The 55926-nt window shown below is 71.4% G+C and carries 55 protein-coding genes (2 of these 55 only partly in view); 14 read left to right on the forward strand and 41 right to left on the reverse strand.

Annotated elements, in window-relative coordinates; genetic code table 11:
- From ABD709_RS07690 to ABD709_RS07700, 3 genes are all read left to right on the forward strand, one after another.
- On the forward strand, positions 1-22 hold the 3' portion of the coding sequence (locus ABD709_RS07690; protein ID WP_344773983.1) for a GNAT family N-acetyltransferase. 881 nt of this gene lie to the left of the window's left edge; 22 of the gene's 903 nt are visible here — the last part of the coding sequence; its start codon lies off the left edge, out of view; its stop codon occupies positions 20-22.
- A 43-nt stretch (positions 23-65) separates the two neighbouring features.
- Positions 66-713, forward strand: coding sequence for a serine/threonine-protein kinase (locus tag ABD709_RS07695; RefSeq protein ID WP_344773985.1), 648 nt, complete (start codon positions 66-68; stop codon positions 711-713).
- 81 nt (positions 714-794) lie between these two features.
- Entirely contained in the window at positions 795-1034 is a 240-nt protein-coding gene (locus ABD709_RS07700; RefSeq protein WP_344773987.1) for a hypothetical protein, read from the forward strand.
- A gap of 8 nt (positions 1035-1042) precedes the next feature.
- Here ABD709_RS07700 and pdxH read toward each other — a convergent pair whose 3' ends face one another.
- Positions 1043-1693 carry a pyridoxamine 5'-phosphate oxidase gene (pdxH, locus tag ABD709_RS07705; protein WP_344773989.1) on the reverse strand — a complete coding sequence of 217 codons (651 nt, stop codon included), beginning with the start codon at positions 1691-1693 and terminating at the stop codon, positions 1043-1045.
- 79 nt (positions 1694-1772) lie between these two features.
- Here pdxH and ABD709_RS07710 point away from each other — a divergent pair, with 79 nt between their 5' ends.
- Positions 1773-2876 carry a citrate synthase 2 gene (locus ABD709_RS07710; protein ID WP_344773991.1) on the forward strand — a complete coding sequence of 368 codons (1104 nt, stop codon included), beginning with the start codon at positions 1773-1775 and terminating at the stop codon, positions 2874-2876.
- 28 nt (positions 2877-2904) lie between these two features.
- Here ABD709_RS07710 and ABD709_RS07715 read toward each other — a convergent pair whose 3' ends face one another.
- Together ABD709_RS07715 and ABD709_RS07720 are read right to left on the reverse strand one after the other, a co-directional pair.
- Positions 2905-3261 (reverse strand): hypothetical protein, encoded by a 357-nt coding sequence (locus tag ABD709_RS07715; protein WP_344773993.1) that lies wholly within the window; start codon positions 3259-3261, stop codon positions 2905-2907.
- An 83-nt stretch (positions 3262-3344) separates the two neighbouring features.
- Positions 3345-3836 (reverse strand): GNAT family N-acetyltransferase, encoded by a 492-nt coding sequence (locus ABD709_RS07720; protein WP_344773995.1) that lies wholly within the window; start codon positions 3834-3836, stop codon positions 3345-3347.
- Positions 3837-3948: 112 nt separating this feature from the next.
- On the opposite strand from ABD709_RS07720, the gene serC reads away from it, so the two are divergent.
- Positions 3949-5070, forward strand: a complete 1122-nt coding sequence (gene serC / locus ABD709_RS07725) for a phosphoserine transaminase (RefSeq protein ID WP_344773997.1) — start codon at positions 3949-3951, stop codon at positions 5068-5070.
- Between the two features lie 105 nt (positions 5071-5175).
- On the opposite strand, the gene ABD709_RS07730 is transcribed toward serC, so the two are convergent.
- The 4 genes from ABD709_RS07730 to ABD709_RS07745 are packed head-to-tail and all read right to left on the reverse strand — an operon-like array spanning position 5176 to position 8104.
- Positions 5176-5667 carry an O-acetyl-ADP-ribose deacetylase gene (locus tag ABD709_RS07730; protein ID WP_344773999.1) on the reverse strand — a complete coding sequence of 164 codons (492 nt, stop codon included), beginning with the start codon at positions 5665-5667 and terminating at the stop codon, positions 5176-5178.
- Between the two features lie 25 nt (positions 5668-5692).
- Complete coding sequence (locus ABD709_RS07735; RefSeq protein WP_344774001.1) at positions 5693-6475, reverse strand: SDR family oxidoreductase; 783 nt, start codon at positions 6473-6475, stop codon at positions 5693-5695.
- A complete protein-coding gene (locus ABD709_RS07740) occupies positions 6472-7050 on the reverse strand; it encodes a carboxymuconolactone decarboxylase family protein (protein ID WP_344774003.1) in 579 nt (192 codons plus the stop codon). The genes ABD709_RS07735 and ABD709_RS07740 overlap by 4 nt, the downstream gene beginning before the upstream one ends.
- 46 nt (positions 7051-7096) lie before the next feature.
- A complete protein-coding gene (locus ABD709_RS07745) occupies positions 7097-8104 on the reverse strand; it encodes a DNA topoisomerase IB (protein WP_344774005.1) in 1008 nt (335 codons plus the stop codon).
- Positions 8105-8173: 69 nt separating this feature from the next.
- On the opposite strand from ABD709_RS07745, the gene ABD709_RS07750 reads away from it, so the two are divergent.
- Positions 8174-9106, forward strand: a complete 933-nt coding sequence (locus ABD709_RS07750) for a DUF4349 domain-containing protein (protein ID WP_344774007.1) — start codon at positions 8174-8176, stop codon at positions 9104-9106.
- 132 nt (positions 9107-9238) lie between these two features.
- Here ABD709_RS07750 and ABD709_RS07755 read toward each other — a convergent pair whose 3' ends face one another.
- The 3 genes from ABD709_RS07755 to ABD709_RS07765 form a co-directional block, all read right to left on the reverse strand.
- Positions 9239-10207, reverse strand: coding sequence for a hypothetical protein (locus tag ABD709_RS07755; RefSeq protein WP_344774008.1), 969 nt, complete (start codon positions 10205-10207; stop codon positions 9239-9241).
- The gene (locus tag ABD709_RS07760; protein WP_344774010.1) at positions 10204-11445 is read right to left on the reverse strand and encodes a class I SAM-dependent methyltransferase; all 1242 of its coding nucleotides are present in this window, start codon (positions 11443-11445) and stop codon (positions 10204-10206) included. Before ABD709_RS07760 ends, ABD709_RS07755 begins: the two co-directional genes overlap by 4 nt.
- A gap of 82 nt (positions 11446-11527) precedes the next feature.
- Complete coding sequence (locus tag ABD709_RS07765; protein ID WP_425575064.1) at positions 11528-14278, reverse strand: FAD-binding and (Fe-S)-binding domain-containing protein; 2751 nt, start codon at positions 14276-14278, stop codon at positions 11528-11530.
- Between the two features lie 52 nt (positions 14279-14330).
- Between ABD709_RS07765 and ABD709_RS07770 the strand changes: the two genes are divergently transcribed.
- Positions 14331-14771, forward strand: a complete 441-nt coding sequence (locus ABD709_RS07770) for a hypothetical protein (RefSeq protein WP_344774013.1) — start codon at positions 14331-14333, stop codon at positions 14769-14771.
- A gap of 4 nt (positions 14772-14775) precedes the next feature.
- Here ABD709_RS07770 and ABD709_RS07775 read toward each other — a convergent pair whose 3' ends face one another.
- Together ABD709_RS07775 and ABD709_RS07780 are read right to left on the reverse strand one after the other, a co-directional pair.
- Positions 14776-15639 (reverse strand): hypothetical protein, encoded by an 864-nt coding sequence (locus ABD709_RS07775; protein WP_344774015.1) that lies wholly within the window; start codon positions 15637-15639, stop codon positions 14776-14778.
- Positions 15636-16175, reverse strand: coding sequence for a SigE family RNA polymerase sigma factor (locus ABD709_RS07780; RefSeq protein WP_344774017.1), 540 nt, complete (start codon positions 16173-16175; stop codon positions 15636-15638). The genes ABD709_RS07775 and ABD709_RS07780 overlap by 4 nt, the downstream gene beginning before the upstream one ends.
- A 96-nt stretch (positions 16176-16271) precedes the next feature.
- On the opposite strand from ABD709_RS07780, the gene ABD709_RS07785 reads away from it, so the two are divergent.
- Positions 16272-17132: an oxygenase MpaB family protein gene (locus ABD709_RS07785; protein WP_344774018.1), complete on the forward strand. Its 861-nt coding sequence runs from the start codon at positions 16272-16274 to the stop codon at positions 17130-17132.
- A 6-nt stretch (positions 17133-17138) separates the two neighbouring features.
- Here the strand turns inward: ABD709_RS07785 and ABD709_RS07790 are convergent, their stop codons facing one another.
- The 4 genes from ABD709_RS07790 to ABD709_RS07805 are packed head-to-tail and all read right to left on the reverse strand — an operon-like array spanning position 17139 to position 21283.
- Entirely contained in the window at positions 17139-17783 is a 645-nt protein-coding gene (locus ABD709_RS07790) for an alpha/beta hydrolase (protein ID WP_344774020.1), read from the reverse strand.
- A gap of 46 nt (positions 17784-17829) precedes the next feature.
- A complete protein-coding gene (locus tag ABD709_RS07795; protein WP_344774022.1) occupies positions 17830-19104 on the reverse strand; it encodes a hydroxyacid-oxoacid transhydrogenase in 1275 nt (424 codons plus the stop codon).
- On the reverse strand, positions 19104-19988 hold the full coding sequence (locus ABD709_RS07800; RefSeq protein ID WP_344774023.1) for an NUDIX domain-containing protein: 885 nt from the start codon (positions 19986-19988) through the stop codon (positions 19104-19106). Before ABD709_RS07800 ends, ABD709_RS07795 begins: the two co-directional genes overlap by 1 nt.
- A gap of 26 nt (positions 19989-20014) precedes the next feature.
- The gene (locus tag ABD709_RS07805) at positions 20015-21283 is read right to left on the reverse strand and encodes a geranylgeranyl reductase family protein (protein ID WP_344774025.1); all 1269 of its coding nucleotides are present in this window, start codon (positions 21281-21283) and stop codon (positions 20015-20017) included.
- A gap of 102 nt (positions 21284-21385) precedes the next feature.
- Between ABD709_RS07805 and ABD709_RS07810 the strand changes: the two genes are divergently transcribed.
- Genes ABD709_RS07810 through ABD709_RS07825 form a run of 4 tightly spaced genes read left to right on the forward strand, consistent with a single transcriptional unit; the run spans position 21386 to position 25459 of the window.
- Entirely contained in the window at positions 21386-23410 is a 2025-nt protein-coding gene (locus ABD709_RS07810; protein WP_344774027.1) for a sensor histidine kinase, read from the forward strand.
- Positions 23407-24069 carry a response regulator transcription factor gene (locus ABD709_RS07815; RefSeq protein WP_344774029.1) on the forward strand — a complete coding sequence of 221 codons (663 nt, stop codon included), beginning with the start codon at positions 23407-23409 and terminating at the stop codon, positions 24067-24069. Before ABD709_RS07810 ends, ABD709_RS07815 begins: the two co-directional genes overlap by 4 nt.
- A 33-nt stretch (positions 24070-24102) precedes the next feature.
- Positions 24103-24771 (forward strand): hypothetical protein, encoded by a 669-nt coding sequence (locus tag ABD709_RS07820; RefSeq protein ID WP_344774031.1) that lies wholly within the window; start codon positions 24103-24105, stop codon positions 24769-24771.
- Positions 24772-24817: 46 nt separating this feature from the next.
- The gene (locus ABD709_RS07825; RefSeq protein WP_344774033.1) at positions 24818-25459 is read left to right on the forward strand and encodes a DUF4232 domain-containing protein; all 642 of its coding nucleotides are present in this window, start codon (positions 24818-24820) and stop codon (positions 25457-25459) included.
- Between the two features lie 18 nt (positions 25460-25477).
- Here the strand turns inward: ABD709_RS07825 and ABD709_RS07830 are convergent, their stop codons facing one another.
- From ABD709_RS07830 to ABD709_RS07930, 21 genes are all read right to left on the reverse strand, one after another.
- Positions 25478-25759: a hypothetical protein gene (locus ABD709_RS07830; RefSeq protein WP_344774035.1), complete on the reverse strand. Its 282-nt coding sequence runs from the start codon at positions 25757-25759 to the stop codon at positions 25478-25480.
- Between the two features lie 92 nt (positions 25760-25851).
- Positions 25852-26652 (reverse strand): ABC transporter permease, encoded by an 801-nt coding sequence (locus tag ABD709_RS07835; protein ID WP_344774037.1) that lies wholly within the window; start codon positions 26650-26652, stop codon positions 25852-25854.
- Between the two features lie 10 nt (positions 26653-26662).
- Entirely contained in the window at positions 26663-27526 is an 864-nt protein-coding gene (locus ABD709_RS07840; protein WP_344774039.1) for an ABC transporter permease, read from the reverse strand.
- 7 nt (positions 27527-27533) lie between these two features.
- Complete coding sequence (locus tag ABD709_RS07845) at positions 27534-28502, reverse strand: ABC transporter ATP-binding protein (protein WP_344774041.1); 969 nt, start codon at positions 28500-28502, stop codon at positions 27534-27536.
- Positions 28503-28617: 115 nt separating this feature from the next.
- Positions 28618-32481 (reverse strand): DNA-directed RNA polymerase subunit beta', encoded by a 3864-nt coding sequence (locus ABD709_RS07850; protein ID WP_344774043.1) that lies wholly within the window; start codon positions 32479-32481, stop codon positions 28618-28620.
- 24 nt (positions 32482-32505) lie between these two features.
- Positions 32506-36015 carry a DNA-directed RNA polymerase subunit beta gene (rpoB, locus tag ABD709_RS07855; RefSeq protein WP_344774045.1) on the reverse strand — a complete coding sequence of 1170 codons (3510 nt, stop codon included), beginning with the start codon at positions 36013-36015 and terminating at the stop codon, positions 32506-32508.
- A gap of 215 nt (positions 36016-36230) precedes the next feature.
- A complete protein-coding gene (locus ABD709_RS07860) occupies positions 36231-37112 on the reverse strand; it encodes a J domain-containing protein (protein ID WP_344774047.1) in 882 nt (293 codons plus the stop codon).
- Positions 37109-37861, reverse strand: coding sequence for a hypothetical protein (locus tag ABD709_RS07865; protein WP_344774049.1), 753 nt, complete (start codon positions 37859-37861; stop codon positions 37109-37111). The genes ABD709_RS07860 and ABD709_RS07865 overlap by 4 nt, the downstream gene beginning before the upstream one ends.
- Positions 37858-39159 carry an MlaD family protein gene (locus ABD709_RS07870; protein WP_344774051.1) on the reverse strand — a complete coding sequence of 434 codons (1302 nt, stop codon included), beginning with the start codon at positions 39157-39159 and terminating at the stop codon, positions 37858-37860. The genes ABD709_RS07865 and ABD709_RS07870 overlap by 4 nt, the downstream gene beginning before the upstream one ends.
- A complete protein-coding gene (locus ABD709_RS07875; protein ID WP_344774053.1) occupies positions 39156-40589 on the reverse strand; it encodes an MCE family protein in 1434 nt (477 codons plus the stop codon). Before ABD709_RS07875 ends, ABD709_RS07870 begins: the two co-directional genes overlap by 4 nt.
- Positions 40586-41722 carry an MCE family protein gene (locus tag ABD709_RS07880; protein ID WP_344774055.1) on the reverse strand — a complete coding sequence of 379 codons (1137 nt, stop codon included), beginning with the start codon at positions 41720-41722 and terminating at the stop codon, positions 40586-40588. The genes ABD709_RS07875 and ABD709_RS07880 overlap by 4 nt, the downstream gene beginning before the upstream one ends.
- Positions 41719-42696 (reverse strand): MCE family protein, encoded by a 978-nt coding sequence (locus ABD709_RS07885; protein ID WP_344774057.1) that lies wholly within the window; start codon positions 42694-42696, stop codon positions 41719-41721. Before ABD709_RS07885 ends, ABD709_RS07880 begins: the two co-directional genes overlap by 4 nt.
- Entirely contained in the window at positions 42693-43739 is a 1047-nt protein-coding gene (locus tag ABD709_RS07890) for an MCE family protein (protein ID WP_344774059.1), read from the reverse strand. Before ABD709_RS07890 ends, ABD709_RS07885 begins: the two co-directional genes overlap by 4 nt.
- Entirely contained in the window at positions 43739-44998 is a 1260-nt protein-coding gene (locus ABD709_RS07895; RefSeq protein WP_344774061.1) for an MCE family protein, read from the reverse strand. Before ABD709_RS07895 ends, ABD709_RS07890 begins: the two co-directional genes overlap by 1 nt.
- A gap of 7 nt (positions 44999-45005) precedes the next feature.
- Positions 45006-45833 (reverse strand): MlaE family ABC transporter permease, encoded by an 828-nt coding sequence (locus ABD709_RS07900; protein ID WP_344774063.1) that lies wholly within the window; start codon positions 45831-45833, stop codon positions 45006-45008.
- Positions 45834-45838: 5 nt separating this feature from the next.
- Complete coding sequence (locus ABD709_RS07905; protein ID WP_344774065.1) at positions 45839-46624, reverse strand: MlaE family ABC transporter permease; 786 nt, start codon at positions 46622-46624, stop codon at positions 45839-45841.
- Positions 46625-46638: 14 nt separating this feature from the next.
- Positions 46639-47583 carry an ABC transporter ATP-binding protein gene (locus ABD709_RS07910; protein ID WP_344774067.1) on the reverse strand — a complete coding sequence of 315 codons (945 nt, stop codon included), beginning with the start codon at positions 47581-47583 and terminating at the stop codon, positions 46639-46641.
- A gap of 254 nt (positions 47584-47837) precedes the next feature.
- Positions 47838-48236, reverse strand: a complete 399-nt coding sequence (rplL, locus tag ABD709_RS07915; protein WP_344774069.1) for a 50S ribosomal protein L7/L12 — start codon at positions 48234-48236, stop codon at positions 47838-47840.
- Positions 48237-48308: 72 nt separating this feature from the next.
- Entirely contained in the window at positions 48309-48962 is a 654-nt protein-coding gene (gene rplJ / locus ABD709_RS07920) for a 50S ribosomal protein L10 (RefSeq protein WP_344774071.1), read from the reverse strand.
- Between the two features lie 229 nt (positions 48963-49191).
- A complete protein-coding gene (locus tag ABD709_RS07925) occupies positions 49192-49734 on the reverse strand; it encodes a DUF4334 domain-containing protein (protein ID WP_344774073.1) in 543 nt (180 codons plus the stop codon).
- Positions 49731-51437, reverse strand: a complete 1707-nt coding sequence (locus tag ABD709_RS07930; RefSeq protein ID WP_344774075.1) for a GMC family oxidoreductase — start codon at positions 51435-51437, stop codon at positions 49731-49733. The genes ABD709_RS07925 and ABD709_RS07930 overlap by 4 nt, the downstream gene beginning before the upstream one ends.
- Before the next feature lie 59 nt (positions 51438-51496).
- On the opposite strand from ABD709_RS07930, the gene ABD709_RS07935 reads away from it, so the two are divergent.
- Entirely contained in the window at positions 51497-52150 is a 654-nt protein-coding gene (locus tag ABD709_RS07935; protein WP_344774077.1) for a TetR/AcrR family transcriptional regulator, read from the forward strand.
- Positions 52147-53421 (forward strand): aspartate aminotransferase type Ic, encoded by a 1275-nt coding sequence (locus tag ABD709_RS07940; RefSeq protein WP_344774079.1) that lies wholly within the window; start codon positions 52147-52149, stop codon positions 53419-53421. Before ABD709_RS07935 ends, ABD709_RS07940 begins: the two co-directional genes overlap by 4 nt.
- Before the next feature lie 78 nt (positions 53422-53499).
- Here the strand turns inward: ABD709_RS07940 and rplA are convergent, their stop codons facing one another.
- The 4 genes from rplA to secE form a co-directional block, all read right to left on the reverse strand.
- Entirely contained in the window at positions 53500-54216 is a 717-nt protein-coding gene (gene rplA / locus ABD709_RS07945; protein WP_344774081.1) for a 50S ribosomal protein L1, read from the reverse strand.
- A gap of 1 nt (position 54217) precedes the next feature.
- Positions 54218-54652: a 50S ribosomal protein L11 gene (gene rplK, locus ABD709_RS07950; protein ID WP_344774083.1), complete on the reverse strand. Its 435-nt coding sequence runs from the start codon at positions 54650-54652 to the stop codon at positions 54218-54220.
- A gap of 255 nt (positions 54653-54907) precedes the next feature.
- Positions 54908-55786 carry a transcription termination/antitermination protein NusG gene (gene nusG, locus ABD709_RS07955; protein WP_344774085.1) on the reverse strand — a complete coding sequence of 293 codons (879 nt, stop codon included), beginning with the start codon at positions 55784-55786 and terminating at the stop codon, positions 54908-54910.
- 52 nt (positions 55787-55838) lie between these two features.
- Positions 55839-55926, reverse strand: the final stretch of a protein-coding gene (gene secE, locus ABD709_RS07960) for a preprotein translocase subunit SecE (protein WP_344774087.1). 158 nt of this gene lie beyond the right edge of the window; 88 of the gene's 246 nt are visible here — the last part of the coding sequence; its start codon lies off the right edge, out of view; its stop codon occupies positions 55839-55841.

The raw sequence follows: 55926 nt of genomic DNA on the forward strand, positions 1-55926 counted from the left end.
GATGCGGCGGGCCTTCCCATGACCCCGGGTTTCGCTCGGGACCGTCGACCCGGCAGTCTTTTCCCATGACGTGGGGCAAGGTGGCGCCGCCGGACGCACTGGTCGAGCTGAGCGAGATCGTGTCCGAGGCCGACGGACCGCTGCCGCCGGCGCGCGTGCTGCCGCTGCTGCGCCAGCTCGCCGACCAGATCGGCGAGGGTCCCGCCGACGCCTTCGGCTTCGCGACCGTCGCCTACCACGCGCTGACGGGGATCGACCCGTTCGCGGAGGGCCCCGACCGGGCGCGTCCGGTGACCGACGCGCTGCCGGGCTTCCCGGACGCCGCGGGGGACGCCCTCATGCTGGCGCTCTCGCCCGACCGGTCGGCGCGGCCGGCCCCGGGCGCGATGGTCGCGGCGCTCGACGCAGCCTGGCCGGCGTACGACGAGCCCGCGACCGAGGAGCCCGACCGAGCAGCCGACGACGCCGATGACGAGGAGCCCCACGTGGCCGAAGCGCCCCGCCCGCAGAGCCCGCAGGGTCCGCAGACCAAGGCCGAGTTCCAGCAGGCGATGCGCGACCTCGTCTCTCCCCCGCGCGCCGTCCCCGAGCTGGGCACCGTCGGCGAGGGCGAGGCCCTGCCGGAGGCGATCTTCGACCCCGAACGCCCCAACCGGGACCGGCGGCGCCGCCGGTCGGGCCGCCGGCGCCGCCGCCCGTCGTCCGGACGGTAAAGAACCCGGCGTTCCGCCGCGGACGACCGTGCGGCGGTCCTAGATTCCTCGCCAGGGAGGGAGCCCCGACGAGGTGCACCCATGGCGGACGACGACCACGAGCAGGCGGAGGACGCAGCAGCGGAACCGCCGAACGAGGAGGGAGCGGCTCCGGCGGCATCAGGGGAGCCGTTGGAGCCGAGCCTCCTCCTCGAGGATCCGCCGCCCGTCCCGGTCCGGCGGCCGCTCGCGCGCAGGCTCGGCCGGTACGTCGCCGCGGTCGGGCTGCTGCTCGTCCTGACCGGCGTGGTGGCCGGGGTGCAGATGCTCGGGCTGCTCTGACCCGTGTGTCAGGGCGCGAGCCGCTCGCGGACCCACTCCCCGCCCTCCCGGCGGTAGCGCAGCCGGTCGTGCAGCCGGCCCGGCCGGCCCTGCCAGAACTCGATCGCCGCCGGGCGCACGCGGTAGCCGCCCCACTCCGCGGGCACCGGCACGTCCTGCCCGTCGAAGGCCCGCTCGGCGTCGGCGTACGCCGCCTGGAGCTCCTCGCGGCCCGCGACCACCCGCGACTGGTGGGAGGCGTGCGCACCCAGCTGGCTCCCGCGCGGCCGGGAGGCGAAGTACGCCGCCACCTCGGCCTCGGGCAGCGGCACCGCGACGCCCTCGACGCGCACCTGCCGCTCCAGCGGGTGCCAGGGGAACAGCAGCGCGCACCTCGGCTCCGCGGCCAGGTCGTCACCCTTCCGCGACGCCGTGTTGGTGAAGAACGCGAAGCCGTCGTCGGTGACGCCCTTGAGCAGCACCATCCGCGCCGACGGCTGCCCGTCGGGTGAGACGGTCGCGACCACCATCGCGTTGGGCTCGTGCAGGGCCGCCGCGCCCGCGTCGGCGTACCACCGGCGCCAGAGCGCCATCGGGTCGGCCTCGGCGTCGGTCTCCGCCAATCCCGCGACGCCGTACTCCACCCGCAGCGCGGCCAGGTCCGAGGGGTCACCAGGCATGGGCGCAACGTACCTCGTGCGGCAGAATGCCCGGGGGCCCAAGAGAAGCCGGCGCCCACGAGACATGAAGGAGTCGCGGATGCCCGAGGTACACGAGGGACTGGAGGGCGTCATCGCCTTCGAGACGCAGATCGCCGAGCCCGACAAGGAGGGTTCAGCGCTGCGCTACCGCGGCGTCGACATCGAGGACCTGGTCGGCCGCGTCCCGTTCGAGAACGTGTGGGGCCTGCTCATCGACGGGTCCTACACGCCGGGGCTGCCGCCGGCCGAGGCGTTCAACCTCCCGTTCCACACCGGCGACGTCCGGGTGGACCTCCAGTCCGCGATCGCCGCGCTCGCGCCGGCGTTCGGCTTCAAGCAGACCTACGACAGCACGCCCGAGGAGGTGCGCGAGGACCTCGCCCGGGCCGCGGTGATGGTGCTCTCGTACGCCGGCCAGTCGGCCCGCGACATCCACCAGCCGATCGTCCCCCAGCGCGAGGTCGACAAGGGCGAGACCCTCGCCGAGAAGTTCCTGATCCGGTGGCGCGGCGAGGCCGACCCGGACCACGCGACCGCGATCGACGCCTACTGGTCCTCCGCCGCCGAGCACGGCATGAACGCCTCCACGTTCACGGCTCGGGTGATCACGTCCACCGGTGCCGACGTCGCGGCCGCGCTGTCCGGCGCGATCGGCGCGATGAGCGGCCCGCTGCACGGGGGCGCACCGTCCCGGGTGCTCGGCATGATCGAGGACGTCGAGAAGTCGGGCGACGCCCGCGCCTACGTCAAGAAGCTGCTCGACTCCGGCGAGCGGCTGATGGGCTTCGGCCACCGGGTCTACCGCGCCCAGGACCCGCGGGCCCGGGTCCTGCGGCGCACCGCCCGCGAGCTCGGCGCGGTGCGCTACGAGGTCGCCGAGGCGCTCGAGGAGGCCGCGCTCGCCGAGCTCCGCGAGCGCCGGCCGGACCGGGTGCTCGAGACCAACGTGGAGTTCTGGGCCGCGATCGTGCTCGACTTCGCCGAGATCCCGCCGCACATGTTCACCTCGATGTTCACGTGCGCCCGGACCGGCGGGTGGTCCGCGCACATCCTCGAGCAGGTGAAGACCGGCCGGCTGATCCGGCCGTCGGCGATCTACACCGGCCCCGCCAGCCGCCCGGCCGACTCGGTCGACGGCTGGAACCCGCGCTGGGCCGACTGAGCCCTGCCGGCCGCCGTGGCCGGCGCGGTCAGCCCTCGGTGGCGCTGTGCCTGCCCGGCGGCGCGGTGGCCTCCGGGTCCAGGCGGTCGGCTTCCCGGAGCTGGGCGTCGAGGGCGGTGCGGTCCTCCTGGACCTCCGCCCGGCGCTCCCCGGCGACCTGCTCGAGCCGGTCGGCCTCCGCGCGCATCCGCTCGGCCTCGGCCTCGGCACCCTTCGCCTCGGCCTCGCGCCGCCGCAGCTCCGGCGAGACCTGGGCAGCCTCGGCGCGGATCTCCGCCGCCCTCGCGCGGCCGACCTCGCGCTTGCGCTTCATTGCCAGCGCCACGAGCGCGACGAGCACCACCAGCACGACGACGGCGATGACGATCCAGATCCAGGTGTCCATGAGCCCTCCCTTGTCCTGGGAGCGCGGTAACCGTTCCGCGGGCCGGCAAACCTGCAGCGGCCGAAGCCGGCTGCAGCCCGGGCTCAGACCCGCTTGCCGAAGCTGCGGGACAGCTCGTTGCCGCAGTAGTGCCCGAAGCCCTCGATCGGGACGTAGCCGTGCCCGGTGTAGAGCCCGATCGCCTCAGGCTGCTTGAGCCCGGTCTCGAGGACGAGCACGTCGTGGCCGGCCGCGATCGCCGTACGCTCCAGCTCGGCGAGCACGACCTTGGAGAGGCCGCGGCCGCGGAGCTCGGGCACGACGTACATCCGTTTGATCTCGGCCGGCGAGGAGCCGCCGAGCGCCCGCACCGGAGAGCGGCGCCAGGCGCCGGTGGCGACGGGCACGCCGTCGAGGTAGCCGACCAGGAACAGGCCGGCAGGCGGGTCGAACGCCTCGGCCTCGACCGGTCCCTCGTCGGGCCCGCCGTAGCGGTCGACGTACTCCTGCTGGACGCGCGCGACCAGCGCCGTCGCGTCGGGGTGGGCGTACGCGACGGGGCGCAGGGTGAGCTCGGCGAGCGGGGTCGTGTCCATGGGTCCTGTCTCGGGGCGCAAGCCGATTGAACAGCGTCCGGAGCGGGCTGTCACACTGGTTTCCTGACAGCGCCGTCAGCTCCCTGAAGACTCGTGATGAGAAGGTTGCAGCATGACCGACGCGCTCCGGATCCCCGACGACCTCAAGCCTCTCGACGGCCGCTTCGGTGCCGGCCCGTCCAAGATCCAGACCGGCCACCTGGACGCGCTCGCGGCGACGGGCTCGGAGCTGATGGGCACCTCCCACCGGCAGGCGCCGGTCAAGAACACGGTCGGCCGGGTCCGCGAAGGCCTGGCGGCGCTGTTCGACCTGCCGGACGGCTACGAGGTCGTGCTCGGCAACGGCGGCGCCACCGCGTTCTGGGACATCGCGACCTTCGGCCTGATCGAGCAGAAGTCGCAGCACCTGTCCTTCGGTGAGTTCTCCTCGAAGTTCGCCAAGGCCGCCGAGCAGGCTCCGTGGCTGGACGCGCCCTCGGTGATCAAGAGCGAGCCGGGCTCGCGACCCGACCCGGTCGCCGAGGCCGGCGTCGACGTCTACGCCTGGGCGCACAACGAGACGTCGACCGCGGTGATGGCGCCGGTCGTGCGGCCCGAGGGCACCGACGCCGGGTCCCTGGTGCTCGTCGACGCGACGTCGGGCGCCGGCGGCCTGCCGGTCGACCTGACCCAGGTCGACACCTACTACTTCGCGCCCCAGAAGTGCTTCGCCTCCGACGGGGGCCTCTGGATCGCGCTGATGTCGCCGGCCGCGCTCGAGCGCGCCGCACGCATCGCCGCGTCGGACCGGCACATCCCGGCGTTCTTCGACCTGCCGACGGCGATCGACAACTCCGCGAAGAACCAGACCTACAACACCCCCTCGGTCGCGACGTTGTTCCTGATGGCCGAGCAGCTGGACTGGATGAACAGCGAGGGCGGCCTCAAGGGCATGGTCGAGCGCACCACCGAGTCCTCGGACGCGCTCTACGGCTGGGCCGAGCGGACGGCGTACACCACGCCGTACGTCGCCGATCCCGCTCACCGTTCGCTGGTGATCGGCACCATCGACTTCGACGAGGCGATCGACGCCGCCGCCATCGCCGCCACCCTGCGCGCCAACGGCATCGTCGACACCGAGCCCTACCGCAAGCTCGGCCGCAACCAGCTCCGGATCGCGATGTACCCCGCGATCGACCCCGCCGACGTCGAGGCGCTCACCCGCTGCATCGACTTCGTGGTCGAGAACAGCTGACGCCGCGCAGGTTTCCCAAGGGATGCAGGAAAGCCTGCGCTCCCCACGCCGTACAACCCGTGGGAACCGCGGGTTTCGGTACATCCCTTGGGGAACCTGCAGCGCTCACAGCCTCGAGCGGACCAGCTCGTACGCCGGCCGGCCGAACGCGACGATCCTGGCCAGCTCGACGTCGGTGGTCGAGGTTCGGAGCGTCTCGAGAGCCGCGTCGACGGCGTCCTCCTTGGGCCAGCCGTAGATGCCGGCGCTGATCAGCGGGAAGGCGACCGTGCGCGCGCCGAGCTGGTCGGCGACCTCGAGGGCGCGGCGGTAGCAGGAGGTCAGCAGCGACCGGTCGCGCTCGCCGGCGTTGTAGTTGGGGCCGACGACGTGGATCACCCACCGCGCGGGCAGGTCCCCGGCGGTCGTCCAGCCGGCATCCCCGGTCGCCAGCCCGTCGGGGAAGCGGCGGACGCAGTCCTCCAGGACGGCCGGCCCACCGGCGGCGTGGATCGCGCCGTCCACCCCGCCGCCGCCACGCATGCCGCGGTTGGCGGCGTTGACGACCGCGTCGACCTGCTGCCGGGTGATGTCACCCTCGACGACCTCGATCTCCATGGCCCGAGCCTGCCACGCAGGCGGGTCAGGCCCGGCCGGCTCCCCGGCTGCCGCCGTCGACCACGATCGTGGCGCCGGTGGTGAACCCGCCGGCACGGGACGCGAGCCAGACGGCCGTGCCGCCGATCTCCTCCGGCCGCCCGATCCGCCCGACCGGGATGGTGCTCATCGCCAGGTCGCTGAGCTCGGACGAGCCGGTGATGAACGCGGTCATCTTGCTGGGGAACAGGCCCGGCGCGATGGCGTTGACCAGGATGCCCTCCGGCGCGAGGCGCCTGGCGTGGTGCCGGGTGAGCTGGTCGACCGCCGCCTTGCTCGCGGAGTAGGCGTAGTTGTCCATCATCGGGGCCATCAGCCCGTCGATCGACGCGATGTTGATGACCCGCGCGGTGTCGTCCCCGGTGGCGGCGCTGCGCAGGAGCGGCAGCAGACCCGCGGTGAGGTAGTGCAGCGACTTCACGTTGAGCGTCATCACCTTGTCCCACCCGTCCTCGGGGAAGTCCTCGATCGGCGCGCCCCAGGTGGTCCCGGCGTTGTTGACGAGCACGTGCAGGGCGTCGGTGCGCTCGGACACCGCGGCGACGAGAGCCTCGACGCCGGCGAGGGAGGAGAGGTCGGCGACGATCGTCTCCACGTCACCGAGCCCCGCGAGCTCCTCCGCCGCCGCGGTGAGCTCGTCCTCGCGCCGCGCGCAGATGATGACGCGTGCGCCGGCCCGCAGGAATTCGGTCGCGATCGCGAGGCCGATCCCCCGCGAGCCACCGGTCACGAGCGCGGTCCTCCCCGTCAGCGAGAACAGGTCGCTCATCGGTCTCCTCCTCGCGGCCACGGCCGCATCCAGTCCTCCACGGGCAGCGCCAGCCCGTTGCAGAGCGTGCAGATCATCCGGTACCACCCGCAGACCACGATCATCTCCATCCGCTGCTCGTCGTCGAGGAAGCCCACCCCGGCCCACGCGTCCTCGGACAGCGAGCCCGTCGCCTCGAGCTCGTCGACGGCGGCGATCAGCGCCTGCTCGTCGGGGGACCACCGCTCGTCGTCGGCGCCGCCGATCACGAGCGCGTCGCAGTCGGCCTCGCGTACGCCGGTCAGCGGCCCCCAGAACGCCGCCTGGCCGCCCCACTCGTAGGCGCACCCGACGCGGGCACAGGTGCGCAGGATGGCGATCGTGCGCTGCCGCGCCGGCAACCGGCCGTGGACGTAGAGGCTCTCCCCCAGCGCCCGGGTCCGGTCGGCGAGCCGCGGGACCCGCTGCAGGCACCGGGTCAGCAGCAGCGCGTCGTACGTCGCCTCGGGGTGGCCCCAGCGGCCGATGGCGGCCGCGTCCTCGTCGCTCCACGGCTCGGGGAGCGGCGCGACCCGGCCGATGGCTGGTGCGGTCATGCGGCGACGCTAGTTATCGGCACTAGTGCACGCAAGTGTCGGTCCGTCAGGCGGCGCGGATCAGCCGCAGGGTCGCCCGCTCGAGCACCAGCTGCTTCTCCTCCGGGGCGCCCGTGGCGCGGCGCAGCGCCGGTGCGATCGTCTTCCCCTCCTCGAATGCGTCGATCACGCGCGGGTCGACGTACGCCGACCGCGCGAGCGCGGGCGTGTTGCCGAGGAAGTCGGAGACCTCGCGCATCGCCGCCGCGACCGCACGCTTGCGCGCGGTCTTGGTGGTGGCCTTGTCGACCGCGGCACCGAGCGCGGCGGCGGCGAGCACGGTGCCGTGCCAGGTGCGGAAGTCCTTGGCCGTGGCGTCCATGCCGCTGACCTCCCGCACGTAGCCGTTGACGTCCTGAGGGGTGAGCGAGCGCCAGCCGCGGCCGTTGCGGAAGACCAGCAGGGCCGGATCCTGGGAGCTCCGGCGGCGGCGCATCCGCTCGAGCGCCTCGACGACCGTCGGGTCCGCGATCTCGACATGGTGCTCGATCCCGGACTTCCCGGTGAACTCGAAGACCATCACGTCGCCCTCGCGCCGCACGTGGCGGCGCTCCAGGGTGGTCAGCCCGAACGAGCCGTACTCCTCGGCGTACACGTCGTTCCCGATCCGGAAGCAGCCCAGGTCGAGCATCTTCACCGCGACCGCGCACGCCTGGGCCTGCGAGAGCTCGTCGGTGCCGAGGTCCTCGCGCAGCCGCTCGCGCACCTTGGGCAGCCGCTGGCCGAACTTCAGCACGCGGTCGTGCTTCAGTGCGTTGCGCTGCTCGACCCAGAACGGGTGGTAGAGGTACTGCCGCCTGCCGGCGTCGTCGGTGCCGACCGCCTGCAGGTGCCCGTTGGGGTACGGCGAGACCCACACGTCGCGCCAGGCCGGCGGGATCACCAGGTCCTTCACGCGCTGCGCGTCCTCGGGCGACAGCCGGTCGCCGTGCTCGTCGAGGTAGACGAATCCGCGTCCGGCGGCCCGGCGGGTCCAGCCCGGCTGGTCGGGTGAGGTACGGCGCAACCGGGGCACGCCACCCCGGTACCCACGACGAACCGGACCAAGCGGGAACCGGACGCGTGTGCCGGCCGTCCCAAGCGCATGACCTCCCGCGTCCGCGTCACCGTCGCCGCCACCGCCCTCCTCGGCATCGCCGGCCTCACCGGCCTCACCGGCCTCACCGGCTGCTCGTCAGGCAGCGGCGGGAACGACTCGGGCGGCTCCTCAGGCGGCTCCGTGGCCGACGAGGGGTCCGCCGCGGACAGCAACGCCGTGCGCGCCGACGCGCCCGCCGACAGCGTCAAGGCGGCGTACCACGCCGAGGACACCGCCGCCGAGCCCGCGCTCATCAAGCGCGGCACCATCGGCCTGAGGTCCGACGACGTCGCGAAGGCGCGCCTCGACGCGCGGCACCTGGTCGACATCGTGGGCGGGACGGTCGACGACGAGGAGACCACCGCCGACGACGCCGGGGAGGTGAGCTCGGTGCGGATGGTGCTGCGGGTCCCGGCCGCGAAGTACGACGAGGTGACCGAGCAGCTCAAGGGGATCGCGACGCTGACCGACGCCACGAGCAGCTCCACCGACGTCCGCGACCGGATCATCCGCACCCACGTGCAGATCGGCGTCCAGCACGACGCCATCGCCCGGATCAGGCAGCTGCTGGCCCGCGCCACGAACATCGGTGACATCATCCGGATCGAGAGCGAGCTCACCGACCGGATCGCCAGCCTCGACACCCTGCGCCGTACCGCCGCCTACCTCGCCGACCAGACGTCGATGTCGACGATCAACCTCTACATCGAGAAGTCCCCGGACCACGCCGCCCCCGCGCCCGAGAAGCGGCGCACCGGCTTCATCGGCGGCCTCGACCGAGGCTGGGACGCCTTCACCGCCACCGTGGGCTGGCTCGCCGGCGCCGTCGGCACCGTCCTGCCCTTCGCCGTCGCGCTCACCGTCGTCGGCATCCCGCTCGGCTGGCTGCTGCGCCGCCGGTTCCGCTCCGGACGGACGGCCAAGCCGGTCGCGGGCTGACCGCGCCCCGCTCGGGGGCGCGCCGGCGACGAATCATCACGGTATGCAGGCGAATCGACGCATCCCGGGTGGGATTCCGCACGGGATGCGACCACTCGGCTGCATACCGTGATGATTCGTCCGCCGCCGACCTCAGCGCGGTCGCAGCGCCCGCAGCAGCACCAGGACGATGGCGACCAGGGCGCCGCCGCCGATCGCCCACGGCCACGGCGACCGGTCGTCGTCGTGCGACGTGGTGGCCGGTACGTCGTCGGCGGGCCGCGGCCCGGCCGAGGGGTGGTGCGGGTCGCCGTCGAGCACCGAGCGGATCCGATCCGGGATGGCGACCTCCAGCACCGGGCTCTCGACGCCCTCGGAGCAGACGTAGACCTTGCCGTCGGGGGCGACCGCGATGCCCTCACCCTGCTGCTGGGCGGGGAGCGTCATCTCGCCGACCTCCTCCAGGCCGGGATAGGTGTAGAAGGTCGCCGAGTCGTAGTCGCGGATCACCAGGTGCTTGCCGTCCGGGAAGAACGCCCCGTCCGTGGCGATCCCGGGCGCCTCGCCGACCTTCTTCAGCTCGTTGGTGCCGGAGGTCAGCTGCTCGGGAGCGGCGTAGATGCTGCCCATGAAGCCCTTGCTCGCGATCAGCACCTGCCCGCTCACCGGGTCGACCATCAGCGTCTCCGCGTCGTGGGCGCCGTCGGGGTACTCCAGCCGGTACGACGCCACGGCGCCGCTCAGCTCACCGCGCCCGGTCGGGACCCGGGTGATCGTGATCGAGTCGCGGTCGGCCAGGTTGTCGCCGATGTCGCCGACCCACACGTCGGTGGAGTGGGCGGCCGGCGCCAGCGCCTCGTCGTCGATCGGGTCGGCGTCCCAGCTGGTGCGGCCGACCGTCTCCCCCGTCGCCGGGTCGACCACGAACACCCGGGCGGTGTCGCCGGAGTCGTTGACGGTCACGAACAGCCCGTCCCGGACGACCAGGCCGCTGGACTCGTCGATCTCGGGATCCTGGAACGCGAAGACCGGGTGCGCCGGCCGGTCCGCGGGCGCGGCGAGCACCCCGGCCACGAACGGAGTCGCGACGAGCGCCGCCAGCAGTCCGTGCACCGGCCTCACGCCTCGGTCTTCTGGTCGCGGGGCGGGGCGGGGACCTGGTCCATGAGCTCGCCGAGCCGCGGGCTGACGTGCCACGCCGCTACCAGCTCGTCGTACTCCCGCGCCGCGTCGGCGCCCGTCCGGCCGGTCCGCACCGCGCGCAGCAGCGTGTTGCGCGGCGTGTGCTGGGAGGCGACGAACTCGACGACCTCGACCCGGTAGCCGCGCTGCCGCAGCAGCAGCGCGCGCAGCGCGTCGGTGAGGGTGTCGGCGAACCGCTCGCGCAGGATGCCGTCCCGGACGAGCGAGGAGTACGGCGCCGGCGCCTCCGTCCTCCGCAGCTGGGCGGCGACGTCGTGGTGGCAGCAGGGCGCCGCGAGCACCAGCGGTGCGTCCCAGCCGACCGCGCGGGCCAGCGCCTCGTCGGTCGCGGTGTCGCAGGCGTGCAGCGCGAGGACGACGTCCGGACGCTGAGCCAGCTCGGCGCCCTCGATGGTCCCCACGACGAACTCCGCGTCCAGCCCGAGCTCCTCGGCGACCCGGCTGTTGTGCTCGCGCGACTGCTCCTTGACGTCGACGCCGGTGACCCGGACCGGCAGCCCGCGCCGGGTGAGGTAGCGCGCCGCCGAGAACGTCAGGTAGCCGTTGCCGCAGCCCAGGTCGACCACCCGCAGCGGGTCCTCGGCCGTCGGCCGGCGGAGCCGCCCGGACTCGAGCGCGTCGGTGATGGCAGCGTCGAGGATCCGGAGGAACTCCTCGACCTGGCGGTACTTCGCCTGCCGGCTCGGCTTGACGCGCCCCTCGGCGTCCGCGAGCCCCAGCACCCGCAGCACGGGGTCGTCGCCGGGCAGCAGCCGGTCCTTCTCGCGGTCGTGGGACCGCTCGGGCGCGATCTCCGCGGCGCGGCGCTTGGTGTTGGTCACCGCGTCCAGCTTCTTCGTCACCCGCAGCTGCACGACGTCGGTGGTCGTCTCGACGTGCCAGTTGCCGTAGGGCTCGGCGAGCAGCCCGTCGACCGCCGCGGCCGCGGCGTCCCCGGCCGCGTGGTTGGACGTGTGCGCCTGAGTGGCGTCGTAGCAGGTGGCCTGCAGGTGCGGCCCCGCCTTCAGGTCGACCCAGCGCAGCTCGACCCGTCGCCACCGTGGCTGCTGCCCCTTCTGCCGCCCGCCGGCCACGGCGCGCACCAGGCTCGCGGGGTCGAGCAGCAGGCCGCGCACGCGCGCCAGCCCGTCCGCCAGCGGTTCGGTGACGCTGGCCATCAGTTGAGCAGGGCCGCGACGACCACGATCACGAGGAGTGCCACCAGCGCAGCCGGGATGATCAGACGGCGGTGGCGCGGATTCACCCCGACAATCTACCGGCGAGCAGTTCAGCCAGGTGGAGGGACCGTACGCCGGCCAGGTCGTCGAGCTGCAGCGCGCACGACATCCCGTCCGCGAGCACCACCGTGTCGGGGTCCGCAGCCAGCGCCGTGCGGACGGCGGGGAGCAGGTGCGTCTCGGCCACCGCGACCGACGTCTCGTAGTGACCCTTCTCGACACCCCAGTTGCCCGCGAGCCCGCAGCAGCCGTTCACCACGCTCACGGTGGCCCCGGCCCGCTCGAGCAGGCGCCGGTCGGCGGCCCAGCCGAGCACCGCGTGGTGGTGGCAGTGCGGCTGCGCGACGACGGAGACGCCGGCGAGGTCCGGGAGCGGGAGGTCGAGCCGCTCGACCAGCTCTGCGAGCGTGACCGTCCCCGCTGCCACCCGCGCCGCGCGCGGGTCGTCGACCAGCTCGGTCGCGTCGGAGCGGAGCGACGCCAGGCAGGACGGCTCCAGCCCGAGGACCGGCACGCCGCTGTCGACGTACGGTGCGAGGGTGGCGACCGTCTGCGCGACGATCCTGCGGGCCGCGCCCAGCTGCCCGGTGGTGATCCAGGTCAGCGCGCAGCAGGCGTCCTCCTCGATCACCCGGACCCGCAGCCCGGCGTTCTCCAGGTACTCGATCGCCGCCTGTCCCTGGCCCGCCCGGAAGTGGTCGGTGAACGTGTCCGCCCAGACCCACACGTCGGCGACGCCGGCGCCGAGCCTCGATACCTCCGACGACTTCCGCAGGGTGGGGCTGGACAGCTGCGGCAGCGACCGCCGCGGGTCGACGCCGGCGGCGGCCTTGGCGGCCGCGGCGACCGGGCCGCGCTTCATCAGCTGGTTGCCGACCTTGGCGAACGGGCCGCCGTAGCGCACCCAGCGCGGCAGCTGCCCGAGCGCGTAGTGCGAGCGCGGCCGCTTCTTGCCGGCGTAGGCCTGGTGCAGCGCCTCGGACTTGTACGACGCCATGTCGACGCCGGTCGGGCAGTCCGACGCGCAGCCCTTGCAGGACAGGCACAGGTCGAGCGCCTCGTGCACCGCCGGGTCGTCGAGCCCGCCCTCGAGGCCGCCGGTGAGCGCCTCCTGCAGCACCCGCGAGCGACCGCGGGTCGAGTCCTTCTCCTCCCGGGTCGCCAGGTAGGACGGGCACATCACGCCCGCCGTGGCCGGGGCGACGCACTTCCCCACCCCGGTGCACCGGTGCACCGCCGCGCCGAGCGAGCCGTCGTCGTGGGCGAGCCGCAGGCCGGCGCGCACCGACGTCACCGGGCGCTCTGGTCGCAGGTCCGCGTCGAGCGGCGCGGGGTCGACCAGGACACCCGGGTTGAGCAGGCCGTCAGGGTCGCAGGCGTGCTTGACCGCACGGAACAGCGCGAGCGAGCGCTCGTCGTACATCGTCGGGAGCAGCTCGGACCGCGCGCGGCCGTCGCCGTGCTCGCCGGAGAGCGAGCCGCCGTGCTCGCGCAGCGTGGCCGCGCAGGCCTCGAGGAACCCCCGGAACTGTCCCCGCTTGCCGAAGTCGAAGTCGATCCGCACGTGCACGCAGCCGTCCCCGAAGTGCCCGTAGGGCACCCCGTCCAACCCGTGCTCACGCAGCAGCGCGTCGAAGTCCCGCAGCCAGGCGCCGAGCCGCTCGGGCGGGACGGCGGCGTCCTCCCAGCCGGAGTACGCCGGGCTCGCCAGGCTGCGCGCCGCGAGGCCGGCGCCGTCCTCCCGGATCCGCCAGATCGCGGCGGCCTCCGCGGCGGTCGGGACGACCCGCGACTCGAGCGCACCCGAGGCCTCGACCAGGCCGGGCAGCAGCGCCTCCCGGCCGGGGCCGGCGACCTCGACGAACAGCCAGCCCTCCCCGCGGGGCAGGTCGGGCACGGCTCCGCCGCGCGCCCTCACCAGGTCGACGATCCGCCGGCCGAGCCCCTCGCAGGCGACGAGCCGACCGACGGCCAGCAGCGCCGGTACGGCGTCCGCGGCCTCGGCCATCGACGGGTAGCCGAGCACGAGCAGGGTCCGCTCCTCCTCGGCCACCAGCTGCACGGTGACCTCGCGGAGCAGCCCGAGGGTTCCCTCGGAGCCCGCGAAGAACTGCGGCACCGACAGCCGCTCGGGCAGCAGGTGCTCCAGCGAGTAGCCGCTGACCTGGCGCGAGAACCGCCCGAACGAGGTGCGCACGTGGCCGAGGTCGGCGGCGACGACGTCGGCGAGCCGCTGCTCGACCTCGGCGGTGGTGGCGCTCCGGTCCCCCCACAGCACGTCCGCGGCCACCACCGTGTCGGCGGTTCGGCCGTAGCCGAGCGCCCGCGACCCGCAGGCGTTGTTGCCGACCATGCCGCCGATCGTGCAGCGCGTGTGGGTCGACGGGTCCGGCCCGTAGCGGAGGCCGTGCGGCGCCGCCGCGCGCTGCAGCGAGGCGTGCACGATCCCCGGCTCGACGCGCGCCGTCCGGGCGTCGGCGTCGATCTCCAGCACCCGGTCCAGCGCCCGGAGGTCCACGACGATGCCCGGTCCGACGGCGTTGCCGGCGATCGACGTACCGGCCCCGCGCGCGGTGACGGTCGTGCCCGCCTCCGCCGCCACGGCGAGCACCGCCTCGAGGTCGTCGCGGTGCCGCGGCCGGGCGACCACGTCCGGCCGGACGCGGTAGAGCGAGGCGTCGGAGGAGTAGAGCGCCCGATCGAGGTCCGAGGCCGACGCCGCGATGCCGTGCCGCTCGAGGGCGGCGACGAGGTCCTGGGCGCTCACGGCCACAACCTAGCGGCGGTCCCGGAGCCGGGCTGGGGTGCCCTGTCAGCATGTGGGCATGGCGAGCGACAACACCAAGGACGAGGAGCACACCCGGCCCGACGGCGTCGACGACCTCACCGTCGAGGCCCTCGGCAACATCTCCGAGGCGCTCGAGGCGATCGAGATCGCCCGCGGCCACCTCTACACGTTCCACCGGCTGAGCGGGACGGCCGACTTCACCCTCGGCAAGGGGGTCGAGCAGCTGCGCGAGGCGGGCCACACCGAGCTCGCCGAGCGGTTCGAGAAGGAGCTGGTCGGGCGCAACGTCCTCTACGGCCGGTGGACCTTCCAGATCGTCGAGGAGTACGACGACGGCTACTACGGCACGTTCAAGGAGCTCGAGCGGCAGGCCCGCGACGAGCTGGTCGCGGGCCGCCGCCACCTCCACGAGTCCGAGCTCAAGGAGGACCGCCGCACCCACGGACGCAGCGGCCACGAGCACCGACCCGAGGACTGAGCCGTCAGGGGCAGTCGAAGACCGCCCGCGACGGCGGGACGACGCACGCGACGCCGAGCGGCTCGGCCCGGACCGACGCGCCGTGGAGCACCCAGTGGTAGAAGCGCGCGTGGAAGAGGCGGGTCCCGTCCCCCGGGTAGGTCCCACGCTCGACCCGGCTGCCCGCGTCGACGTACTCCAGCGTGTAGATCTCGTCGCCGGCGCCGCTGCCCGTGGTCGTCCAGGTCTGCAGGGGGTTCGTTCCTCCCGGGACGTCGCTCTCGCGGTTGCCGAGGTGCGGAGGGCCCGGGGCCTGCAGCTCGACCAGCTTGCCGTCGCGCACCCCGTAGAGGTGCCAATCGGTGTAGACGGTGCCCGCCGCTCCCTGCGACGCCTGGACGGCGATCACGGCCCTGGCCGCGCCGACGAGCCTGAGGAGACCTCCGACGGTCACCTCCCCGCCGTCGACCGGCTCGGTGAGCGTGCCGTTCGCCGTCGTCACCTCGAGCGTCGTGCCGTCGGTCAACGAGACCCGGTCGGGCCGGCCGTCCCCGTCCACGTCGCCCGTCCACTGCTTGTCCGGCTGCGGGTCGGGAGCGGTTCCCCACGTGTCGGGGATCGTCACGGGGGCGGTCGCCGTCGGGGAGGGACTGTCGGAGTCGGTGAAGCCCGGCTTTCGGTCGGCCTGGTCGGACGACCCCACGACCAGGGCGACGGCGGACACCGTCGCGACGGCGACGCAGGCGGCGGCGACCAGGTAGGTGCCGGGGTGCCGCCACCACGGCAGCCGGGGCTCGGGCTCGGGGACGCCGCGGGTCAGGTCCTCGGGCCGCACGAGCTCCGCCCGCGCCGTCAGCGCCTCCCGCAGCCGGGTCTCGATGTCGCTCATCGTCCCTCCTCCCTCGTCCGGTCGGCGTCCAACGTCTTCTCCAGCGCGGCGAGCGCGCGGCTCGCCGTCGACTTGACCGTGCCCCGCGAGATGCCGAGCGCGGTGGCGATCTCGGCCTCGGACAGGTCGCTCCAGTAGCGCAGCACGAGCACCTCCCGCTGCCGGGCCGGCAGCCCGTCCAGCGCGGCGAGCACCTGCCGGTGCTCCTCGCCGAGCACGACCCGCTCGTCCGGGCCGTCCGGCGACACCTCCTCGGGCGGGGTGTAGGCGCGGGCCGTCCGGCGGCGGCGCAGCGCCGACCGCGCCCGGTTGACCACGCCCACCCGCAGGTAGCCGAGCGCGGCCTCCGGGTCGCGCAGCCGCTTGCCGTTGAGCAGACCGGCGAACACGTCCTGCACGACGTCCTCGGCCGCCCCGAGGTCGTCGACGAGCAGCACCGCGAGCCGCACCAGGCTCAGCCGGTGGGCGGCGTACAGCTCCGCCACCAGCTGCTCGTGGTCGGTCCCCGGCTCGGGGACCAGCGCCAGTCTCGGCATGCGCCACCTCGGTTGCTCTCCCGGACCAGTGTCCGCTCTCAACCGTTCAGACGCGGGAGACGCGGCCAGGTTGCCTCGGGGACGCAGAATGTGGGGGTGACGGTGTTGTCGGCGAATCCGATCCGCGAGCGGCTGGGCGAGGCGTTGTTCCTCCGCGTCGCCGGCCCGGACGGGGCGCGCCACCGGGACCGCATCCACGGCCGTCCCGGACCGCGCTGGTTCGAGCCGGACAGTCCGATCGCGCGGGTGCACGCGGACTCGTCGATGTTCGTCGGTGGGATGCGGGCCCTGCTGCTGCAGACCCTGCACCCGGCCGCCATGCGCGCGGTGTCGGAGCACTCGGGCTTCCGGGGCGACATGTGGGGACGTCTCGCACGGACCAGCCGGTTCCTCGCCGTGACGACGTTCGGCACCGCCGAGGACGCACAGCAGGCCGTGGACGTCGTGCGCCGGATCCACGACGGGGTCACCGGCACCATGCCGGACGGGACGCCGTACGCCGCGAGCGACCCGCACCTGCTGCTGTGGGTCCACGTCGCGGAGGTGGACAGCTTCCTGCTGGCGCACCGGACCTACGGCCGGGAGCAGCTGGACGAGGCGGAGCGCGACACCTACGTCGCGCAGGCCGCCGAGGTCGCCGTGCGGCTCGGTGTGGTCGACCCGCCGACGACGTACGCCGAGCTGCGCGAGGTCCTCGCGGGTTTCCGGCCCGAGCTCCGCGGCACTCCGGAGGCCAGGGAGGCCGTGCGCTACGTGCTGCTCAAGCCGCCGCTGCCGATCGCCGCGCGGCCGCCGTACGCCGTCCTGAGCGCCGCGGCGGTCGGCCTGCTCCCGTGGTGGAGCCGTCGGCACCTGCGGCTGCCGTTGCTGCCGATCACCGAGCGCACCGTGGTGCGGGCGATGGGCTCCGCTGCGGTCGGCACGATCCGGTGGGCGATGACCCCGCCCGCGGCCTGACCCGGCCTAGAGCCCGAGGACCTCGCGGGCCCCGTCGACGGTGAAGCGGTTCCAGGCGCGGACGCTCTTCATCAGGTAGTGGCCGACCGGTCCCATGTCGGTGAAGGAGGCGTCGGCCCTCCTCGAGGCGCGCTCGACGAAGCGCCGGGTCGCCCGCGCGGAGGTGATCGGGTCGAGGGTGCCGTGCGCCGCGCGCAGCACCTTGCCGCGCAGCGGGTCCACGCTGTCGTCGTCGGACAGCCACGGGGCGAGCGCGACCACGCCGCGGACCGAGTCGTGGTCGGCGACGGCGACCCCGGTCCGGCCGCCCATCGAGTGCCCGACGACGGCGACGGGCAGGGCGTGCTTCCGGGCCAGCTCGTCGAGCGCCCAGCGGGCGTCGGCGACAGGCGCCGGCGTCGAGCCGGCGCGCGCGTTCCAGCCGCGCACGCGATAGCGCAGCAGCACCACGCCGATGCCGTCGCGGCCCAGCCGGGGAGCGATGTCCCGCAGCAGCTTGCGGCCGCGCCACCAGGAGAGGCTGCTGCGGTCCACGGGCTGCGAGCTGCGGTCGGTCCCGCCGTGCAGGACCAGCACCAGCCCGCGCGGGGTGCGCGGCACCCGCACGTCGGTGAAGGCGGGTGTCGGATCCGCCTGTCGCTCGTCAGTCATCGTCCTCGGTTCGGAGCCAGGACACCTTCCGGATGGGACCGGACCGTCACCAGTGCTCCATCGACCCGCGGACCACGCGGGCGAGGTCGTCGGCGGTCACGTCCTTGGGGGCCGTCGCGAGCAGCCGCTGCTGCTTGAGGGAGCCCTCGACGAGCGCGTCGACGTCGGCCTCGCCGTACCCGACCTCGGCGAGGCCGTTGGGCAGCCCGAGGTCCTGCATCAGCGTGGCCAGCACGCCCGGCAGCAGGTCCGGCCCGCCGCCCTCCGCCGCGGGGTCGAGCAGCCGGGCGGCGCGCAGGTGGCGGTCCGGTGCCGCGTCGAAGGTGAACCGGAACGCCTCGGGCGCCGTGAGCGAGACCGCCATCCCGTGCGGGACCATCGGCTCGTCCTCCGGGTAGTCGGCGGGCCGGAAGTCACGGACCTGCCCCGCGATCGGATAGGCGTTCGCGTGCGGGATGTGGACGCCGGCGTTGCCGAAGCCGAGCCCGGCGAAGGTCGCGGCCATCGCCATCTCCTCGCGCGCGAGCGCGACGTCCGCCTCGTCCGGGCCGCCGTGCACCGCGCGCCGGAACGCGCCGGCGAGCAGCCCCATCGCCCGCTCGGACCACATGTCGGCGATCGGGTTCGACCCGCAGTAGGGCACCCGCTGCTCGGGTCGCTTGGCGTCGAAGTCGGCGTACCAGCGGGCGGTGTAGCTCTCCAGCGCGTGGCACAGGATGTCCATCCCGGCCGCGGCGGTCACCCCGGCGGGCTGGGAGGCCGAGAGCTCGGGGTCGACGACCGCGAGCCGCGGCCGCAGGGCCGGGTGGCTGATGCCGGTCTTCACCTTCAGCGACAGGACGTCGAGCACGCAGATCGTGGTGCTCTCGCTGCCGGTGCCGGTGGTGGTCGGTACGGCGACCAGCGGCAGCACGTCGTTGGTGGGTGCCAGGGCCTTGCCGACCGGCGCGTTGACGTAGTCCATCAGGTCGCCGGGGTTGGTCACCAGCAGCGCGACCGCCTTCGCGGTGTCGATGGAGGAGCCGCCGCCCACGGCGACGACGGCGTCGAAGGGGCCCTCGTCCCGCGCGAACTCGACGGCGTGGCCCAGCGACTCGTCCGTGGGCTCGACGTGGGTCTCGGCGTAGGTCGTGACGGTGATGCCCTCGTCCGCCAGCGCGTCGGCGACGGCGGCCGGGTGACCGGTGGCGGCGACGCCGGGGTCGGTCACCAGCAGCACCCGCCGCGCGCCCCAGGACCGCACGTCGTAGCCGATCTCCCGCGCGGCACCGCGCCCGAACTTGAGCGCGGGCGCGGCGTAGGTGAAGACGGTCTCGCTCATCAGTGCCTTTCCGCCCTGGCGGCGTCGATCGCCGCGCGGACCACGTCGAAGACGGGCACCTTGCCGTCCAGGATCTCGGTGAGCGGCACCCACGCGACCGCGTCGGTGGTGCCGCCCTCCTCCACGACCCGCGGCTCGATGCCGTCGGGCACCGTCGCACGGTGCACCAGATGGATGCCGTGGAAGTCCTCGTGCCGTCCGGACGGTGCCGTGCCGGTGAAGTGCACGTCGTGCACGGCGAGCAGCTCGCCGATCTCGCCCTCGAGTCCGCACTCCTCCTTGAGCTCGCGGCGCACGGTGTCGACCGGGTTCTCGCCGTGCTCCACGCCGCCGCCGGGCAGCGCCCAGGTGCCGGGGCTGACGCCGAGCGGCGAGATCCGGGTGAGCAGCAGCGCGTCGCCGCGCTCGACGTAGGCGTAGCAGGCGACCCGCTGGTGCCGCTGGGGGTGGTACGCCGCGAGCGCCTGGGCGACCAGGCTGACCGTGGGCAGCGTCCCGTCGAGCACCGCGGAGAGCGGCTGCCAGGCCGCCTCGGCGGTGGATCCGTCGACCTCGACGACCCGCGGCTCCGCGGCGTCGGGTGGGACCCAGCCCTGGTAGACGATCCGCACCGAGTGCGCGTCCACCCGGCGGCCGCGCCGCCACGTGTCGGGCAGGTGCAGCGAGAACACGTGGGCGGTGTCGCCGACCTCGGCCGTCAGCCCGGTCTCCTCGTGCACCTCGCGCACGACCGCGTCGCGCGGGTCCTCGCCATGATCCACGCCGCCACCCGGCAGCGACCACAGCTCCTGCTGGGTCACCCGCTCGGAGAGCCGGCTCAGGAGGATCTGGTCACCGCGGACGATCACGGCGTACGCCGCCAGGCGCTGCACCCGCTGCGTCATCGTCCACCTCCTCGACCACCCTACGGTCACCCGAAGAGGGGCCGGGCCTCCCGGGCCAGCGAGCGCCGGCCGGCCCAGCGCCAGACCCGGGCTGCTCGGTCGCGGTCCTCGTCGGTGACCAGGTTGCCCATCCACCGCAGCGCCAGGGTCATCAGCAGGTCCGACCGCATGCCGATCGGGCCGAGCGCCGGCAGCAGCCGCGGCACGGTCACCAGGCCCGCGAGCCGGCGCGCGATCGAGAACGACTCGCCGTAGTGGTCGCGCAGCAGGGCCGGCCACACGGTGGCCAGGTCGGCGTCCGGGTCCTCGGCGAGCAGCTCGGCGAGCAGCCGCCCGGTCTCGAGGCCGTAGTCGATGCCCTCGCCGTTGAGCGGGTTCACGCAGGCGGCGGCGTCGCCGATCAGGGCCCAGTTGCGCCCCGCGACGTTGGACACGGCGCCGCCCATCGGCAGCAGCGCCGAGGTCGGCATCCGGAGCTCCTCGCCGAGCCCGAACTCCGCACGCCGCTGGTCGGCGTACAGGCTCATCAGCGGCTTGATCGCCACGTCCGCCGGCCGCTTGGCCGTCGCGAGGGTGCCGACGCCCAGGTTCACGCCGCCTGCGTCCCGGCCGAGCGGGAAGATCCAGCCGTAGCCGGAGAGCACCTCGCGCCGCTCGTTGCGCAGCTCGAGGTGCGAGCTGATCCACGGGTCGTCCGCGTGCGTCGAGGACGCGACGTAGCAGCGGCCGGCGACGCCGTACACGGTCTCGCGGTGCCACTCCCGCCCGAGCACCTTCCCGAGCGGCGACCGGACGCCGTCGGCGACCACGAGCCGCTCGCACTCGATCTCGAACGACCTGGAAGCCGAGCGCCCACCCTGGGTGAAGGTGACGGCGCGGACCCGTCCCGACTCCCTACGTACGTCGACCGCCCGGACGCCGTCGATGCCGGTCGCGCCGGCCTTGATCGCGGTGGTCCGGAGGTGGTCGTCGAGCTCGGTGCGGGCCACCGCGCTGCCCCAGTCCGGCAGCGAGCCGCCCGGCCACGGCAGGTGCAGCGTCTGGCCGAAGCCGTGCGCGCGGAGACCCTGGTTGACGGTGTGCGCCCGGACCCAGTCGCGCAGCCCGAGCCGCTCCAGCTCGCCGATCGCGCGGGGCGTGAGCCCGTCGCCGCAGGTCTTGTCCCGCGGGAACACGGCCGCGTCGGCGAGCACCACGTCGGAGCCCAGGCGCGCGGCCCACGCGGCCGCTCCGGACCCCGCCGGGCCCGCGCCGACGACCAGCACCTCGGTGCGGGTCGGCGTCACGGAGCTCATGGCCCCATCCTCTCAGGCCCGCCTGGGCACGGTTCCGGGTGCCCGGCGGTCGAGGACTCCGATCCCGTCACCTCGGGCCGTCGGAGCGGAGAGAATGTGCCGGTGTCCCTCGCCGCCCCGCTGCCGCTGCCCGCGCGCGGGCTGCCGGAGCGGCTCGGCGCCGGCTTCGGCGTGGCCCTGGTGGCGCTCGCGATCGCGACCGGCGCGACTCTCCTGCTGACGGCGGAGGTGGACGGGCCGTCGTTCGAGATCCGGCGGGGGCTCGCGCCGTTCGACCTGCTGATGAGCCTCTGGTACGGGCTGGTCGGGGCGCTGATGCTGTCCCGGCGGCGGCACCTCGCCGGCTGGGTGTTCCTCGCCGTGGGCTGGGGGTACGGCGTCACGGCCGCGGGCATCGCGTGGACCGTCCTCGGCGTCGCGCACCCCGGCCTGCCCGGGCTGGCGTGGTCACCGTCGTTCCTCCTCACCGGCTGGACCACCGCGACGCTGCTGACGATCCTCGTGCTGCCCTGGCTGCTGAGCAGGCGGGCGCCGACGGGCTGGCTGAGGGCGGGCGCGATCGCCGGGGCCGTCGTGGTCGCCGGCGCGACCGTGATCCGGCTGCTGATCCAGGTGCCCGGCGCGCCGCCGCACCCGATCACGGGCGGCGGTACGCCGTCGCGCGTCGCTGCGATGGCCGACGACGCGCTGGTGCCGTGCTACGCCCTGCTCGCGCTCGTCGGTCTCGGCTACCTGGGATGGCGGCTGCGCCGCGCCCAGCTGCACGAGCGCCGGCAGCTCACCTGGTTCCTGGGGTCGCTGGTCGCGGTCGCCGTCGGCTACCTCGCCTTCGAGGTGGGCCTCAGCCTGGACGGCCACTGGTTCCTCGCCGGGACCGCACTGATCTTCGTCGCCGAGCTGACCCTGCCGGTGGTGGTCTTCGTCCTGCTCCGCCGCCAGCCCTCCTGGCGGCTCGACCTGGCCATCTCCCGCACGCTGGTGGGCACCCTGCTGACCGCGATCCTGGTCGCCAGCTACGTCCTCGCGGTCTGGGCGCTCAGCATGGTCACGCCGTGGCAGCAGCAGTCCAGCGGCGTGGTCGTGGTCGCCGCGCTCGCGCTGGCGGTGCTCCCGCTGCGCGACTGGCTCCAGCGCCAGGTCGAGCGGATGGTCTTCGGGTCCGGCGCCGACCCCTCCGTCCTGCTCCAGCGGGTCGCGCAGGCCCTCGACTCGGCGGACGACGACAGCCCCCAGCTCGCGGGCCTGGTCGCCGCGCTCCAGCGCGCCCTCCGGCTCAGCCGGGTCGAGGTCAGCCTCAACGACCGGACCGTCGCGGCGTCCGGGCGCGAGGAGGCCGACGCCGACGAGCGCGCGCTCCGCCTCGGGCTGAGCAGCCACGGCCGGCAGATCGGGACCCTCACCGCCGTCGCGCCGCGCGGCGAGCGGCTGGACCCCCGCAGCATGCGGTTGCTCCAGCAGATCTCGGGCCTGGTCGCCGTCGCCGCCCAGCTGGACGAGACGAACCGTGCTCTGGAGCTCGCGCGGGCCCGAGTGGTGGAGGTCCGCCACGAGGAGCGCCGGCTGCTGCGTCGCGAGCTCCACGACGGGCTCGGGCCGGCCCTCTCCGGAACCGCGCTCGCGCTCGCCGCCGTGCCGTCGACCTCGGCGCTCAGCCCGGACGACGCCGTGCTGCTGGAGCGGCTCGTCGCCGAGCTCTCCCGGCGCGCGGACGACGTCCGCCAGATGGCGCGGGTGCTGCTGCCGCCGGTCCTCGACGAGGGCCGGCTGGGCGAGGCGCTCCGCCTGCTCGCCGAGCGCTACTCCATGCCGCGGTTCTCCGTGACCGTCGACGCGCCGCACGCCGACCGGTTGGACGGCCTGCACCAGGTCGTCGTCTACCAGGTGGCCGGCGAGGCGGTCCGCAACGCCGCCCGGCACGCCCAGGCCCGGCACTGCGCGGTGTGCCTCGAGATGCCCGAGACGGGTGGGGTCCGGCTCAGCGTGTGCGACGACGGGCGGGGCATCGACCCGCAGGCCGCGCCGGGGGTGGGCATCGCCGCGATGCGCGAGCGGGCGGCCGAGCTGGGCGGCAGCGTCGAGGTCGACGGCAGCCCGGGCGGGACCCGCGTGGTCATGGTGCTGCCGTGACCGGCGCGATCCGGGTCCTCGTCGTCGACGACCACCCGGTGTTCCGGATCGGGATGAGCGCGCTGCTGCGGACCCTCCCCGACGTGGAGGTCGTGGGCGAGGCCGCCGACGGCGCCGAGGCGATCGCCGCCGCCGCCGAGCTGGCGCCGCACGTGGTGCTGATGGACCTCGACCTGGGTCGGGACTCCGGCATCGAGACCACCCGGGAGATCCTGCGGCGCGACCCGACGGTCGGCGTACTGGTGGTGACGATGCTGGGCGACGACGACTCGCTCTTCGCCTCGATCCGCGCCGGCGCCCGCGGGTTCCTGCTCAAGGGCGCCTCGCCCACCGAGGTCGAGCGCGCGGTGCGCGCGGTCGCGAACGGCGACTTCCTGCTAGGCCCACAGCTCGCCCAGCGCGCGGCGGTCTACCTCTCCGGCGCGCGGACCCGAGGCGTGGTGCCGCTGCCCGAGCTGACCGACCGCGAGCGCGAGGTGGTCGACCTCGTCGCCCGCGGCTACGACAACCCCACCATCGCGCGACGTCTGGTGCTGAGCACCAAGACCGTCCGCAACTACGTGTACGGCGTGCTGACCAAGCTCGACCTGCCCGACCGGGCGCAGCTCATCGTGCGTGCCCGGGAGGCCGGCCTGGGAACCGAGGACACCCGGACCTGACCTCCGGGTCGCCGGGCCGCCGAGCGTGGTCGCATGACCACCACCACTCCCCGGCGATTCACCGCCTGGCCCCTCCTGATCAGCGCGTGCGGCCTCCTCGGGCTGGTCGCGATCCTCCTCGAGAGCAGGCCGGACAACAGCTCGGACTTCGAGCACCCCTTCACGGCCGCCGCCCTGGCCGACGTCGACCCGGTCCCCTACCGGGTGTCCTGCGTGCTGGGCTACCTGCTCGTCCTGCTCCTGCTCGTCACGGCCGCGGTGTGGCGGCAGCGGGTCGAGCGCCGGTTCACCGGCTCCGTCGGTGCCTCCGTGGTCACCCTCGGCGTGGTCGCGACCGCGGCACTCGTCGCGCTGTCGTTCGGCTGGCGCGGCGCCGTGGGCGACTACTTCCCCGGCGGTCCAGAGGACACCTACTTCGACCCCGAGGGCCTCTACAACTACTTCATCCTGACCGACTTCAGCCCCTACATCGCCTTCGTGCCGCTGCTCGGCTCTGCCTACGGGCTCACCTGGATGGCGTTCGCCGAGCGGCTGGTCTCGCGCGGGCTCGGGACGGCGGCCGGCCTCGTGGCCACCGGGCTGCTGCTCGCGGTCGCGGTGACCGGAGTGCCCGGACTGCCGTTCGCGATCGTGCTCGGCCTGGTCGTGGCCGGTATCTGGCTCGCGGTCGGGCGCAGCGCGATCACGCAGTCCGAGCGCTGAGCCTCTCGACGAAGCAACCAAAGCGGCGCCCGGACGTCCAACGAGCATGAAGACCATCCTGTGCACGATCGCGGCGGCCGCCTGCGCCGTCGTACTCGCCGGCTGCGGGTCCGACGACACCGCCACCGACGCCGGCAGCACGCCGACGACGGCGCACTCCCCGCGGTCGGGCCACGCCCCGTCCGGCACCACGACGACCTCGGCAGCGGTCCAGCCGACCTCCAGCACGAGCACGGCCGGCACGACCGCGGCAGGCACGACCGCGGCAGGCACCCCGGAGTGCACCAACGAGGACGTGAAGGTCAGCTACCGGCACGAGGACGACGCCACCAGCCACCGCTACGGCTTCGTCGTGCTGACCAACACCTCCGGCGCGCCGTGCTGGGTCCGTGGCTACGGCGGCATCTCCTACGCCGGCGACGACGGCGAGCAGGTCGGTGCGGCGGCGGACCGCACCGCCGGCGACACCCCGACGGTCACGATCGCACCGGGCGGGACCGCCCGGTCCGAGCTGGCCGAGACGTCGTCCGGTCCCTACTCGGCGCACACGTGCCGGCCGGCGAAGGCCGTCGCCCTGCGGGTGTACATCCCGGACGAGACCGACTCCCAGCTCGTCCGGCACCAGGTCACGGCCTGCGCCAACCCCAAGGTCCACCTGCTCGAGCACAAGCCCTACGTGGCGGGCTGAGCGGCGGAGGTACGCCGGCTACGCGCCACCCTCTCCGAGCGGCGGGTACAGCTTCGGCGCGTCCTCGTAGCCGTCCTCGTCGGTGAACATGCCCTTCTCGACGTCGAACTCGCGATCGGTGTTGTCCACCTCGGCGTTCTCGGGCCGGTTCTCGGGGGCGAGGCGCCGGCGGCGCTCCTCCTCGATCTCCTCGACGGGAGTCCCGTCCAGGCCGGTGTCCCCGTCCCGCTTCCGGGCGTCGTCGGCCTCCCAGAGCTCAGCGGTGTCGGGGTTCTCCTCGTCCTGCTGCTGTTCGGTCATGTCCGTCCCTTCCTGGCGAGTGGCGTTCCAAAGAGGAGGCGGTACCCCGTTCGCCCAGGCTCAGAAGCCTGGTGGAGGTAAAGGGCTGGTCCCTAGAGCAGCTCGAGAGTGGCGCGGCGCCTGCTGGACTCCTCCATCAGCCGCAGTGCCAGCAGGCCCACGAGCACGCAGACCAGTCCGATGCCGAGCTCCTTGCCGACCAGACCACCGACCGAGCCGAGGGACCGGCCGGCTGCCAGCTGCCGGCTGGCCTCGATCGCGTGCGTCAGCGGGAGCACCCCTCCGACGTGGGCCATCCACCCCGGCAGCGTCGACAGCGCGATGTTGGCGCCCGTGAACAGCAGCAGGAAGCCGAACACGATGTTGTTGATCACCGCGCCCTCCCGCACCCGCAGGTCGATGGCCGCCAGCACCAGGCCGAGACCCGTGCACGACGCGGACGCGACCAGGAGCACCAGCGCGATGCCGGCGAGCTCACTCGGCGCGAAGGTCACTCCCAGCAGCAGCCCTCCGACCAGCAGCGAGACCAGGGTCGTGATCCAGCCGTTGACGATGACGGGGATCGACCGGCCCACGAACAGCGGGATCCGCGCCGCGGGCGACGTGAGCACCAGGCCGAGGGTCTGGTTCTGGCGCTCGCCCGCCACGGTCTGGCCCATCGCGAACAGGCACGGGATCGCGGAGTACTGGACGGCGTTGCCCACGACGTAGAACTGGTCGTCGCCGACGCCGGCCCCGCGGCCGAGGTAGGCGAAGAGCAGGATCTGGAAGATCGGGGCGAGCAACAGGCTGGGCACGTAGATCCAGGGGCTCATCCAGTTGAACAGGGCGCGGAAGCTGATCGCGCCGCCCACGGAGAGGAGCCGCGCGTCGTTCCGGAGCCGGTCGATCACGATCCGCACCTCACGTGAGCGAGAGGGTCGCGTGGCGGCGGGCGGAGCGGAGCACGGACCCGGCCACGACCGAGGCGATCACGGCGTACACCGCCCCGAGACCGAGGCACAGCAGCACGTCCCGCCACGGCGAGCCGCCGTCGGCCGCCGCGCGGATCGCGGCCATCCCCCAGGTCGGCGGCAGTGCGCGGCCGATCCAGCCGACCCAGGCGGGAAGGATCGAGAGCGGGACGAGGAACCCGCAGACCAGCCACCCGGGGTACTCGAGAAGGTTCCCCAGCGCCCAGGCACTGCGGTAGCGCACCACGGTGACCGCCAGGAGGAAGCCGAACATCGAGACTGCCAGGATCGTCGCGACCACGCCGACCACGAACACGACCGGATCGGCGATCTCGAGCCGGACACCGAACGCCAGGCGTCCCCAGAGCAGGGTCGCGACCAGGCTGTAGGTGCCGAGGCTGGCCATCGCGGTCGTGATCGGCAGCAGCACGTAGGCGAACGGCGTCGGCGTGCTGACCACCAGCTCGAGCGTGCCGAGCCAGCGCTCCCGCTGGAGCGCGCTGCTGGCCGTGGTGGCGACGGCCGACCAGGTGCCCATCACCCCGGCGCCCAGGGCGGCGTACACCAGCGACGCGGGGTCGCCGGTCTGCCGGTAGACGAGGAACGCCGCGGTGGCGAAGAACAGCGGCCACACCACCTGCAGCAGGCCGGTGAACGGGTCGACGGCGAGCATCTTGAGCTGGATCCACCAGGCGACGAGGAGCTGCCGGCAGCGGGCGAGCGGTCCGAGCCGGCGGGGCGCGCGGGTGCCGCCGCCGAACAGCTCGGCCGCCCTGGCGTCGTCGATGCGTCCCACCGGGACGTCGCTGCTCACCGGGACCTCACTCCTCGCTCACCAGCTCGACGTAGGCGTCCTCGAGCGTCGGTGCCCGGGACGCCACCTTGCCGTAACGGACGCCGTCGAGGAGCTGGAGGACGTCGTGGGTGACCTCGGCGCCGGGCTCGGCCTGCACGACGAGCTGCTGGACCTGGCCGGACTCGTCGAGCGTCGCGGACCGCACCCCGGGCACCGCGGTCGCCCGGCGGGCCAGGTCGTCGCCGGCGCCGAAGACCTCGACCTCGAGGACGTGACCCGTGCGCACCCGCTTTTTGAGCTGGTCGGGCGTGCCCTCGGCGACGAGCCGCCCGGACGCGATCACGGCGATCCGGTCGCACAGCTCGTCGGCCTCGAACATGTAGTGGGTCGTGAGGAGCACGGTCTTGCCCTGGTCGCGCAGCAGCGAGATCGTCGCCCGCAGCTCGCGGGCGCCGACGGGGTCGATGCCGATGCTCGGCTCGTCGAGGAACAGCATGTCGGGGTTGTGGATCAGTCCGCGCGCGATGTGCAACCGCTGCCGCATGCCGCGGGAGTAGCCCTCGACCTTCTCCTTCTCGCGCCCGTCGAGCCCGACCATCTCCAGGAGGGCCGGGATCCGGGTGCGCTGCTCACGGGGGTCGACCCCGAACAGCTCGGCGAAGTAGCGCAGGTTGTCCCGCGCGTTGAGCCGCTCGTAGAGCCCACGGTCACCGCCGAAGACATAGCCGATGCGCCGCCGCACCTCCCGCGGCTCCTCGACCACGTCGTGGCCGAACACCCGCGCGGACCCGCCGGTCGGGAGCAGCAGCGTGATCAGCATCTTGATGGTGGTGGTCTTGCCGGCGCCGTTCGGGCCGAGCAGTCCGAAGAGCTCTCCCGCCCCGACCGACAGGTCGATTCCCGCGACCGCTTCGACCTCCTTGCGCTTGCGGCGCAGCAGGCCCGAGCTGGTCGTGTAGGTACGCCGCAGGTCGTGCGCCTCGAGAACGCTCACCCGAGGAACCTAGCCGCAGACTCTCGCCGAGTCGGCAGAAACTTGGCCCGAAAAATGGACCGAGCCGGCAGAAGCTCGACCGCAAGGGCCAAGTTTCTGCCGACTCGGCGACGACTCAGTTCTGGTAGGAACCGAAGTCGAAGTCGTCCAGGGCGACCGCCTGGCCGGTGCCGTTGCCGAACTCGTAGTCGTAGGACTCGTAGCCGGTCACGGCGTAGGCCGCCTGGCGCGCCTCCTCGGTGGGCTCGACCCGGATGTTCCGGTAGCGCTCGAGGCCGGTGCCCGCCGGGATCAGCTTGCCGATGATCACGTTCTCCTTCAGGCCACGGAGGCTGTCGGAGCGGCCGTTGATCGCGGCGTCGGTGAGCACCCGGGTGGTCTCCTGGAAGGAGGCCGCCGAGAGCCACGACTCGGTCGCGAGCGAAGCCTTGGTGATGCCCATCAGCTCCGGACGGCCGGAGGCCGGCTTGCCGCCCTCGGAGACCACGCGCCGGTTCTCCTCCTCGAACTTCACCCGGTCGACCAGGTCGGACGGCAGCAGGTTCGTGTCGCCCGACTCGAGCACCGTGATCCGGCGCAGCATCTGCCGCACGATGATCTCGATGTGCTTGTCGTGGATCGACACACCCTGCGACCGGTAGACCTCCTGGACCTCGTCGACGAGGTGCTGCTGGGTCCGCCGGACACCGAGGATCCGCAGCACCTCCTTCGGGTCCGGGGTGCCCTGCGTGAGCATCTGGCCGACCTCGATGTGGTCGCCGTCGCCCACCAGCAGCCGCGAGCGGCGGCTGACGACGTACTCCTTGACCTCCGAGCCGTCGTCGGGCGTGACCAGGACCTTGCGAGCCTTGTCGGTCTCCTCGATCTCCACACGGCCGGCGGCCTCGGAGATCGGCGAGACGCCCTTGGGCGTGCGGGCCTCGAAGAGCTCGACCACACGCGGGAGACCCTGCGTGATGTCGTCGGCCGACGCCACACCACCGGTGTGGAAGGTCCGCATCGTCAGCTGCGTGCCGGGCTCACCGATCGACTGGGCGGCGATGATGCCGACGGCCTCGCCGATGTCGACCAGCTTGCCGGTCGCCAGCGACCGGCCGTAGCACTTGGCGCAGGTGCCGGTGCGGGCCTCGCAGGTCAGCACGGACCGCACGGACACGGACTCGATGCCGGCCTCGATCAGCTCCGCGATCTTGACGTCGCCGAGGTCGTCGCCGGCGCCGGCCAGCACCTCGCCCGTCTCCGGGTGGGTGATCTCGACCGCAGCGGTCCGGGCGTAGGCAGCGGTCTCGGCGTTCTCGTGCTTGACCACCTTCCCGTCCGCGTCCCGCTCGCCGATGACCTTCGGCAGGCCCCGCTCGGTGCCGCAGTCGTCCTCACGGATGATGACGTCCTGCGACACGTCGACCAGACGGCGGGTCAGGTAGCCCGAGTCCGCCGTACGGAGCGCAGTGTCGGCCAGACCCTTGCGGGCACCGTGCGTGGAGATGAAGTACTCCAGCACGGAGAGACCCTCGCGGAAGTTCGCCTTGATCGGCCGCGGGATGATCTCGCCCTTCGGGTTCGCCACCAGGCCGCGCATCGCGCCGACCTGACCGATCTGGTTGAAGTTGCCGGAGGCGCCCGAGTAGACCTGCATGTAGATCGGGTTGGACGGCTGGGCCTCGAACGCGGCCCGCATCGCCTTGCCGACCTCGGCACCGGCCTCGGTCCAGATCTCGATGAGCTCCTGACGGCGCTCCTCGTCGGTGACCAGACCCCGCTCGAACTGCTTCTGGATCTTCGCGGCCTTGTCCTCGAAGCCGGCCAGGATCTCCGGCTTGTTGTCGGGCGTGATCACGTCGTCGATCGACACGGTGACACCCGAGCGGGTCGCCCAGTAGAAGCCGTTGTCCTTGAGGGCGTCCAGCGACGCGGCCACCTCGACCTTGCCGTAGCGCTCCGCGAGGTCGTTGACGATCCCGCCGAGCTGCTTCTTCCCGACCTCGTAGTTCACGAACGGGTAGTCGGCCGGCAGGGCGTCGTTGAACAGCACCCGGCCGAGCGTGGTCTCGAGGATCACCGGCTCGCCGGGCTCGACGTCCTCGACGACGGCGTCGGTCAGCCGGATCCGCACCTTGCTCTGCAGGGTGATCTCGCGGTGGTCGAACGCCATGATCGCCTCGGCGGGAGAGGAGAACACGCGGCCCTCGCCCGGCTGGTCGGCGCGCTCGGTCGTCAGGAAGAACAGGCCGATGATCATGTCCTGGGTCGGCATGGTCACCGGTCGGCCGTCCGACGGCTTGAGGATGTTGTTCGTCGAGAGCATCAGGATCCGGGCCTCGGCCTGCGCCTCCGCCGACAGCGGCAGGTGCACCGCCATCTGGTCACCGTCGAAGTCCGCGTTGAACGCGGTGCAGACGAGCGGGTGCAGCTGGATGGCCTTGCCCTCGATCAGCTGGGGCTCGAACGCCTGGATGCCGAGCCGGTGCAGCGTGGGCGCACGGTTCAGCAGCACCGGGTGCTCGGTGATGACCTCCTCGAGGACGTCCCACACGACCGGGCGCGACCGCTCCACCATCCGCTTGGCGGACTTGATGTTCTGCGCGTGCGACAGGTCGACCAGGCGCTTCATCACGAACGGCTTGAACAGCTCCAGCGCCATCTGCTTGGGCAGACCGCACTGGTGCAGCTTCAGCTGGGGACCGGACACGATGACCGAGCGGCCCGAGTAGTCCACGCGCTTGCCGAGCAGGTTCTGGCGGAACCGACCCTGCTTGCCCTTGAGCATGTCGGACAGCGACTTCAGCGGCCGGTTGCCCGGACCGGTGACCGGACGACCGCGACGGCCGTTGTCGAACAGCGAGTCCACGGCCTCCTGGAGCATCCGCTTCTCGTTGTTGACGATGATCTCGGGCGCGCCGAGGTCGAGCAGCCGCTTGAGGCGGTTGTTCCGGTTGATCACCCGGCGGTAGAGGTCGTTGAGGTCCGACGTCGCGAACCGACCACCGTCGAGCTGCACCATCGGGCGCAGGTCCGGCGGGATGACCGGCACCGCGTCGAGCACCATGCCCTGCGGCTTGTTGCCCGTCTTGCGGAACGCGTCGACGACCTTGAGCCGCTTGAGGGCGCGGACCTTGCGCTGGCCCTTGCCCGTCGCGATGGTCTCGCGGAGCGACTCGACCTCGGCCTCGATGTCGAAGCTCTCGAGGCGCTTCTGGATCGCCGTGGCGCCCATGTGGCCCTCGAAGTACTTGCCGAACCAGTTCTTCATCTCGCGGTAGAGGACCTCGTCACCCATGAGGTCCTGCACCTTGAGGCTCTTGAACGTGTCCCAGACCTCGTCGAGCCGGTCCAGCTCGCGCTGCGACCGGTCGCGCAGCTGCTTGAGCTCGCGCTCGGCGCCGTCGCGCACCTTGCGGCGCTGGTCGGCCTTGGCACCCTCGGCCTCGAGGGCGGCGATGTCCTCCTCCAGCTTCTTGGTGCGGTCCTCGAGAGCACCGTCGCGGCGCTTCTCGATGGACTCGCGCTGGAGCTGGATCTTCCCCTCGAGCGAGGACAGGTCGCGGTGGCGCGCGTCCTCGTCGACCGAGGTGATCATGTAGGCGGCGAAGTAGATGACCTTCTCGAGGTCCTTCGGCGCCAGGTCCAGCAGGTAGCCGAGCCGGCTCGGGACACCCTTGAAGTACCAGATGTGGGTCACCGGGGCGGCGAGCTCGATGTGGCCCATCCGCTCGCGGCGGACCTTCGAGCGGGTCACCTCGACGCCGCAGCGCTCGCAGATGATGCCCTTGAAGCGGACCCGCTTGTACTTCCCGCAGTAGCACTCCCAGTCCCGGGTGGGACCGAAGATCTTCTCGCAGAAGAGGCCGTCACGCTCGGGCTTGAGCGTGCGGTAGTTGATGGTCTCCGGCTTCTTGACCTCGCCGTGGCTCCACGTGCGGATGTCGTCCGCGGTAGCCAGGCCGATCTGAAGCTGGTCGAAGAAGTTGACGTCCAGCACTGTTATCTAATTCCCTCTCGTCTTTCAGACTTCTTCGACGGACGACGGCTCGCGACGCGACAGGTCGATGCCGAGCTCCTCGGCGGCGCGGAACACGTCTTCCTCGGCGTCGCGCATCTCGATCGCGGTGCCGTCCTGGGACAGCACCTCGACGTTGAGGCAGAGCGACTGCATCTCCTTGACGAGGACCTTGAACGACTCGGGGATGCCCGAGTCGGGGATGTTCTCGCCCTTGACGATCGCCTCGTAGACCTTGACCCGGCCGGGGACGTCGTCGGACTTGATCGTGAGCAGCTCCTGCAGGGCGTAGGCGGCGCCGTACGCCTCCATCGCCCAGACCTCCATCTCGCCGAACCGCTGGCCACCGAACTGGGCCTTACCGCCCAGGGGCTGCTGCGTGATCATCGAGTAGGGGCCGGTCGAGCGAGCGTGGATCTTGTCGTCGACCAGGTGGTGGAGCTTGAGGATGTACATGTAGCCGACCGAGACGGGCTCGTTGAACGGCTCGCCGGAGCGGCCGTCGAAGAGCCGCGCCTTGCCGTCCTCGCCGATCAGCCGGTCGCCGTCCCGGTTGGGGAGCGTCGACGCGAGCAGGCCGGTGATCTCGTCCTCACGGGCACCGTCGAAGACCGGCGTCGCCAGCTTGCTGTTCGGCTCGGCCTTGTCGGCCCCGATCGAGGTGAGCCGCTTGGCCCACTCAGCGTCGGCGACGTCCGCCCCCAGGTGCCAGCCCTGCTTGCCGAGCCAGCCGAGGTGCAGCTCGAGGATCTGGCCGATGTTCATCCGTCGCGGCACACCCAGCGGGTTGAGCACGACGTCGACGGGCGTGCCGTCCTCCATGAACGGCATGTCCTCGATCGGCAGGATCTTGGCGATGACGCCCTTGTTGCCGTGCCGGCCGGCGAGCTTGTCGCCCACCGAGATCTTCCGCTTCTGGGCGACGTAGACCCGCACCAGCTGGTTGACGCCCGGCGGCAGCTCGTCGCCCTCCTCGCGGTCGAAGACCCGGACGCCGATGACGGTGCCGGACTCGCCGTGCGGCACCTTCATCGAGGTGTCGCGGACCTCGCGCGCCTTCTCACCGAAGATCGCGCGGAGCAGCCGCTCCTCCGGGGTCAGCTCGGTCTCGCCCTTGGGCGTGACCTTCCCGACCAGGATGTCGCCGTTGTTGACCTCGGCGCCGATCCGGATGATGCCGCGCTCGTCGAGGTCGGCGAGCATCTCCTCGGAGACGTTCGGGATGTCCCGGGTGATCTCCTCGGGGCCGAGCTTGGTGTCGCGGGCGTCGACCTCGTGCTCCTCGATGTGGATCGAGGTGAGGACGTCCTCCTGGACCAGCCGCTGGCTGAGGATGATCGCGTCCTCGTAGTTGTGGCCCTCCCACGGCATGAACGACACGAGCAGGTTGGTGCCGAGCGCCATCTCTGCCATGTCGGTGCAGGGACCGTCAGCGATCGGCGAACCGACCTCCACCCGGTCACCGGTGGCGACCAGCGGGCGCTGGTTGATGCAGGTGCCCTGGTTGGAGCGGCGGAACTTCGCCAGCCGGTAGGTGGAGTAGGTGCCGTCGTCGTTCATCGTCTCGATGACGTCGGCGGTCACGTCCTTGACCACGCCCGCGGTGTCGGCCACGACCACGTCACCGGCGTCGACCGCGGCGCGGTACTCGATGCCGGTGCCGACGATCGGGCTGTCGCTCCTGATGAGCGGCACGGCCTGGCGCTGCATGTTCGCGCCCATCAGGGCGCGGTTGGCGTCGTCGTGCTCGAGGAACGGGATCAGGGCCGTCGCGACCGACACCATCTGGCGCGGCGAGACGTCCATGTAGTCGACCTCGTCGCGGGAGATCTCCGCGACCTCGCCGTGGCGCTGGCGGACCAGCACACGCTCCTCGGCGAAGGTGCCGTCGGCGTCGAGCCGGGCGTTCGCCTGCGCGATGACGTAGCGGTCCTCGTCGTCGGCGGTCAGGTAGTCGACCTTGTCGCTCACCCGGCCGTTCTCGACCTTCCGGTAGGGGGTCTCGACGAAGCCGAACGGGTTGATCCGCCCGTAGGACGCGAGCGAGCCGATCAGACCGATGTTCGGGCCCTCAGGGGTCTCGATCGGGCACATCCGGCCGTAGTGCGACGGGTGGACGTCACGGACCTCCATGCCCGCGCGGTCACGGGACAGACCACCGGGGCCCAACGCGGACAGCCGGCGCTTGTGCGTCAGCCCCGCGATCGGGTTGGTCTGGTCCATGAACTGCGAGAGCTGCGAGGTGCCGAAGAACTCCTTCAGCGCCGCGACGACGGGGCGGATGTTGATCAGCGACTGCGGCGTGATCGCCTCGACGTCCTGGGTCGTCATCCGCTCGCGGACCACGCGCTCCATCCGGGCCAGGCCGGTGCGGAGCTGGTTCTGGATCAGCTCACCGACCGTGCGCATCCGGCGGTTGCCGAAGTGGTCGATGTCGTCGTTGTCGACCGGCACCGGCTTGCCGTCGGCGTCGTTCACGACCTGCCCGGCGTCGTCGACCATCTCGGTGTCGCCGTTGTGCAGGCGGACGATGTAGCGGATGGTCGCGACCATGTCGGCGATCGTCAGCGTCTGCTGGTCGAACGCCTGGTGCTGGCCGAGCTTCTTGTTGATCTTGTAGCGACCGACCTTGGCCAGGTCGTAGCGCTTGGGGTTGAAGTAGTAGTTCCGCAGCAGCGTGAGCGCAGCTTCCCGCGTCGGCGGCTCGCCCGGACGCAGCTTGCGGTAGATGTCGAGCAGCGCGTCGTCCGGACCCTGGGTGTTGTCCTTCTCCTCCGTCAGCTGGATCGACTCGTACTGGCGCAGCTCGGCCATGACGGCCTCGTAGTCGTAGGCCTCGCCGGTGTCCTCGGCGATCGCCTGGAGCGCCTTGAGCAGGACCGTGACGTTCTGCTTGCGCTTGCGGTCGAGCCGGACGCCGACCATGTCGCGCTTGTCGATCTCGAACTCCAGCCACGCGCCGCGGCTCGGGATCAGCTTGGCGGTGTAGATGTCCTTGTCGGACGTCTTGTCGGCGGAGCGCTCGAAGTAGACGCCCGGGGAGCGCACCAGCTGCGAGACGACGACACGCTCGGTGCCGTTGATGACGAAGGTGCCCTTGGGCGTCATGAGCGGGAAGTCGCCCATGAAGACCGTCTGGCCCTTGATCTCACCGGTCTCGTTGTTGGTGAACTCGGCGGAGACGTAGAGCGGGGCGGAGTAGGTGAGGTCCTTCTCCTTGCACTCGTCGACGGTGTACTTCGGGTCGTAGAAGACCGGGTTCTCGAACGACAGCGACATCGTCTCGGAGAAGTCCTCGATCGGCGAGATCTCCTCGAAGATCTCGGTCAGGCCGGACTTGTCGGAGACGTCCTCGCCGGCCGCCCGGCGCGCCTGGACGCGCGTCTGGTGGGCCTCGTTGCCGATCAGCCAGTCGAAGCTGTCGGTCTGGAGCGAGAGGAGCTGCGGGAGCTCGAGCGGTTCGGTGATCTTTGCGAAAGAGATGCGGGGCTTACCGGGGGTGGTGCGCGCGGCCAAGAGTTGTCCTTCGACGAATTCGCTCTGCGAGAGCGCCGGCCGACCACATCACCCGACTACCGGACAAGCGGGTGTGCATCTGAGGGCAGGCGCAAAGCGCCACGATACACCAATCCCGGGCGCCACTCAACGGCGGCGTCATCCTTCTCGATGTTCCTCGGCCGATCATGCTCGGCGGACCGGCTCAGGTCAAGCACCCACGCCCGCGAGCAGGCTCACGTGCACTCCTGGTCGGTGCAGATCCCGTCCAGGAGCCAGTCCCCGTCGTCGCCCTTCACCAGCGTGAACGTCGCCCACATGTGCAGCGGCTGAGGGGCGCTGTCGCCGTGCCGGCTCTCCTGGTCGACGTAGACCACGACCTGGGCCTTGGACCCGTCGTCGGAGATCCGGGTCAGCCCGGTCTCCGACGCCGTCGCGCTCACCGTGACCTTGCCCTTGACGACGTCCTTCTTCAGCCCGTCCAGCAGCTTGGTGCGCTGGGCGGCGAAGTCGTCGGTGAGGTAGGCGCGCGCCTTGGCCTCGTCGTCGTCGAAGGTCCGGTAGTCGTAGGCGAGCACGACGGGCACCATCTCGCTCGCCGCCTGCTGGGCCGACCTCCCGGCCTCCTCCGCCGTGTCGGCCTGCTGCTGCAGGTCGTGCGGCGACTCGTCGGAGTGGCCGCCCGGGAGCAGCCAGATCCAGAGCAGCAGCGCGACCGAGAGCACCGCCAGCGCGACCACGGGTGCCACGACGGCCCAGGAGGGCCCGCCCGCCGGCGCGGCCGGCCCGCTGCTGTCGCTGCCCGTGTCGTCCTGGTCGGCGTCCTCGTCCGGAGCTGCCGCCGGCACGGTCGGGGCCGCGGCCGGCACGGTCGGGGCCGCGGCCGGCACGGGTTCCGCGACGGCCTCCGGCCCGTCCTCGGCTCGGGCCGCGGACAGCTCGGCGTCGTAGGCCGCCCGCTTCTCGTCGTCGAGCAGCACGGCGGCGGCATCGTTGTAGGCACGGAACCGGCGGTCGGTCGGGTCCAGGTCGCGGGTCGCGGCCTGCCAGGCGGCACGGACCTCGTCACGCGAGGCCGACTCGTCGACGTCGAGCAGGTCGTAGAGGTTCGGGCTCACCGCTGCCCACCTCCGCCGTCGGACTTCTTGCCCTTCTTGGATCCGCCGGACGGCGTCGGCGCCCCGCTCGGCGTCGCGCCGGGCGTCTGGCCGTTCACCGGCTGGGAGAACGGCGGCTTGCCGTCGTCGACGTCGTCGAGGTCGTCGACCAGCCACCTGCCGCCGACCTTGACCAGCGAGACCTGGTAGCGGAACCGCTGCGGGCCGGAGCTCACCTGCGGCGCGCCCTTGGAGTCGCCGGAGCCCTTGTCGTCGGAGGTCTGCTGGCCCAGCTGGTCGGGGTAGGGGTAGGAGAGCTCGGCGGTGCCCGCGACGAGCACCTCGGCGGAGTCGGAGTCCTCGGACGCCACCCCGACCGCGAAGACCTTCGCCGACCGGGTGACGCCGAGCTTCTGCACGGTCAGCTCGGCGTACCTGACGTTCTTGTCGAAGACGGTCGCGAACTTGGAGGTCATCAGGTCGCTGACGGCCTCGTACTCCGGCAGGTGGTTCTGGGCGTCGAGCATGTCGGGGCTGTAGGTGTTGAACCGGGTGACGAACGTCCGTGCGGCCGACATCGCCGCCTCGCGGTCGGTCTCGGTGCCCGAGGCCGGGACCTCGTCGTCACGCAGCGAGCTGTACCGGTCGCCGAGGTCCAGCCCGTCGCCGGCGCTCCTCCCGAAGAACACCAGTCCGGCGGCCACCAGGCAGATCACAGCGACCACGGCCGCCGCGCACAGCAGGATCAGCCGGACCCGGGAACCCCTCACTGACCCGCGAGCAGCGGATTGAGGTAGAGCCACTTCCACGAGTCCCTTCCGAGCGATGCCGGCGCAACGCTACCGGCACCTCCAAGGTGGGACGAGCGCGGCTCCCAGGCGATCTTCCCGGTGCGCGGGTCGAAGGAGACGTAGACCGGGGCGCTGGACACTGCCGCGCCCGGGGCGGGCCGCTGCTGGGGCGCGTTCTGGGCACCGCGGGGGTTGCCCTTGGTCGGCGGCTCCGTGCAGTGGTCGTCGGTCGGGAGGGGCAGGTCGTCGCGCTGCTCGGCACCGCGGTGGGCGCTGACGTAACCGGCGTAGCAGGGCGGCGTCGTGGTGAGGATCAGGCCGATGTGGGCGTCGTAGAGGCCGTCGCTCGCCGCGGTGTTGTCGATGACGCCGTAGGAGCCCTCGAGCAGCAGCGGGTAGGCGACGAGCACCAGCTCCAGGCCGGGCAGGTGGTCGACCACGACCTGGCCGGTCGAGGTGACGTCGGCGAGCAGGTTGCCGAGCGGCTCCTGGTTCTGCTCCAGGAACGTGCGCAGCTGGTTGGCCGTGAACGAGCCGCTGTCGATGACCCGGCGCAGGTCGCTGTCCGCTCCGGCCAGCGCGCTGCTGAAGGAGGAGAGGTGCAGGGCGAACGCGCGGAGCGCGCTCTCGCTGCCGACCTGGCCGCGGAGCACGACGTTGCTGTCCCGGATCAGCGCCGTGGTGACGTCGAAGTTGTCGTTGGCGGTCCGGATGAACGAGTCGCCGGTGTCGATGATCCGCTGCAGGTCCTCGCCGGTGCCGGCGAAGGCCTTGCCGAGCTCTTTGACCGTGGTGCGCAGCGCGTTGCGGTTGACGCTCGAGACGGTGTCGGCGATGTCGCCGAGCAGCTTCTGGGTCGAGATCGGCGTCGCGGTGTCGGCCATCGCGATCTGCGAGCCGTTCTCGAGGTACGGGCCGTCGTCGGCCTGGGGCTGCAGCTCGACGTACTGCTCACCGACCGCGGAGCGGTTGCCGACGACGGCGAGCGTGTCGGCCGGGATCTCGTCCCACTTGTTGTCGATGTCGAGCACGACGTCGACGCCGGACTTGTCCTTGGTCAGGTCGAGCTCCTTGACCGTGCCGATGCGCACGCCGCGGTAGGTGACCTCGCCGCCGGCGAAGATGCCGCCGGAGTCGGCGAAGTGCGCGGTCACGGTGTAGCTGCGGTCCATGATCAGCCGGTCGAGCCGCGCATAGCGGGCCCCGACGTAGGTGACGCCGACGACCGTGATGATCGCGAAGACGATCAGCTGGATCCGAGTGCGACGGGTGATCATCGGCCTCTCCCCTCACCGGACAGCGGTTGCGACAGGAAGAGTCCCACCCCGCTGCTGTAGTCGGCCGGGCGCGGCTGGTCGTCCCCGGGTGCGGGCCTGGGCAGGCCGAGCCCGCCGAGCCCGAGGCCGAGCTGGTCGAGCAGGTCGGTGATCGGGTTGCTGCTGGTGTTGCCGCCGCCACCGCCGCCACCGAGGAGCCCGCCGTTGCCGCAGAGCAGCGGCAGGTGCACGGCGTCGCAGATCTCGTTGAGGAGGTACTGCGGGAGCTTCGCGCATGCCGCGGGGTCGGGCGGGGTCTTCAAGCAGCTCTGCAGGACCTTCGTGACCCCGGCGCACAGGCCCTTGATGTCGAGCAGGTGCTCGAGCGAGGTGTTGTCCGGGAGCATGTTGATCGGGATGCAGGCGAGGTCCGGCAGGCCGAGGTTGTTGATGTCGAGGTCGAGGTTGATCGACAGGTTGACGTAGTCGCCCATGTGCAGGTTGCGCGCGACCTGGGGGTCGCGGCCGACGACGTCGTCGACGAAGGGGAAGGCGTAGAAGACGTTGAACGCCTTCACGAACGACTGCCCGGCGGCGCTGAGGTTCGTGAGGACCGGCTGCAGCTGCTGCAGCGAGGTCACCGTGGAGTCGTGGGTCGCCTGGATGACCCGGACGCCGACGCCGCTGAGCCGGTTGAGCCCGTCGAGCATCCGCACCAGGTCGTGCCGCTGCCGGTCGATCGAGTCGAGCGCGCTCGGCAGCTCCTCGAGCGCCTGGTCGATGCTGCCCTGCTGCTGGCGGACCTCGATGGAGAGCCGGTTGAGCGAGTCGATGGCGTCGACGATGTCCTGCTTGTGGCTGTCCAGCTGCGACATCAGGGACTTGATCTGGGTCAGGACCGAGCGGGCCGCGTCCTCCCGCCCTCCGAGCGCGTTGTTGAGCTCGGTGGTGATCGTCTTCAGCTGGGCGACGCCGCCACCGTTCAGGACGAGGCTCAGCGCACCCAGGACCTCCTCGACCTCCGGGTTGCGGCCGGTGTGGTCGAGCGGGATCGTGTCGCCGTCACCCAGCTCGCCCGTGGCTCCGGTCAGCGGCGGCGCCAGCGAGACGAACTTCTCGCCGAGCAGGCTGGTCTGGCGGATGGTCGCGATCGCGTTGTCGGGCAGGTCGGTGTCGTTGCGCAGCTCGATGTCGACGGTCGCCGTGTAGTCCTTGGGGTTCAGCTCGACCGAGCTCACCCGGCCGACGCTGATGTCGTTGACCTTGACCGCCGACTGCGGCACCAGGTCGAGGACGTCCTGGAACTCGACGGTCACGTGGATCGGGTTGTCCCCGACGTCGGCACCACCCGGCAGCGGCATGTCGTAGACGCTGAAGTCGCAACCGGTCAGCACGATCGAGCCCGCCAGCAGGGCGAGGAGAAGCCGGAGACGGCGCAGGGGGCGGGTCATCGCTTCACCTCCACCAGGCCGTTGAGACTGGGGTCGTAGGCGGCGTCGCTCCACGAGCCGGAGCCGGCGGCGAACGGGCCGGTGCGGGGCAGGATGTGGTCGAAGAGGCCGCACAGCTTGCCGCCGGGGTCGTTCGCCGAGACCAGGGCGCACAGCAGCTCCGACGGGCTCTGCTTGAGCAGGTTCCCGATGTTGGCGTTGCTGTTCAGCGTGCCGGCCTGCGGGTCGTAGGCCAGCGCGAGGTTGTTCAGCGCGAGCGGACCGGCGCTCAGCACCTCCGAGAGCTCGCTGCGCCGCTGGGCGATGATGTGCGCCACCCGGCCGAGCCCGGAGATGTCCGCAGTGAGCGCGTCCCGGTTCTCCTTGACGAAGCCACCGACCTCGTCGAGCGCGACACCGAGGTTGCCCAGGGCGGCGGTCAGGTTCTGCCGCTCGCTGTCGAGGAGGCGCGACACGTTGCCCAGCGACGTGTTGAAGTCGCGCACCGTGGTGTCGTTCACCGCCAGGGTGTGGATGAACTCCTGCAGCTTGCGCGCCGAGGAGAACAGCGCCGTCTTGTTGTCGTCGAGCGTCTGGCTCAGGTCGCCGAAGTTCTGGATGGTCTGCTTGAACTTCGCTCCCTGGCCGCCGAAGTTGCGGGCGGTCTGCTCGAGGAGGTCGGTCAGCGCGCCCTTGCTGTTGGCGCCGTTGGGCCCCAGCGCCGTCGCCAGGTTGTCGATGCTGCCGTAGATCTGGTCCAGCTCGAGCGGGACCGCCGTCCGGTCGGTCGAGAGGACGGAGTTGTCGGGCAGCGCCTTGTCGCCGTCCTTGAAGGCCGGTGCGACCTGGATGTAGCGGTCGCCCACCACCGAGGGCGAGATGATCACGGCCTTGGCGCCCTCGGGCAGGTCGACGTCGCTGTCGTAGTGCATGGTGACCTTCACCCTGGTGCCCTCGGGCTCCACGGTGTCGACCTGTCCGACGGGCACGCCGAGGACGCGCACGTCGCTGCCCTCGTAGACCGACACGGTCCTCGGGAAGTAGGCGGTCAGCGTCTTGGAGCCGCTACCGCTGTTGAGCACCCAGACGACCCCGCCGGCCAGCAGGATGAGGATCACGGCGATCGGGGCGAACTTGCGGATCGTGTCGCTCACGGCGTCACCCCTCCCCCAGGTCCGGCAATCGGCGGCAGGTTGGAGACGTAGGTGTCCCACCACGGGCCGTTGCCGAAGACGTTCGCGAAGTAGCGGTAGAACGGCGCCAGCACCCGGAGCGACTCGTCGATGTTGTCGTCGTTCTTGTTGAGCACGTCGAGCACGCTGTGGAGGTGGTCCAGGGCCGGCTTGAGGTCGGCGCGCGAGTCGCGGACGAGTCCGGTGAGCTGGGTGCTGAGGTCGGAGGTCGCGACGAGGATGTTGTGGATCGCGACCTTGCGCTGGATCAGCGCCTTGAACAGGACGTCCGAGTCGCGCATCAGCTGGACGATGTCCTGGTCGCGGCTGTCGAGGACGTCGGAGACCCGGGACAGGTCCTTGAGCAGCGACCCGATCTGCTCGTTCTTGTCCGCGATCGTCGTGGACAGTGCCGAGACTCCCTGCAGCGCCTTGCGGAACTGGGTCGGCGTGCTGCGGGTCAGGTCGGCGAGCGTGGTCAACGCGTTCGCCAGCTGGTCGGTGTCGATGTTGTCGGAGGTCTTCGCGAGGTCGCTGAACGCGCTCACCACGTCGTAGGGCGACTGGGTCCGGTCGACGGGGATCGTGGATCCCTCTGCGAGCTGCCCGTCACCCTTCGGCACCAGGGCGAGGTACTCGTCGCCGAGGATCGTCTTGACCTTGATCTGCGCCTCGCTCTGGTCGCCGAACGAAGCGTCCGACTTGATCTTGAAGCCGACCTTGACATAGCCGTTGTCGAGCTCGATCGAGTCGACCTCGCCGACCCGGACGCCGGCGATCCGCACCTCGTCGCCGGACTTCAGCCCGCCGGCCTCGGCGAAGGTGGCGTAGTAGGTGTCACCGCCTCCGATGAGCGGCAGGTCGTTGGCGCGCAGGGCGGCGACGACCAGCAGCACCAGGACGGCGATGCTGATCGCCCCGACCATCACGGGGTTGCGTTCGCGGAAGGGCTTCATGGCAGCGAGCACCTGTCCGCGCCGACGCTGTAGTTCGGGCTGAGGAGCACGTTGTCGCCGTACCGCACCGTTGCCTTGAAGTCGCAGAGGTAGAAGTTGAACCAGGAGCCGTAGGTCGCCGTGCGGCCCATCTTGTTGAGCTTGATCGGCATCACCTGGAGCGCGCGGTCGATCTCGGCCTTGCCGCGGTCGAGGTTCTCGCTGAACGTGCGCAGCTGGTGGATGTCGGAGACGAACGGGTCGCGGATGTCGTCGACCAGACCGGCCGTCTGCACGGCCAGGTGGGAGATCCCGTTCAGCGAGTCGAGGATCGCCTGGCGGTCCTGCTTCAGGCCGCCCACCAGGTTGCGGAAGCTGTCGATCAGCGAGGTGAGCTGCTTGTCGCGGTCGGCGACGTGGTCCAGGACGTAGTCGAGGTTGTCGAGCAGGCTCCCGATCACCTGGTTGCGGTCCGCGAGGGTCTGGGTGACCGATGCGGTGCTGCGCAGCAGGTCCTCGAGCGTGCCGCCCTCGCCCTGGAACACCTGGACGATCTCGTAGGAGAGCTTGTTGACGTCGTCAGGCGAGAGCGCCTGGAAGAGCGGCTTGAACCCGTTGAACAGGACGGAGAGGTCCAGCGCGGGCTTGGTCTGGCTCACCGGGATCGTGTCGTCCTTCAGGTCGCCGTCGGCACCCTCGTGGGTGAGCGAGACGTAGCGCTGGCCCAGGAGGTTGCGGTAGCGGATCGTCGCGTGCGTGCCGGCGTCCACGACGGTGTCGCTCTTGACGGTGAAGGTCACCATGGCGTTGGTGTCGTCGCTGGAGTCTCCCTGCACGACCTCGACGTCCTTCACGGTGCCGACCTTGACGCCGGCGATGCGGACGTCGTCGCCCTTCAGCACCCCGGTCGCGTCGGTGAAGACGGCCTTGTAGGTCTCCGAGCCTCCGAAGGAGATGTTGCCGATGGTGACCACTAGCAGGCTGGTGGCGACGGCGGTGACGACCATGAACGCGAGCAACCGGAGCAGGTCGCCGCTGGTCTTGGAGTCGAGCAGGCGCGCCATCAGCGGTCACCCCCGTCGGCGACGGTGGGACCCGCGAGGAGCACCCCGAGCCCGGAGTCGGTGCCGGCGCCGTAGCGGCCCACCATCATCTTGCGCAGCACCTTCACGTCCTCGGGCGAGCCGTCGTAGCCGAGCCCGGGCGCGGGACGCTCGATGCCGGTGCCGAGCGGCTCGTCGACACCGTCGTTGTAGTTGGGCACGTTCTGCAGCGGGTGTGCCTGGTTCCACGGCGGGTTGGGCAGGTTCCAGCAGGACGGGCCGCGGTCCTCGGCGAAGCGGGGCAGGTCGTTGATGTTGTAGGGACGCGGCTGGGTCGGCAGGGTCTCGAGGATGATGTGCAGCTCGTAACCGCGGAACGCCTGGGCCGCACGCGGCTCGAAGTTGACCAGGCCCTTGGCGAGGCAGGGGATCTCCGGGGAGTACCGGGAGAGGACGGCGAGCACCTGGGTGCTGATCTGGCCGAACCGCACGAGCCGGTCGCCGTTGACCTCGAGGAACTGGCGGGCGGTGTCGGAGAACGCGCGGATGTCCTTGAGCTCGGCGTTGAGCACGCTCTCCTTGTCCTCGAGGGTGCCGGTGGTCTTCACCGTGTTGTCGAGGATGTCGGCGACCTGCGGAAGGATGTCGGCATAGATGTCCGACGTCTTCGCGGTCAGCCGCAGGTCGCTCACCAGCTCCGGGATCTCGGGGTTGATCCGCTTGAGGTAGGAGTCGACCGTCTCGAGGTTCTGGCCGAGCTGGTCGCCACGACCCTCGAGCGCCGTGGCCAGCGCGTTCAGGGTCGAGTTGAGGTCGGCGGGCCGCACGGTGCGCAGCAGCGGGTAGAGGTCGTTGAGCACCTGCTCGACCTCCGTGCTCACCTCGGTGTGGGTGATCGTGGCGCCCGCCTCGATCGTGCCCTGCGCCCCGGAGTCGGGGATGTCGAGGGAGACGTACTTCTCGCCGAAGAGCGTCTTGGGGACGATCGAGCCCGTCACGTTCGCGGGCACGTCGTCGATCATGTTCGGGTAGAGCCCCAGCGTGAGCTTGGCGCCGTTCCCCCCGTCCGCCTGGGCCTTGAGCACCTCTCCCACGATCACGCCGCGCACCTTGACGTCGGCGCGCTCGGGGAGCTGCAGCCCGATCGTCGAGGTGTCGAGGGTGACCTCGTCGTACTTGGAGAACTTGTGCGAGAACACCGCGTAGGTCAGCCAGACGGAGAGCACGACGAGCGCGACGAACGCCGCGCCGAGCACCCGATGGTGGTTCCCGAGCCTCATCGTCCCATCACCCGGCCAACCTCACCGTCGTGGTGGTGCCCCAGATGGCCATGGACAGCAGCAGGTCGATCACGTTGACCACGACGATGCTGGTCCGGACCGCCCGGCCCACAGCCACGCCCACACCCGCCGGACCGCCGGAGGCGGTGTAGCCGTGGTAGCAGTGGATCAGGATCACCGCCACCGCGAAGACGAGCACCTTCCCGAACGACCAGAGCACGTCGCCGGGTGGGAGGAACGTCCAGAAGTAGTGGTCGTAGGTGCCGGCCGACTGCCCGAAGAAGGTCAGCACCACCAGCCGGCTGGCGAGGTAGGACGACAGCAGCGCGACGACGTAGAGCGGGATGATCGCGATCAGCCCGCCGACGACGCGGGTCGCGACGAGGAACGGCATCGAGGGGATCGCCATCACCTCGAGGGCGTCGACCTCCTCGGAGATCCGCATCGCACCGAGCTGGGCGGTGAAGCCGCAGCCGACGGTCGCCGCGAGCGCGATGCCCGAGACGATCGGAGCGATCTCGCGCGTGTTGAAGTACGCCGACACGAAGCCCGCGAAGGACGCAGTCCCGAGCTGGTCGAGGGCGGCGTACCCGGAGAGGCCGACCTGGGCGCCGGTGAAGAACGTCATGCCCAGGATGACCCCGACGGTGCCGCCGATGACGGCGAGCGCGCCCGTGCCGAGGGTGATCTCGGCGAGCAGCCGCAGGATCTCCCGGGGGTAGTGGCGGACCGAGCGGGGGGTCGCCCGGAGCACGCCGAGGTAGAACGAGAGCTCCTCGCCGAGGGTGTCGAGACCCTTCAGCGGCTTCTCGTAGATCGCCTTCACGCTTGCCATCGCCGTCAGCCCGTCTTCGGTGGGATGAGCTGGACGTAGATCGTGCTGAGGACGAAGTTCACGACGAACAGCAGCAGGAAGGTGATGACGACGGACTCGTTGACCGCGTCGCCGACGCCCTTCGGGCCGCCCTTGGCGTTCATGCCCTTGTAGGACGCGACGATGGCGGCGATGAGGCCGAACGTGAGGGCCTTGATCATGCCGACCCAGACGTCGGGCAGCTGTGCGAGGGCGGTGAAGCTCGCGAGGTAGGCACCGGGCGTGCCGTCCTGGAGGATCACGTTGAACACGTAGCCGCCGGCGACGCCGACGACGCTCACCATGCCGTTGAGGAAGACCGCGACGAGCATGCAGGCGAGCACGCGGGGCACGACCAGGCGCTGGATCGGGTCGATGCCCAGCACCATCATCGCGTCCAGCTCCTCGCGGATCTTCCGGGCGCCCAGGTCCGCGGCGATCGCGGACCCGCCCGCTCCGGCGATCAGCAGCGCGGTGCCGATCGGCGCGGCCTGCTGGATGACGGCGAGGACCGACGCCGAGCCCGTGAACGACTGCGCGCCGAACTGCTTGATCAGGCCGCCGACCTGCAGCGCGATGACCGCGCCGAAGGGGATCGCGACGAGTGCCGTCGGGATGATCGTGACCGACGCCACGAACCAGGCCTGCTGGATGAACTCACGCAGCTGGAACGGACGTCTGAAGAGACCGCGCCCTACATCGAGACCGAATGCGAACAGATTGCCTGCGGTCCCGATGGGAGAAAGGACGCGGGCCGCCGTGGAGGATGACACCGCAGTCCTTTCGATCAGCCGTGCGCAGCCTCGGGAGTGAACGAACCGGGTGGCGGCGTGATGCCGTGCAGCCGGCAGTACTCACCCGGGGGGCGCTGGCTCTTGCGCGGGATGCCGTTGGACGGCTCGAGCTGCAGCATGACAGGCGGCAGCGGCGGCAGGTCCATGTCCTTCTCGGCCTCGAGCTCGGTGGCGTCCTTCTCCTCGGACATGCCGATCGGCCCGACGCGCTGGGCGTTCAGGAACTGCCGGACGACCGGCTCCTCCGAGGTCAGCAGCATCTCGCGGTGGCCGAACATCGCGAGGTGCTTGTGGTAGAGCAGCCCGATGTTGTCCGGGACCGTGCGCGCGGTGTTGATGTCGTGGGTCACGATCAGGAACGTCGCGTCGATCTGGGCGTTGAGGTCGACGATCAGCTGGTTGAGGAACGACGTACGGACCGGGTCGAGGCCCGAGTCCGGCTCGTCGAAGAGGACGATCTCGGGGTCGAGCACGAGGGCGCGGGCCAGGCCGGCGCGCTTGCGCATACCGCCGGAGATCTCGCCGGGCAGCTTGTCCTCGGCGCCGAGCAGACCGACGAGGTCCATCTTCTCCATGACGATGTCACGGATCTCGGACTCGCTCTTCTTGGTGTGCTCGCGCAGCGGGAAGGCGACGTTGTCGTAGAGGTTCATCGAGCCGAACATCGCGCCGTCCTGGAACAGCACGCCGAACAGCTTGCGGATCTCGTAGAGGTCCTTCTCCGAGCAGGTGGCGATGTCGGTGCCCTCGATCACGATCGAGCCGTAGTCGGGCTTGAGCAGGCCGATGAGGGCCTTGAGGAAGACCGACTTGCCGGTGCCGGACGGGCCGAGCATCACGCAGATCTCGCCGGCAGGGACCGTCAGGGTGACGTCCTTCCAGATCAGCTGCTTGCCGAACGACTTCGTGAGGTTTTCGACCGCGATCTCAACACCCATGTGAACTCCCTCGTTGCCGAACGGACCACTACTGACCCTCGTGGTCGGACTCGTGGACTACGCGTGACGGCGCTCACGTGTCTCGTGAGTAACAACGGGGGCGCCGGGGGCAGGTTACGCGCTAACGGTGTCACACGTCACCTCGCCCCGAAACCCGAGACGGCGCCCCCGGCTCGGCGGGGAAAAACAGACCGAGGGCGGGTCCCCCGTCGGGGAACCCGCCCTCGGGCGGAGCGTGCTGAGGTGTCAGCAGGTCACTTGAGGGTGACGGTGGCGCCGGCGGCCTCGAGGGCCTCCTTGGCCTTGTCCGCGGCCTCCTTGTTGACCTTCTCGAGGACGGGCTTCGGGGCGCCCTCGACGAGGTCCTTGGCCTCCTTGAGACCGAGGGAGGTCAGCGCACGGACCTCCTTGATGACGTTGATCTTCTTGTCACCAGCGGCCTCGAGGACCACGTCGAACTCGTCCTGGGCACCGGCGTCGCCGGCGGCCTCGCCGCCAGCGGCACCACCGGCGGCCGGCGCGGCGGCAACCGCGACCGGAGCCGCGGCGGTCACGCCGAAGGTCTCCTCGAACTGCTTCACGAACTCCGACAGCTCGATCAGCGTCATCTCCTTGAACGCGTCGAGCAGCTCGTCGGTGCTGAGCTTCGCCATGATGGCTTCCTTTCTGGTTGGCCCGCCGGGAAGGCCGGGCCGGGTTTCAGGTGGTGTACGTCGGCCTAGTGCCTAGGCCTCGGTGGTGTCGGCCTCGACGGTGTCGGAGGTCTCGGTGGACTCCGCCTCGACGGCGGGCTCCTCCGCGACCTCGGCGGCCGGCTCCTCGGCGGCGGCCGGCGTACCAGCACCACCTGCGAGGATCGAGGGGTCCTCCTGCGCCTTGGCCTCCAGGGCGCCGGCGAGCCGGGCAGCCTGGGCGAGCGGGGCGTTGAGGAGGTAGACGGCCTGGCTCAGCGAGGCGAGCATCGCGCCCGCCAGCTTGCCCAGGAGCACCTCGCGCGACTCGAGATCGGCCAGCTTGGCGATCTCGGCCGGCTCGAGGGCCTTGCCGTCCAGAACTCCACCCTTGATGACCAGGGTGGGGTTGGCCTTGGCAAAGTCACGCAGACCCTTCGCCGCCTCGACGACGTCGCCCTTGATGAAGGCGATCGCGGTCGGACCGGTGAGCAGGTCCTCGAAGCCTTCGATCCCCGCCTCCTTGGCGGCGATCTTGGCCAGCGTGTTCTTGACCACGGCGTAGTTGGCGTTCGCACCGAGGGAGCGGCGGAGGTCCTGCAGCTCCTTCACGGTGAGACCGCGGTACTCGGTCAGCACAGCACCTGCGGACTCGCTGAAGGACTCAGCGATCTCCGCGACGGCGGCCTGCTTGTCTGCCCGCGCCATGGGTCTCCTTCCGGAATGTCGAGACCTCCGGCGGACCGGCCCCGGAGAAAGACGAACGCCCCGAGCGCAGGCGCTCAGGGCGTGGACATCCGGGCGGACCGGGCTGTTCTGCTCTGCTCACCTGCGCGGGCCGCCCACCTTCGGTGGGACCTTCGGAACGGACTGGATAGTCCGCACGACCGGCGGTCTCTGGTTACGAGCAGGAACTGTACGCGCGGCCGGTACGGGCTCACAAATCGCGGGCGAGCACGAAGAGATAGGGCTGCGGGTAGGCCCGTAGGTCCATGAGGCCGAGCAGGGTGTCCTCGTCGACGCGACGGAACACGTCGATGATCGGCAGGTGGTCATAGACCATCGCCGCCGTCACGACGCCGCGGTGGCGGACCTCCCGCAGCCGCGCGCGGGGCTTCTTGGTGCGCAGCGCGGGCCGGAGCAGGTCGACGGCGAACCGGCTCCGGGCGACCAGCGTCGGCGGCACCCTGCCCGCGATACCCATCGGCACCTTCCGCGGGTCCACGGACACCACGTCGCCGGACGAGGTCGAGAAGAGCAGCGGGTGCACCGCGTCGTCGTCGTCGAACCGCTTGCCGTACCACCCGGTCGCCTCGAGCAGCCCGTCCATGGGGTGGCCGGTGCGCAGCTCCCGGCCGCGCCAGGTCCCCCGGATCTCGGCGGGGGCGAGGCCGGGCAGCTCGTCGTACAGCGCCAGCGCCTCGTCGAGCGAGCAGGCCGGCTCGAGAGCGGCCAGCCGGTCGCCCACCGCGGTGGTCACGAGGCCTCCCCTGCCGTCGCGGGGACGGGCGGGGGCGGCAGCCGCAGGGCGCCCGGCGCCGTCGCGGGCACGACCGGTCGGTGCGGGGCGACCGGGGCGATCCGGCGGTACGCCGACCCGGGCTCGGGGCGCGGGTCGGGCTCCCCCTTGTTCGGCCAGAAGGCCATCGCCCGCTCGGCCTGGGCGGTGATCGTCAACGAGGGGTTCACCCCGAGGTTCGCGGTGATCGCGCTCCCGTCGGCGACGTGCAGCCCGGGATGACCGTGCACCCGCTGGTAGGGGTCGACGACGCCCGTCTCCGGCGTCTCGCCGATCGTGCAGCCGCCGATGTAGTGGGCGGTGGCCGGGATGTTGAGCGCGTCGGTGAACACGCCACCGGCAACCCCGTCCACCTTCTTCTCCCACCGCCGGGCGATGTCGTGGGCCAGGGGGATCCAGGAGGGGTTGGGCTCCCCCGAGCCCTGCCTGGTCACCAGCCGCCCGCGCCTGAGGTAGGAGGTGAGCGAGTTGTCGAGCGACTGCATCACCAGCAGGATCACCGACTTCTCCGAGGCACGGTGCGGGTTCTGGGACCGGAGGAACCGCACCGGGTGGAGCAGGCAGGTGAGCAGCAGCCGGAGGGCACGGAACGCGCCGCCGTCGACCATCGGCGTCGTCTGCAGGAACATCGCGTTGTGGCCCTTGCCGTAGCCGACCACCTCCACGTGGGTCTCCGGCTCGGGGTGGATCGACGAGCTGATCGCCACCCCCTGCGAGAGGTCGTAGCGGTCCTTGGCGGTGACGCCGATGATCGCCTCGGAGTTGCTGCGGGTGAGCTCGCCGAGCCGCGGCGAGAGCGCAGGGAGAGTCCCCTCCTCGCGCATCTTGTGCAGCAGCTTCTGGGTGCCGAGCGCGGCGGCCGCGAAGACGACCTGCTGCGCCCGGAACGTACGCCGTCCCCTGCGCAGCCGGCCGTTGGACCGCTCCGTCTCCACGACGTAGCCGCCCCGGCCGTCCGGCGCCACGGACGTCACCGTCGTGAGCGGGTACACGTCCGCGCCGTTGCGCTCGGCGAGGTAGAGGTAGTTGGTGGTCGTCGTGTTCTTGGCGTTGTGCTTGCACCCGGTCATGCACTCCGAGCAGTGGATGCAGCCGCGTCGCCGCGGGCCCTGGCCGCCGAAGTAGGGGTCCTCGACCTCGACGCCCTCCTGACCCTCGTTGAAGAAGACGCCGACGTCGGTGCGGTGGAAGGTGTCGGCGACGCCGAGGTCGGTCGCGATCTCGAGCAGCACCTCGTCCTTGGGGCCGACCCGCGGGTTGGTCTCGACCCCGAGCATCCGCTTGGCCTGGTCGTAGTAGGGCGCCAGCTCGCTGCGCCAGTCGGTGATGTGCGCCCAGGCGCGGTCGGTGTAGAACGCCGGCAGCGGCTCGTAGAGCGTGTTGCCGTAGATCAGCGACCCGCCGCCCACGCCGGACCCGCTGAAGACCAGGCACTTGCCGAGCACGCTGATCCGCTGCGGACCGGTCATGCCGAGCCGCGGCGCCCAGATCGATTTCCGCAGGTTCCAGTTGGTCCTCGGCAGGTCACCGGCGTCCCAGCGCCGGCCGGACTCCAGGACGCCGACCCGGTAGCCCTTCTCGGTGAGCCGCAGCGCCGAGACGCTGCCGCCGAAGCCCGAGCCGATCACCAGCACGTCGTAGTCGTAGCCGCTCTCGCGCGCCATGGGACACCACCTCATCGTCGGGCACCGGACCAGATACCGTCAGAGTGTACGGTATTTGCATGCCCGTGCCGAGATCCCGCCGCACCCAGGCCGAGCGGCGCGCGACGACCCGCGCCCGGATCCTCGGCTCGACGGCGGAGTGCCTGCTGGAGCGGGGCTACGCCGCGACGACGATCTCGGAGGTGCAGGAGCGGGCCGGCCTGGCCCGCGGGACCATCCAGCACCACTTCCCCACCCGGGCGGCGCTCCTCGTCGGCGCGATCTCGCACCTGGTCGACTCCCGCATCGAGCGGTTCCGCGCAGAGGCGGCCCTCGTCGAGGACGGTCCCGGGAAGATGCAGGCCGTCGTCGACCTGGTGTGGCGCGACCTGACCAGCCCGGTGTTCTTCGCCGCCCTCGAGCTCTGGGTCGCCGCGCGCACGGACGCCGACCTTCGGGCCGCGCTGGTCCCGGAGGAGAAGCGGCTCTTCGCCTCGATGCGCGAGCTGTACGCCGGGACGCTCGGCGAGCCCTACACCTCCGACCCGCGGGTCGACACGCTCGTGGAGTTCACCGTCGACCTCCTCACGGGGCTCTCCCTCGCGACGATGCTGGCGCCGGACGGCGGCGCGCGGGACGCGGTGCTGGCGCGCTGGAAGCGCGCGCTCGCCGTACTCGCCGGGCTGCTGCCAGCTGTCGAGCTGCTCGACGGTCCTGGCACGATTGGCCCGTGACCACGCCCCTGACCGACCTGTCCCCCGACCAGCTCGCCGAGCGCCTCACCGCACTGCGGGCGGAGTACGAAGAGCTGCAGGCGAAGGGGCTCAAGCTCGATCTCACCCGGGGCAAGCCGGGGGCCGACCAGCTCGACCTGTCCGAGGGCCTGCTCCGGCTGCCGACCGGGCACCAGGACGCGGCCGGCACGGACGTGCGCAACTACGGCGGCCTCGACGGGCTCCCCGAGCTCCGCGAGATCTTCGCCGACCTGCTCGGCCTGGACGCCTCCGCGATCGTCGTCGGCGGCAACTCCAGCCTCACGATGATGTACCAGGTCGTCACCTGGATGCTGCTCAAGGGCGGCCCGGACTCGCCGCGCCCGTGGAGCCAGGAGCCGGTCGTGAAGTTCGTCTGCCCGGTGCCGGGCTACGACCGCCACTTCACGATGCTCGCCGAGCTCGGCATCGAGATGGTGACCGTCCCGATGAACGACGACGGCCCGGACGTGCAGGCGGTCCGCGCGCTGGTCGCCGACGACCCGGCCGTCAAGGGCCTCTGGCTGGTGCCGACCTACGCCAACCCGACCGGCGCGGTGTGCTCGGCCGAGGTCGCCGCCGAGCTGATCGCGATGCCGACGGCGGCGCCGGACTTCCGGATCCTCTGGGACAACGCGTACGCCGTGCACCACCTCACCGACACGGAGACGAAGAGCGCGGACGCCCTCGGCCTCGCCGCCGCGTCCGGCCACCCGAACCGGCCGATCGTGTTCGCCTCGACCTCGAAGATCACGTTCGCCGGCGCGGGCGTCGCGGCGCTCGCCGCCTCGGCCGAGAACCGGGCCTGGTACCTCCAGCGGCTCGGCTACGCCTCGATCGGGCCGGACAAGATCAACCAGCTCCGCCACGTCGAGTTCTTCGGCGACGCGGACGGCGTACGGGCCCACATGCGCAAGCACCGCGACCTGATCGCCCCGAAGTTCGAGGCCGTCGACGACGCGCTCGAGTCCCGGCTCGGCGGTCTCGGCATCGCGACGTGGAGCAAGCCGACCGGTGGCTACTTCGTGAACCTCGACGTCCTCGACGGCACTGCCTCGCGGGTGATCCAGCTCGCCAAGGAGGCAGGCATCGCCCTGACCCCCGCCGGCTCGGCCTTCCCGCACGGCAACGACCCCCACGACCGCAACATCCGCCTCGCCCCTACCTTCCCCGCCCTCGCCGACGTCGAGGCCGCCATGGCCGGCGTCGCCCTCTGCGCCGAGCTCGCCGCCGCCGAGAAGCTGGCCGAGTAGGGGTCTCCGACCGGTTCAAATGTGACAAGCGCCCACCGGTCGGTGGGCGCTTGTCACATTTCGAGCGGTCGGTTGCCCCTACTCGGCGGAGTCGTCGGCCGCGACGTTCTTGGTGCGGTTGGGGTCGACCTGGACGCCGGGGCCCATGGTCGTGGAGACGGTGACCTTCTTGACGTAGCGGCCCTTGGAGCTGGCCGGCTTGAGCCGCAGCACCTCCTCGAGGGCAGCGGCGTAGTTCTCGGCGAGCTGGAGCTCGGAGAAGGACGCCTTGCCGATGATGAAGTGCAGGTTGGCGTGGCGGTCGACGCGGAACTCGATCTTGCCGCCCTTGATGTCGGTCACGGCCTTGGCCGGGTCCGGGGTGACGGTGCCGGTCTTGGGGTTCGGCATCAGACCACGCGGGCCGAGGACGCGGCCCAGGCGGCCGACCTTGCCCATCATGTCCGGGGTCGCGACGACGGCGTCGAAGTCGAGGTAGCCACCGGCCACCTTCTCGATCAGCTCGTCGCCACCGACCTCGTCGGCACCCGCGGCGCGGGCAGCCTCGGCCTTGTCGGCGTTCGCGAACACGAGGACGCGAGCGGTCTTGCCGGTGCCGTGCGGCAGGTTGACGGTGCCGCGGACCATCTGGTCGGCCTTGCGCGGGTCGACGCCCAGGCGCATGACGACGTCGACGGTCTCGTCGAACTTCTTCTTGCTGGTGGACTTGGCGATCTTGATCGCGGCCAGCGGGGCGTACAGCTCGTCCTTGTCGAAGGTCGCTGCCGCCGCGCGGTAGGTCTTGCTGCGCTGCATGTCAGTTCCCCTCCGTGGTGACGCCCATGGAGCGGGCGGTGCCCTCCACGATCTTCATCGCGGCGTCGAGGTCGTTGGCGTTGAGGTCGGGCAGCTTCGTCTGGGCGATCTCGCGCACCTGGTCCTTGGTCAGCTTGCCGACCTTCTCCTTGTGCGGGACGCCCGAGCCCTTCTGCAGGCCGGCGGCCTTCTTGATCAGCTCGGCGGCCGGCGGGGTCTTCGTGATGAAGTCGAAGGACCGGTCCTCGTAGATCGTGATCTCGACCGGGATGACGTTGCCGCGCATGGACTCGGTCTGGGCGTTGTAGGCCTTGCAGAAGTCCATGATGTTGACGCCGTGCGGGCCGAGAGCGGTACCGACCGGCGGGGCCGGTGTCGCCGCACCCGCCTGGAGCTGCACCTTGACCAGGGCAGCGATCTTCTTCTTGGGAGGCATTCCTCTATCTCTTTCCTGTCGTGGTCATGACGAGGACCGCTGTCCTCTGCCACCGTCGCCCGGCGCACCGGGCAACCTGCCTATTGTGCGGCGAACTCGTGCTGTACGGCGAATTCGCGCGGACTTCCCCGACCCGGCTCCCACACGGGTCTCGATACGACCGGCTCCGGCTTCGCGAGCTCAGCCGGACGGTCTACTCGACCTTCGCGCGTGAACCAGAAAGTGCCGAGTCACGCCGCGCAAGCGCGGCTCGACTCACACTTTCTGGACTTGCGAAAAGCTCAGCTCGACCGGGGTCTCCCGGCCGAAGATCTCCACGAGGGCCTTGAGCCGCTGGGACTCGGCGTTGATCTCGGTGATCGTCGCGTGCAGCGTGGCGAACGGGCCATCGACCACCATCACCGAGTCGCCCTCACCGAAGTCGGCGACCTCGATCGGCTTCTTGGCGGCGGGCGTGCCGCCGGCGGCGGCACCGGAGCCGCCAGCCTCGGCAGCCGCGGCGGCGGACGCGACGACGGCCGGGGCGAGCATGTCCTCGACCTCGCCCATGCTCAGCGGCACCGGCTGGTGGCTCGGGCCGACGAACCCGGTCACCGACGGGGTGTGGCGGACGGCGGCCCACGACTCGTCGGTGAGGTCCATCCGGACCAGCACGTAGCCGGCGTACTTCGTCTGGTTGACCAGCTTGCGCTGGCCGTTCTTGATCACCGCGACGTCCTCGGTGGGGACCACGATCTCGTGGATGTAGTCCTCCATGTTCAGCGAGTGGACGCGGTTCTCGAGGTTCTGCTTGACCTTCTTCTCCATGCCGGAGTAGGTGTGCACGACGAACCAGTCGCCCGGCTTCGCCCACAGCTCGCGGCGGAACTCCTCGAGCGGGTCGAGCTCCTCGGCCGGCGCCTCCTCGGCCGGTGCCTCGTCCGTGGCCTCCGCGGCAGGTTCCTCGTCGGCGACGAGCTCCTCGTCGACGGCGGACGCCTCGGACTGCTCCTCGTCGACGGCGGGCTCGTCGGTGACCTGGGTCACCTCCGCGTCGGATGCGGCCACGTCGGCGTCGTCGAGGACCGCCTCGGTCTCGAGGCCCTGCTCAACGTGCTCCGAGGCGGCCTCGGCCGCGTCGTACTGCTCCGACACTGGTGCTACTCCATCGCTGTCTTGGGAAGGGACGGTCCGGGACGGACCGCCGTCAGACGTTGTCGCCGCCGGTGAAGATCTGGAAGGCGAGCTTGCCGAGGGCCAGGTCCAGGACGGACACCAGCGTGATCATCACCAGC

It is taken from the genome of Nocardioides panacisoli (genome assembly GCF_039537325.1).
GTDB classification, from domain to species: Bacteria; Actinomycetota; Actinomycetes; order Propionibacteriales; family Nocardioidaceae; genus Nocardioides; species Nocardioides panacisoli.

Bases quoted from the DNA above. Each gene is read 5' to 3' on its own strand.
- rplK (WP_344774083.1), bottom strand. From the start codon at position 54,652: ATGCCTCCCAAGAAGAAGATCGCTGCCCTGGTCAAGGTGCAGCTCCAG.
- ABD709_RS07730 (WP_344773999.1), bottom strand. From the start codon at position 5,667: ATGGAGATCGAGGTCGTCGAGGGTGACATCACCCGGCAGCAGGTCGAC.
- ABD709_RS07780 (WP_344774017.1), bottom strand. From the start codon at position 16,175: ATGCCGAGACTGGCGCTGGTCCCCGAGCCGGGGACCGACCACGAGCAG.
- ABD709_RS07710 (WP_344773991.1), top strand. From the start codon at position 1,773: ATGCCCGAGGTACACGAGGGACTGGAGGGCGTCATCGCCTTCGAGACG.
- ABD709_RS07760 (WP_344774010.1), bottom strand. From the start codon at position 11,445: ATGGCCAGCGTCACCGAACCGCTGGCGGACGGGCTGGCGCGCGTGCGC.
- ABD709_RS07805 (WP_344774025.1), bottom strand. From the start codon at position 21,283: ATGAGCTCCGTGACGCCGACCCGCACCGAGGTGCTGGTCGTCGGCGCG.
- ABD709_RS07820 (WP_344774031.1), top strand. From the start codon at position 24,103: ATGACCACCACCACTCCCCGGCGATTCACCGCCTGGCCCCTCCTGATC.
- ABD709_RS07800 (WP_344774023.1), bottom strand. From the start codon at position 19,988: ATGACGCAGCGGGTGCAGCGCCTGGCGGCGTACGCCGTGATCGTCCGC.
- serC (WP_344773997.1), top strand. From the start codon at position 3,949: ATGACCGACGCGCTCCGGATCCCCGACGACCTCAAGCCTCTCGACGGC.
- ABD709_RS07740 (WP_344774003.1), bottom strand. From the start codon at position 7,050: ATGACCGCACCAGCCATCGGCCGGGTCGCGCCGCTCCCCGAGCCGTGG.
- ABD709_RS07770 (WP_344774013.1), top strand. From the start codon at position 14,331: ATGGCGAGCGACAACACCAAGGACGAGGAGCACACCCGGCCCGACGGC.
- ABD709_RS07935 (WP_344774077.1), top strand. From the start codon at position 51,497: ATGCCCGTGCCGAGATCCCGCCGCACCCAGGCCGAGCGGCGCGCGACG.
- ABD709_RS07720 (WP_344773995.1), bottom strand. From the start codon at position 3,836: ATGGACACGACCCCGCTCGCCGAGCTCACCCTGCGCCCCGTCGCGTAC.
- ABD709_RS07825 (WP_344774033.1), top strand. From the start codon at position 24,818: ATGAAGACCATCCTGTGCACGATCGCGGCGGCCGCCTGCGCCGTCGTA.
- ABD709_RS07830 (WP_344774035.1), bottom strand. From the start codon at position 25,759: ATGACCGAACAGCAGCAGGACGAGGAGAACCCCGACACCGCTGAGCTC.
- ABD709_RS07890 (WP_344774059.1), bottom strand. From the start codon at position 43,739: ATGGCGCGCCTGCTCGACTCCAAGACCAGCGGCGACCTGCTCCGGTTG.
- ABD709_RS07885 (WP_344774057.1), bottom strand. From the start codon at position 42,696: ATGAAGCCCTTCCGCGAACGCAACCCCGTGATGGTCGGGGCGATCAGC.
- ABD709_RS07910 (WP_344774067.1), bottom strand. From the start codon at position 47,583: ATGGGTGTTGAGATCGCGGTCGAAAACCTCACGAAGTCGTTCGGCAAG.
- ABD709_RS07700 (WP_344773987.1), top strand. From the start codon at position 795: ATGGCGGACGACGACCACGAGCAGGCGGAGGACGCAGCAGCGGAACCG.
- rplL (WP_344774069.1), bottom strand. From the start codon at position 48,236: ATGGCGAAGCTCAGCACCGACGAGCTGCTCGACGCGTTCAAGGAGATG.
- rplJ (WP_344774071.1), bottom strand. From the start codon at position 48,962: ATGGCGCGGGCAGACAAGCAGGCCGCCGTCGCGGAGATCGCTGAGTCC.
- ABD709_RS07870 (WP_344774051.1), bottom strand. From the start codon at position 39,159: ATGATCACCCGTCGCACTCGGATCCAGCTGATCGTCTTCGCGATCATC.
- pdxH (WP_344773989.1), bottom strand. From the start codon at position 1,693: ATGCCTGGTGACCCCTCGGACCTGGCCGCGCTGCGGGTGGAGTACGGC.
- ABD709_RS07775 (WP_344774015.1), bottom strand. From the start codon at position 15,639: ATGAGCGACATCGAGACCCGGCTGCGGGAGGCGCTGACGGCGCGGGCG.
- ABD709_RS07715 (WP_344773993.1), bottom strand. From the start codon at position 3,261: ATGGACACCTGGATCTGGATCGTCATCGCCGTCGTCGTGCTGGTGGTG.
- ABD709_RS07795 (WP_344774022.1), bottom strand. From the start codon at position 19,104: ATGAGCGAGACCGTCTTCACCTACGCCGCGCCCGCGCTCAAGTTCGGG.
- ABD709_RS07930 (WP_344774075.1), bottom strand. From the start codon at position 51,437: ATGGCGCGCGAGAGCGGCTACGACTACGACGTGCTGGTGATCGGCTCG.
- ABD709_RS07900 (WP_344774063.1), bottom strand. From the start codon at position 45,833: ATGGCAAGCGTGAAGGCGATCTACGAGAAGCCGCTGAAGGGTCTCGAC.
- ABD709_RS07790 (WP_344774020.1), bottom strand. From the start codon at position 17,783: ATGACTGACGAGCGACAGGCGGATCCGACACCCGCCTTCACCGACGTG.
- ABD709_RS07750 (WP_344774007.1), top strand. From the start codon at position 8,174: ATGACCTCCCGCGTCCGCGTCACCGTCGCCGCCACCGCCCTCCTCGGC.
- ABD709_RS07695 (WP_344773985.1), top strand. From the start codon at position 66: ATGACGTGGGGCAAGGTGGCGCCGCCGGACGCACTGGTCGAGCTGAGC.
- rplA (WP_344774081.1), bottom strand. From the start codon at position 54,216: ATGCAGCGCAGCAAGACCTACCGCGCGGCGGCAGCGACCTTCGACAAG.
- ABD709_RS07735 (WP_344774001.1), bottom strand. From the start codon at position 6,475: ATGAGCGACCTGTTCTCGCTGACGGGGAGGACCGCGCTCGTGACCGGT.
- ABD709_RS07875 (WP_344774053.1), bottom strand. From the start codon at position 40,589: ATGACCCGCCCCCTGCGCCGTCTCCGGCTTCTCCTCGCCCTGCTGGCG.
- ABD709_RS07895 (WP_344774061.1), bottom strand. From the start codon at position 44,998: ATGAGGCTCGGGAACCACCATCGGGTGCTCGGCGCGGCGTTCGTCGCG.